The organism is Flavobacterium sp. ASV13 (genome assembly GCF_000745775.1).
GTDB lineage: Bacteria > Bacteroidota > Bacteroidia > Flavobacteriales > Flavobacteriaceae > Flavobacterium.
This window is the reverse complement of the sequence record NZ_JQJY01000004.1, coordinates 576,715-634,385: the sequence shown is the minus strand read 5'-3', so window position 1 is coordinate 634,385 and position 57,671 is coordinate 576,715. Positions and strand designations below refer to the sequence as shown.

At 33.8% G+C, this 57,671-nt stretch carries 47 protein-coding genes and 1 pseudogene (1 of these 48 running past the window's edge); 10 read left to right on the top strand and 38 right to left on the bottom strand.

The features are described from left to right. Window positions 1–1,146 carry the 3' portion of a dihydrolipoyl dehydrogenase gene (lpdA, locus tag GQ47_RS13460; protein WP_035649234.1) on the top strand. 258 nt of this gene lie to the left of the window's left edge, so the window shows 1,146 of its 1,404 coding nt (coding positions 259–1,404); its start codon lies off the left edge, out of view; the stop codon is at window positions 1,144–1,146. Between the two features lie 52 nt (window positions 1,147–1,198). Here lpdA and GQ47_RS13455 read toward each other — a convergent pair whose 3' ends face one another. Further along, window positions 1,199–1,678 (bottom strand): hypothetical protein, encoded by a 480-nt coding sequence (locus GQ47_RS13455; protein ID WP_152561031.1) that lies wholly within the window; start codon window positions 1,676–1,678, stop codon window positions 1,199–1,201. Between the two features lie 359 nt (window positions 1,679–2,037). On the opposite strand from GQ47_RS13455, the gene GQ47_RS13450 reads away from it, so the two are divergent. Continuing rightward, entirely contained in the window at window positions 2,038–2,580 is a 543-nt protein-coding gene (locus GQ47_RS13450) for a lipocalin family protein (protein WP_035649230.1), read from the top strand. Between the two features lie 55 nt (window positions 2,581–2,635). On the opposite strand, the gene GQ47_RS13445 is transcribed toward GQ47_RS13450, so the two are convergent. Both GQ47_RS13445 and GQ47_RS13440 read right to left on the bottom strand, forming a co-directional pair. Next, window positions 2,636–3,013 (bottom strand): DoxX family membrane protein, encoded by a 378-nt coding sequence (locus tag GQ47_RS13445; RefSeq protein ID WP_035649228.1) that lies wholly within the window; start codon window positions 3,011–3,013, stop codon window positions 2,636–2,638. 209 nt (window positions 3,014–3,222) lie between these two features. Beyond that, window positions 3,223–4,116, bottom strand: a complete 894-nt coding sequence (locus GQ47_RS13440; protein ID WP_035649226.1) for a DUF4349 domain-containing protein — start codon at window positions 4,114–4,116, stop codon at window positions 3,223–3,225. A gap of 210 nt (window positions 4,117–4,326) precedes the next feature. Here GQ47_RS13440 and GQ47_RS13435 point away from each other — a divergent pair, with 210 nt between their 5' ends. The 3 genes from GQ47_RS13435 (at window position 4,327) to GQ47_RS13425 (ending at window position 9,159) form a co-directional block, all read left to right on the top strand. Further along, window positions 4,327–5,613: an anthranilate synthase component I family protein gene (locus GQ47_RS13435; RefSeq protein WP_035649480.1), complete on the top strand. Its 1,287-nt coding sequence runs from the start codon at window positions 4,327–4,329 to the stop codon at window positions 5,611–5,613. A gap of 136 nt (window positions 5,614–5,749) precedes the next feature. Then, window positions 5,750–7,060, top strand: coding sequence for a tRNA lysidine(34) synthetase TilS (gene tilS / locus GQ47_RS13430; RefSeq protein ID WP_035649223.1), 1,311 nt, complete (start codon window positions 5,750–5,752; stop codon window positions 7,058–7,060). Beyond that, window positions 7,060–9,159 (top strand): protein-disulfide reductase DsbD family protein, encoded by a 2,100-nt coding sequence (locus GQ47_RS13425; RefSeq protein WP_051951525.1) that lies wholly within the window; start codon window positions 7,060–7,062, stop codon window positions 9,157–9,159. Before tilS ends, GQ47_RS13425 begins: the two co-directional genes overlap by 1 nt. 207 nt (window positions 9,160–9,366) lie before the next feature. On the opposite strand, the gene GQ47_RS13420 is transcribed toward GQ47_RS13425, so the two are convergent. The 3 genes from GQ47_RS13420 to GQ47_RS13410 all read right to left on the bottom strand — a co-directional run bounded on the left by GQ47_RS13420 (window position 9,367) and on the right by GQ47_RS13410 (window position 15,376). Next, complete coding sequence (locus GQ47_RS13420; RefSeq protein WP_035649219.1) at window positions 9,367–10,692, bottom strand: ammonium transporter; 1,326 nt, start codon at window positions 10,690–10,692, stop codon at window positions 9,367–9,369. A 339-nt stretch (window positions 10,693–11,031) separates the two neighbouring features. Next, window positions 11,032–12,339 carry an amidohydrolase family protein gene (locus GQ47_RS13415; protein ID WP_035649477.1) on the bottom strand — a complete coding sequence of 436 codons (1,308 nt, stop codon included), beginning with the start codon at window positions 12,337–12,339 and terminating at the stop codon, window positions 11,032–11,034. A gap of 37 nt (window positions 12,340–12,376) precedes the next feature. Further along, the gene (locus tag GQ47_RS13410) at window positions 12,377–15,376 is read right to left on the bottom strand and encodes an amidohydrolase family protein (protein ID WP_035649217.1); all 3,000 of its coding nucleotides are present in this window, start codon (window positions 15,374–15,376) and stop codon (window positions 12,377–12,379) included. 131 nt (window positions 15,377–15,507) lie between these two features. Here GQ47_RS13410 and GQ47_RS13405 point away from each other — a divergent pair, with 131 nt between their 5' ends. Beyond that, entirely contained in the window at window positions 15,508–16,485 is a 978-nt protein-coding gene (locus GQ47_RS13405) for a Gfo/Idh/MocA family protein (RefSeq protein ID WP_035649216.1), read from the top strand. A 78-nt stretch (window positions 16,486–16,563) separates the two neighbouring features. Continuing rightward, a complete protein-coding gene (locus GQ47_RS13400) occupies window positions 16,564–18,099 on the top strand; it encodes a YifB family Mg chelatase-like AAA ATPase (protein ID WP_035649214.1) in 1,536 nt (511 codons plus the stop codon). A 57-nt stretch (window positions 18,100–18,156) separates the two neighbouring features. Here the strand turns inward: GQ47_RS13400 and GQ47_RS13395 are convergent, their stop codons facing one another. The 12 genes from GQ47_RS13395 to GQ47_RS13340 all read right to left on the bottom strand — a co-directional run bounded on the left by GQ47_RS13395 (window position 18,157) and on the right by GQ47_RS13340 (window position 26,018). Continuing rightward, window positions 18,157–19,026: an alpha/beta hydrolase gene (locus tag GQ47_RS13395; RefSeq protein ID WP_035649212.1), complete on the bottom strand. Its 870-nt coding sequence runs from the start codon at window positions 19,024–19,026 to the stop codon at window positions 18,157–18,159. A gap of 84 nt (window positions 19,027–19,110) precedes the next feature. Beyond that, the gene (locus GQ47_RS13390) at window positions 19,111–19,614 is read right to left on the bottom strand and encodes an SRPBCC family protein (protein ID WP_035649211.1); all 504 of its coding nucleotides are present in this window, start codon (window positions 19,612–19,614) and stop codon (window positions 19,111–19,113) included. 47 nt (window positions 19,615–19,661) lie between these two features. Next, a complete protein-coding gene (locus GQ47_RS13385) occupies window positions 19,662–20,162 on the bottom strand; it encodes an SRPBCC family protein (RefSeq protein WP_035649209.1) in 501 nt (166 codons plus the stop codon). Then, the gene (locus tag GQ47_RS13380; protein WP_035649207.1) at window positions 20,152–20,478 is read right to left on the bottom strand and encodes an ArsR/SmtB family transcription factor; all 327 of its coding nucleotides are present in this window, start codon (window positions 20,476–20,478) and stop codon (window positions 20,152–20,154) included. The genes GQ47_RS13385 and GQ47_RS13380 overlap by 11 nt, the downstream gene beginning before the upstream one ends. Before the next feature lie 153 nt (window positions 20,479–20,631). Then, on the bottom strand, window positions 20,632–21,819 hold the full coding sequence (locus GQ47_RS13375) for a hypothetical protein (RefSeq protein WP_035649205.1): 1,188 nt from the start codon (window positions 21,817–21,819) through the stop codon (window positions 20,632–20,634). A gap of 221 nt (window positions 21,820–22,040) precedes the next feature. Continuing rightward, window positions 22,041–22,406, bottom strand: coding sequence for a hypothetical protein (locus tag GQ47_RS13370; RefSeq protein WP_035649203.1), 366 nt, complete (start codon window positions 22,404–22,406; stop codon window positions 22,041–22,043). Window positions 22,407–22,487: 81 nt separating this feature from the next. Then, entirely contained in the window at window positions 22,488–22,955 is a 468-nt protein-coding gene (locus GQ47_RS13365) for a hypothetical protein (RefSeq protein ID WP_035649201.1), read from the bottom strand. 123 nt (window positions 22,956–23,078) lie between these two features. Next, a complete protein-coding gene (locus tag GQ47_RS13360; protein ID WP_035649199.1) occupies window positions 23,079–23,696 on the bottom strand; it encodes a hypothetical protein in 618 nt (205 codons plus the stop codon). A gap of 71 nt (window positions 23,697–23,767) precedes the next feature. Further along, window positions 23,768–24,133, bottom strand: coding sequence for a hypothetical protein (locus GQ47_RS13355; protein ID WP_035649197.1), 366 nt, complete (start codon window positions 24,131–24,133; stop codon window positions 23,768–23,770). A 98-nt stretch (window positions 24,134–24,231) separates the two neighbouring features. Then, a complete protein-coding gene (locus GQ47_RS13350; RefSeq protein ID WP_035649474.1) occupies window positions 24,232–24,681 on the bottom strand; it encodes a hypothetical protein in 450 nt (149 codons plus the stop codon). A gap of 76 nt (window positions 24,682–24,757) precedes the next feature. Then, the gene (locus tag GQ47_RS13345) at window positions 24,758–25,117 is read right to left on the bottom strand and encodes a hypothetical protein (RefSeq protein ID WP_035649195.1); all 360 of its coding nucleotides are present in this window, start codon (window positions 25,115–25,117) and stop codon (window positions 24,758–24,760) included. A gap of 82 nt (window positions 25,118–25,199) precedes the next feature. Then, the gene (locus tag GQ47_RS13340) at window positions 25,200–26,018 is read right to left on the bottom strand and encodes an AraC family transcriptional regulator (RefSeq protein WP_035649193.1); all 819 of its coding nucleotides are present in this window, start codon (window positions 26,016–26,018) and stop codon (window positions 25,200–25,202) included. 100 nt (window positions 26,019–26,118) lie between these two features. Between GQ47_RS13340 and GQ47_RS13335 the strand changes: the two genes are divergently transcribed. After that, entirely contained in the window at window positions 26,119–27,327 is a 1,209-nt protein-coding gene (locus GQ47_RS13335) for an MFS transporter (RefSeq protein ID WP_035649191.1), read from the top strand. 261 nt (window positions 27,328–27,588) lie between these two features. Here GQ47_RS13335 and GQ47_RS23700 read toward each other — a convergent pair whose 3' ends face one another. From GQ47_RS23700 to gltB, 5 genes and pseudogenes are all read right to left on the bottom strand, one after another. Further along, window positions 27,589–28,644 carry a hypothetical protein gene (locus tag GQ47_RS23700; RefSeq protein WP_202965019.1) on the bottom strand — a complete coding sequence of 352 codons (1,056 nt, stop codon included), beginning with the start codon at window positions 28,642–28,644 and terminating at the stop codon, window positions 27,589–27,591. A 240-nt stretch (window positions 28,645–28,884) separates the two neighbouring features. Continuing rightward, on the bottom strand, window positions 28,885–29,166 hold the full coding sequence (locus GQ47_RS23695) for an ATP-binding protein (protein WP_202965018.1): 282 nt from the start codon (window positions 29,164–29,166) through the stop codon (window positions 28,885–28,887). Between the two features lie 353 nt (window positions 29,167–29,519). Further along, a pseudogene (lysA, locus tag GQ47_RS13325) lies at window positions 29,520–30,746 on the bottom strand (diaminopimelate decarboxylase); the annotation flags it as partial. A gap of 524 nt (window positions 30,747–31,270) precedes the next feature. Beyond that, the gene (locus GQ47_RS13320) at window positions 31,271–32,725 is read right to left on the bottom strand and encodes a glutamate synthase subunit beta (protein WP_035649187.1); all 1,455 of its coding nucleotides are present in this window, start codon (window positions 32,723–32,725) and stop codon (window positions 31,271–31,273) included. Between the two features lie 116 nt (window positions 32,726–32,841). Next, window positions 32,842–37,359, bottom strand: coding sequence for a glutamate synthase large subunit (gene gltB, locus GQ47_RS13315; RefSeq protein ID WP_035649471.1), 4,518 nt, complete (start codon window positions 37,357–37,359; stop codon window positions 32,842–32,844). Window positions 37,360–37,775: 416 nt separating this feature from the next. Between gltB and sucC the strand changes: the two genes are divergently transcribed. Further along, window positions 37,776–38,969, top strand: a complete 1,194-nt coding sequence (gene sucC, locus GQ47_RS13310) for an ADP-forming succinate--CoA ligase subunit beta (protein ID WP_012024229.1) — start codon at window positions 37,776–37,778, stop codon at window positions 38,967–38,969. A 209-nt stretch (window positions 38,970–39,178) separates the two neighbouring features. Here the strand turns inward: sucC and GQ47_RS13305 are convergent, their stop codons facing one another. The 4 genes from GQ47_RS13305 to GQ47_RS13290 all read right to left on the bottom strand — a co-directional run bounded on the left by GQ47_RS13305 (window position 39,179) and on the right by GQ47_RS13290 (window position 42,628). Continuing rightward, complete coding sequence (locus tag GQ47_RS13305) at window positions 39,179–39,643, bottom strand: DUF1456 family protein (RefSeq protein ID WP_035649185.1); 465 nt, start codon at window positions 39,641–39,643, stop codon at window positions 39,179–39,181. A 111-nt stretch (window positions 39,644–39,754) separates the two neighbouring features. Then, window positions 39,755–40,783 (bottom strand): aminotransferase class I/II-fold pyridoxal phosphate-dependent enzyme, encoded by a 1,029-nt coding sequence (locus tag GQ47_RS13300; RefSeq protein WP_035649183.1) that lies wholly within the window; start codon window positions 40,781–40,783, stop codon window positions 39,755–39,757. Window position 40,784: 1 nt separating this feature from the next. After that, on the bottom strand, window positions 40,785–41,795 hold the full coding sequence (locus GQ47_RS13295) for a dipeptide epimerase (protein WP_035649181.1): 1,011 nt from the start codon (window positions 41,793–41,795) through the stop codon (window positions 40,785–40,787). Between the two features lie 29 nt (window positions 41,796–41,824). Further along, window positions 41,825–42,628, bottom strand: coding sequence for an alpha/beta hydrolase (locus GQ47_RS13290; RefSeq protein WP_035649180.1), 804 nt, complete (start codon window positions 42,626–42,628; stop codon window positions 41,825–41,827). A gap of 53 nt (window positions 42,629–42,681) precedes the next feature. On the opposite strand from GQ47_RS13290, the gene GQ47_RS13285 reads away from it, so the two are divergent. After that, complete coding sequence (locus tag GQ47_RS13285) at window positions 42,682–43,083, top strand: TerB family tellurite resistance protein (protein ID WP_035649178.1); 402 nt, start codon at window positions 42,682–42,684, stop codon at window positions 43,081–43,083. Window positions 43,084–43,133: 50 nt separating this feature from the next. Here the strand turns inward: GQ47_RS13285 and GQ47_RS13280 are convergent, their stop codons facing one another. The 11 genes from GQ47_RS13280 to GQ47_RS13225 form a co-directional block, all read right to left on the bottom strand. Next, window positions 43,134–45,308 (bottom strand): prolyl oligopeptidase family serine peptidase, encoded by a 2,175-nt coding sequence (locus GQ47_RS13280; RefSeq protein WP_051951523.1) that lies wholly within the window; start codon window positions 45,306–45,308, stop codon window positions 43,134–43,136. 102 nt (window positions 45,309–45,410) lie between these two features. Then, window positions 45,411–47,402 (bottom strand): excinuclease ABC subunit UvrB, encoded by a 1,992-nt coding sequence (uvrB, locus tag GQ47_RS13275; RefSeq protein WP_035649176.1) that lies wholly within the window; start codon window positions 47,400–47,402, stop codon window positions 45,411–45,413. Between the two features lie 17 nt (window positions 47,403–47,419). After that, on the bottom strand, window positions 47,420–48,394 hold the full coding sequence (locus GQ47_RS13270) for an alpha/beta fold hydrolase (protein WP_035649175.1): 975 nt from the start codon (window positions 48,392–48,394) through the stop codon (window positions 47,420–47,422). Window positions 48,395–48,471: 77 nt separating this feature from the next. Then, window positions 48,472–48,708: a hypothetical protein gene (locus GQ47_RS13265; RefSeq protein WP_035649174.1), complete on the bottom strand. Its 237-nt coding sequence runs from the start codon at window positions 48,706–48,708 to the stop codon at window positions 48,472–48,474. 80 nt (window positions 48,709–48,788) lie between these two features. After that, the gene (gene rlmF, locus GQ47_RS13260) at window positions 48,789–49,733 is read right to left on the bottom strand and encodes a 23S rRNA (adenine(1618)-N(6))-methyltransferase RlmF (RefSeq protein WP_035649173.1); all 945 of its coding nucleotides are present in this window, start codon (window positions 49,731–49,733) and stop codon (window positions 48,789–48,791) included. 444 nt (window positions 49,734–50,177) lie between these two features. Beyond that, complete coding sequence (locus tag GQ47_RS13250; RefSeq protein ID WP_035649171.1) at window positions 50,178–50,840, bottom strand: thiamine diphosphokinase; 663 nt, start codon at window positions 50,838–50,840, stop codon at window positions 50,178–50,180. Between the two features lie 126 nt (window positions 50,841–50,966). Continuing rightward, the gene (locus GQ47_RS13245; RefSeq protein WP_035649170.1) at window positions 50,967–51,413 is read right to left on the bottom strand and encodes a DinB family protein; all 447 of its coding nucleotides are present in this window, start codon (window positions 51,411–51,413) and stop codon (window positions 50,967–50,969) included. A 29-nt stretch (window positions 51,414–51,442) separates the two neighbouring features. Beyond that, on the bottom strand, window positions 51,443–51,925 hold the full coding sequence (locus tag GQ47_RS13240) for a GyrI-like domain-containing protein (RefSeq protein WP_035649169.1): 483 nt from the start codon (window positions 51,923–51,925) through the stop codon (window positions 51,443–51,445). Beyond that, window positions 51,926–52,756, bottom strand: a complete 831-nt coding sequence (locus GQ47_RS13235) for a DUF4249 family protein (RefSeq protein WP_035649168.1) — start codon at window positions 52,754–52,756, stop codon at window positions 51,926–51,928. 26 nt (window positions 52,757–52,782) lie between these two features. Continuing rightward, window positions 52,783–55,167, bottom strand: coding sequence for a TonB-dependent receptor (locus tag GQ47_RS13230; RefSeq protein WP_035649167.1), 2,385 nt, complete (start codon window positions 55,165–55,167; stop codon window positions 52,783–52,785). A gap of 153 nt (window positions 55,168–55,320) precedes the next feature. After that, window positions 55,321–57,543, bottom strand: coding sequence for an NADP-dependent isocitrate dehydrogenase (locus GQ47_RS13225; protein ID WP_035649166.1), 2,223 nt, complete (start codon window positions 57,541–57,543; stop codon window positions 55,321–55,323). Window positions 57,544–57,671: the final 128 nt, after the last annotated feature.

Genomic DNA, 57,671 nt, shown 5'->3' with positions numbered 1-57,671 from the left:
CGCAAACAAGCTGTTGTAGATCAAACCGTAGGTGGAATCAACTACTTAATGGATAAAAATAAAATTACTGTTTTCAATGGTTTAGGTTCTTTCGTAGATGCAACTCACATTGCAGTTGCAAAAGCTGACGGAACTTCAGAAACTATCGAAGCAAAATATACTGTAATTGCTACAGGATCAAAACCATCTTCTTTACCATTCATTAAAATTGATAAAGAAAGAATTATCACTTCTACTGAAGCTTTGGCTTTAAAAGAAGTTCCAAAACACTTAGTTATTATTGGTGGAGGAGTTATCGGAATCGAGCTTGGACAAGTTTACCTTCGTTTAGGTGCTCAGGTTTCTGTAGTTGAATTCATGGACAGAATCATTCCAGGAATGGACGGTTCTCTTTCTAAAGAATTAACTAAAGTATTGAAAAAACAAGGAATGAAATTCTACGTTTCTCACAAAGTAAAATCAGTTGAAAGAAACGGCGACGCTGTTACAGTTCAGGCTGAAAATGCAAAAGGAGAAACAATCACTCTTGAAGGAGATTATTCATTAGTTTCTGTTGGTCGTCGTCCTTACACAGACGGATTAAACGCTGACAAAGCCGGAGTGAAAATTTCAGACAGAGGACAAGTTGAAGTAAATGATCATTTACAAACTAATGTTCCAAATATTTATGCAATTGGTGACGTTGTTCGTGGAGCAATGTTGGCGCACAAAGCGGAAGAAGAAGGAACTATGGTTGCTGAAATCTTAGCAGGTCAAAAACCACATATCGATTATAACTTAATTCCTGGTGTAGTTTACACTTGGCCAGAAGTTGCTGCAGTTGGACAAACAGAAGAGCAATTGAAAGCTGCAGGAGTTGCTTACAAATCTGGAAGTTTCCCATTCAAAGCGTTAGGACGTGCAAGAGCAAGTGCTGACTTAGACGGATTCGTAAAAATCCTTGCTGACGAAAAAACAGATGAGGTTTTAGGAGTTCACATGATTGGAGCGCGTACAGCAGATTTAATTGCTGAAGCGGTAACTGCAATGGAATTCAAAGCTTCTGCTGAAGATATTTCAAGAATGAGCCATGCGCACCCAACTTTCGCGGAAGCGGTAAAAGAAGCAGCATTAGCAGCTACTGAAAACAGAGCGATACACGTATAATTTTTTACGTAAATCATATTGGAAAACCGTCAGAATTATTTCTGACGGTTTTTTATTGTTTCAACAATTTGAAAGTATAATAAGTTTCTTTGTTTTTTAAATAAACTCTATAAGAATCAGCATCTTCATCATAAATTTTATAAAGATATTTATCACCTTTAATACTCATGTTTTTTCGGGAGATATTATCACTTTCAATAAATTCTAATTCAAATTCGCAATTGCCTTTTTGTTTGAAATGTAATTTTGAAGTAGAGTTATCACTAAATTTTTCTGTCCAAAGATTCTGAGATAAAGTGACTTCTACCTTATTTCCGTCATTCTCAAAATAATGATATTTCGAATCTTTAGTGAGCTGATAGCATTGTTCCTTTGTAATATTTTCTAAAGGCTTTTCATATTGTAAAGCCCATCCATCATCTACTTTTGATTGTGGAAAAAGTGCTACAAATTCGTTGCAGTTTTTGTGCAATCTGAAGAATATCAATTCGAAAGTTTTTTGTCTGGTAATTGAATCCTCGAATTTTTTCAAATATGGAATTATATGAGAGTTAGTAATTGTATTAAGTCTAATTTCATTATTTAAATTTTTATTTTGGACCAACGCTTTGCATATTTCTATGTTTAATGAATCTACAGCCTGTACGGATTGTGATCTGGAAAAAGAAAAGCAAAATAGGAAAATCAGCAATAAATTTATTTTCATTTTTAGGGGCTAGATTAATTCTCCAAATTTAGCTTTTTGAACACATTATCCTAAAATACGTGTGATTTTTTTTCTTTTTATCCACATTATTTTTAATAGCTAAAAAATATAAAGTTTCAGAAAAATTTTGTAAATTAGATGTGTATTTCAGATGCTATCTTTATGATAATTAAAAAGATAACATTATGAAAAATAAATATATCGCTCCAATTCTTCTTGGAGCTGGAATTGCAGCTGTACTTTATTCCTGCGGTTCTACTATTCCTAAAAAAGCTGTTGCTGTCACTAACTTTGACAAGGCAAAATATTTAGGAAAATGGTACGAAATTGCAAGGTTAGATTATAAATGGGAAAAAGATTTAATAAATGTCACCGCCGAATATTCGCTGAATGATAATGGCACTATAAAGGTAGATAACAGGGGCTATGATGTCAAAAAAGACAAGTGGGAAGAAAGCATCGGGAAAGCCAAGTTTGTCAAAAAAGACGATATTGGTATGCTTAGGGTCTCATTTTTTGGTCCTTTTTATGCTGGATACAATGTTATCGCAATAGATCAGGATTATAAATATGCTCTTGTTGTAGGCGAAAGTTTAAAATACATGTGGATTCTTTCCAGAGAAACAACTATTCCTGAAAGTATAAAAGCTGATTTTTTAATTAAAGCACAAGACATTGGCTATAAAATTTCAGATCTTATCTGGGTAAAACATGACAAAACAAATTAAAAAGAAAACCCAACACTTTAAAAGGTGCTGGGTTTTTATTTTAGATTGAAATAATTTAGGCAGTAAAAATGCTTTTGTAGTTATCCCAATATCTGTAAATCAAAAATAAGTTGCCTAAAAATAACAGTCCGGCAATCGGAAGACCTTCTGGCGTCAGGAAATAATTGATGAACAAGATATTTACCGTAATTGGCAAGATCAAAATATTAGCTAATGTTACATAACGTCCTGTTACAAATGCAATTCCGCAAAGCAATTCAATTGATTTAGCCAAGGGCATTAAATAAGTAGAAGCCATTAAACCTGTGTTGAAGGCTTTAAAATCATTATTGGTTGCTGGTTCTGCAGGCATTAGGTGAAAGAAAAAACTAATAGAAGCAAAAAGAAGCAAAAGACCAATTAAAACACGGACAATAATAGTAGCAATTTTCATAATACTTAGGATTTTTAAATAAGTTAAAAAATATAAATAATGTGCTTGGAAATCGTCTAATGTAAATTTCTCATAAACAGAATTGGTATTTAAATGCTGTTTTATTGAGGATTTTTCAATTGATCTGACCTTGTTTTGGGATTAATTGAAATCTATATCAAATATAACGATTTTTTCATTATTAAATTGCTGTTTTATTAACACTTTTCTTATTTCTTGAGATATTTTTTGTAAAGAAAAAAGCTGCCAATGCTTATTAAAATAATCGGCCAAAGATTGATAAAGAAAATCAAGATGGACTCCAAAATGTACCAACCGCTTTTTAAAGCATCAATTGTTTGGATTCCTAAATTTGGTTTGTAAGCAGCGTTGTCTTTTTCACTTGCCGTAATTTCCTGTTTTATCGTTTCATTTTGATAAAGTTGTAAAGTAATAGTACTGAAGTTAACTTGGTCTTGCAAAGACAAGTTTTCGATAATGCGATTGTCTTTTTCTTCTTTTTTATTTGCTAGTGTATTTTCTGCCTCTACAATATCATTGATTTTTTTTCCTTTTGAATCAATTGCATTTTCGACTCTTTTTTCAGTAACGCTATTTCTTTTTTGCGAAAGCTGATTGGCTAACATTTTTAACGAAACATCATCAGCTTTGATGACTCTGAAATCTAAAAAATCGATTTGTTTGGCAATCGATTTTATTACTGTATCCAGCTGTGTGTTAGGAACGCGAATTGTGATATTATTTTCTACCGAATATTTCGTGGTTTCTAAAGTGCTGTCCAGACTAATTTTAGTCTTAATCTGATCATGAATATTGCTTTGAAGATTGGTATAAGTCACAAATCCGCCAAATTTTTGAACAGCATTTTCAATTGCATAAGTAGATTTGACGACATTTTTAACCTTAAACTTGATATCAGCGGTTCGAATAAATTTCTGTTTGCTGTCCTTTTTTTCGACCGCTGCCGATGATGAAATTGCAGTGCTGTCCATTGCGACAGTATTTGCCGACGTTTCGGCCGTGGCGTAATCTGCTTTTTTGCAGGAAAATAATACTAGAATAAGAATTAAGGTGGTCAAACCTAATTTTGCAGTTGTTTTCATAAAATTTTTAAAATTTGATTAATAAATAAAATATTTACACGATGTAAATGCGGTTTGTTGTTAAAATTTTAGAGTAGTTTTTAATCAAATGGCGATTTTTATGAATTAGTGTTAAAATCGATATACTAAAAAGTGTGCCAATATTTTTTTGGTTTATTTTATTGAAGGATTTTTTTTGTCGTAATTTTGAAGCTTAAAATTTATACTTCTTTGAGAGTTTCTATTCATAAACATATTTCCAATCCAGAACAATTCAAACAGCGACTTTTAACATGGTCGCAACAGTTTCGTGAGATTGTTTTTCTGGACAGCAATTCATATCCTCAGGAATATTCAAGTTTTGACTGTCTGCTGGCTGTTGACGCGTTTACGTCTGTAAAAACCGATTTCCAAAATGCTTTTGAAGATTTAAAACAATATCAGCAAACCACAAAAGATTGGCTTTTTGGATATCTTTCGTATGATTTAAAAAATGATATAGAAGATTTAAAATCGGATAATTTTGACGGACTTGATTTTCCGGATTTGTTTTTCTTTCAGCCAAAAAAGATATTTTTATTGAAAGAAAACCAGCTTGAAATTCAGTATTTATTGCTTTGTGATGACGAGCTTGAAGATGATTTTAAGGAAATAGTCGAAAGTCAAAAGTCAAAAGTCGAAAGCACGCCATCTTTAGAAATTCAACAACGAATCTCAAAAGATTTGTATGTCGAAAAAGTGACAAAAATGCTTGAACATATTCACAAAGGCGATATGTATGAAGCTAATTTTTGTATGGAATTTTTTGCGGAAAATGCGACTATAAATCCGTTAGAAAAATTTCAGAAATTGAATGCTATTTCGAAAGCGCCATTTTCGGTTTTCTTTAAAAATAACAAACAATGTTTGCTTTCGGCTTCGCCTGAACGTTATTTGAAAAAACTTGGAGAAACTATTATTTCTCAACCGATAAAAGGAACTTCAAAACGGTTTTTAGATTCTGCAGAAGATGAAAAATCAAAACATTTTTTAGAAAACGATGCAAAAGAACGCGCCGAAAACATCATGATTACTGATTTGGTTCGGAATGATCTTTCGCACACTGCACAAAAAGGTTCGGTTGAGGTTACGGAGCTTTGCAAAATCTATTCGTTTTTGCAAGTTCATCAAATGATTTCAACGATCACTTCAAAATTAGATAATCAATATTCGCCAGTTGATGTTTTGAAAACAACTTTTCCAATGGGAAGTATGACGGGTGCGCCAAAGATTTCGGTGATGAAAATTATCGAAAATTTAGAAGAAACTAAACGAGGTTTGTATAGTGGAGCTGTTGGATATTTTACTCCCGAAGGCGATTTTGATTTTAATGTTGTGATCCGAAGTATTTTGTATAATCAGGAAAATAAATATGTTTCATTTTCTGTCGGAAGTGCCATAACTTCGCTTTCCATTCCTGAAAAAGAATATGAAGAATGTTTGCTGAAAGCTAAGGCAATGCACGAAGTTTTGCAATAATTTTTTTGCCACAGATTAAAAAGATTTGCACAGATTTTTTAATCATTTTAATCCCTTTAATCTGTGGCAAAAAAAAAATACTACGCTTAACATTTCATTTAAAAATAGATAAAGTTTAATTCTTTACATTTATCAAATGTTTTCAAACTTTCAAAATCATATCGTTTCCCGTTTCCCATTTTTAGCAGAAAAAAAGCTTTTTCTGGCAGTTAGTGGCGGATTAGATAGTATGGTTTTACTGCATTTATTGAAAAAACTGCCTTATGAAATTGCCGTTTTGCATTGTAATTTTCAGCTTCGCGGTTTAGAAAGTTTTGGCGATCAGGAATTTATTAAAAATTACTGCAAGCAAAACAACATTCCGTTTTTTACCACACAATTTGATACCAAAGCTTTTGCCGAAGATTATAAATTATCGACACAAGTTGCGGCGAGAGAACTTCGTTACAACTGGTTTTATGAGCTTTTGGAAGAAGAAAATTTCGATTATATTTTAACAGCACATCATGCTGATGATAATTTGGAAACCTTCATTATCAATTTAACCCGAGGAACCGGATTAGATGGATTAACGGGAATTCCGGAACAAAATGATAAAATTATTCGTCCGCTTTTGCCTTTTTCGAGAGAAGAAATTTTGAATTACGCCGAAGAAAATAATATTGAATGGCGAGAGGATAGCAGTAATGCATCTAATAAATATTTGCGAAATAAAATTCGCCACGATTTAGTTCCGATTTTAAAAGAAATCAACCCAAACTTTTTGAATGCTTTTCAGAAAACACAATCGTATTTGCAGGAATCGCAGGAAATGACTGAAGATGCATCAATTATGGTTTATCAGCAGGTTGCGAAAGAAGAAGGAGAAGATATACATTTCGATTTAAATCAGCTGAAAAAATTACCAAATTATAAATCGTATTTATATCAATGGCTAAATGAATTTGGTTTCACGGCATGGAATGATATTTACGATTTGGTAAAAGGGCAATCTGGAAAACAAGTGCTTTCAGAAGAATTCAGATTGCTTAAAAACAGAGAAACCTTGATTTTGAGCCCAATTTCGTATGAGCCTAATGACGAAGAATTTGAAATTAATAAAGAAGACACAGAAGTTAATTTTCCCTTAAATTTGAAGCTTTGTCAGGTAGATGACATTACAATAGATTCAAATAAAGCTATCTTTGTGGACGCCGAAAAAATCCAGTTTCCTTTGATTTTACGTAGATGGAATGAAGGAGATGTTTTTCAGCCTTTTGGAATGCAGGGAAAGTCGAAAAAAGTAAGCAAGCTTTTTAAAGATGAAAAATTATCTCTGATCGAAAAAGAAAAAACATGGATTTTATGTTCAGATAACCAAATTGTATGGGTTGTCGGAATCAGGCAAGACGAACGTTTTAAAATTGAAAATACCACAAATAATATACTAAAAATAGAACTGCAATAATGAACTTTAATCAATACCGCCAAGCGATAATGCCAAAAAACTACTGGAGCAAATCTCTTTTATTTTTACTGTTTTTTATTTTTTCTTTTGCAAAAAGTAATGCTCAGGTTTTAGAACCAGTAAAATGGACTTCAAAAATTGAAAAAAAATCCGGAAACAATGCCGTATTAATTTTTGACGGAACAATTGAAAAAGATTGGCATATGTACTCGCAATTTACCCCAGAAGGCGGACCGCTTGCGCTGGAAATTGCATTCAAAAATCAAAAAGGAAATTACGAATTAGTTGGAAAAGCAAAGGAAGGAAAAACCAGAACAGCTTTTAATGACGTTTTTGGCGTAAACGAAACTTTCTTTGAAGGAAAAGCACATATCGAGCAGGAAATCAAGATTGTCAACCCAAATTTAAAAACGGTTGATGTGGAATTTGATTTTCAGGTTTGTAAAGAAGTTTGCATCAATTCGAATAAAAAATTCTCAATTGCGATTCCGTCGACTTTCAATATGGACGCAGTTCCGGCAATAACAGAAGCGAAAAAAGATGAAACAAAAGTAACTGGAATTGCAGTAGATACAATTGTAAAAGCAGCAGATACAGCAAAAGTTCAGGTGGTAAAATCTAATGTAGAAGAGCCAATTTCGAAAGAAGATATGCCTGCGCCTGCACCGTCTAGAAGTTTGTGGTCTATCTTTTTCCTGGCTTTTTTAGGTGGTTTTGCGGCCTTGTTTACACCTTGTGTTTTTCCTATGATTCCTATGACGGTAAGTTTTTTTACCAAACAAAGTAAAAGCAGAGCAAAAGGAATTAGAAATGCTATAATTTACGGATTATCAATCATTGCAATCTATGTGATTTTAGGATTAATTGTAACTAAAATATTCGGTGCTGATGCTTTAAATGCGTTATCGACAGATGTTTGGTTCAATCTTATTTTCTTCGTGATTTTGGTTGTTTTTGCTGTTTCATTTTTAGGAGCATTCGAAATTATGCTTCCAAATTCGTGGGCAAACAAAGCTGATCAACAAGCAGACAAAGGAGGTTTAATTGGGATATTGTTCATGGCTTTAGCATTGGCAATTGTATCATTTTCATGTACAGGACCAATTGTAGGAACTTTATTGGTTGAAGCTGCTTCAAATGGAGGAATTGCACCAATTGTAGGAATGTTAGGGTTTTCTTCAGCATTGGCACTTCCGTTTATGTTGTTTGCAATGTTCCCAGGATGGTTGAATTCATTGCCAAAATCTGGCGGATGGTTAAATACTGTAAAAGTTGTTTTAGGATTTTTAGAATTGGCTTTAGCATTCAAATTCTTATCAAATGCTGATTTGGTTTTACAATTGCATTTCCTAGAAAGAGAAGTTTTCTTAGCGATTTGGATTGCAATTTTTGGAACTCTTGCATTATATTTATTCGGAAAAATTACATTGCCACATGATAGTCCAACGCATCATATTTCGGTTGGAAGATTATCATTAGGATTACTTGTTTTAAGTTTTACAATTTATATGATTCCAGGACTTTGGGGAGCGCCTTTAAAATTAATTAGTGCTTTTCCGCCACCACCAACCTATAGTGAAAGTCCATTTGGCGTTGGAGGTTCAGGGAATTCAACAGGAAGCACAGAAACAATAAAAGGACTTCCAGAAGGTGCAGAATTAGGTCCACACGGAATAATGGTTTTTCATGATTACGAAGATGGTTTAGCATACGCGAAAGAAATCAACAAGCCAATAATGCTTGATTTTACAGGTTATGCTTGTGTAAACTGCAGAAAAATGGAAAACAATGTTTGGTCAGATCCATCGGTTTTACCAATATTAAAAAATGATGTTGTTTTGATTTCGTTATACGTTGATGATAAACGAGAACTTCCAAAAAACGAACAATATGTTACGAAAGCTGGAGATGAAATCATTACAGTAGGAGATAAATGGACTGATTTTATGATTTCAACATATAAAACAAATACACAGCCTTTATATGTTATCACGGATTTAGAAGGCAATAACCTGCATACTTCTAAACCAACAATTAGTTACGTAAGTACCGCAGAATATTTGCAATGGCTGAAAGAAGGAATTGCTAATTTCAAATAAGATTTTTTAGTTCTTAGTGATTAGTAATTAGCCCTTAGTTTTCTTCTTTATAATTTCATGGAGTTAAATGGTTAAACTAAATAAAGTGACTAATCACTAAGAACTAATTACTAAGGACTAATAAGTTGATATTAATTCAAACAAAAATCCCTCTAAGCTAAACTTAGAGGGATTTTTTATAAAGGCAAAAAGAGGAAATTCTTTTTATTATAAGTATTCTCCGTGTTGAGAGATGTCTAATCCTAATTCTTCTTTTTCTTCAGTAACTCTTAAAGGAGTAATTTTGTTTACAATGAAGAACAAGGCATAAGAAGCTGCAAAAGCAAAGATTGATACAATAACTAATGCTTTTAATTGTATTAAGAATAAAGTAGCATCACCAAAAATCAAACCTTGGTTTTTTCCAACTATAGAGTTTACGCTATTAGAAGCAAAAACACCAGTTAATAACATTCCTACCATACCACCAACACCGTGACAAGCAAATACGTCAAGAGCATCGTCGATTTTTCCTTTAGGGAATTTGCTAACCACAATATTACTAATTACTGCAGCGATAATACCAATTGCTAATGCATGAGGAATGCTTACGAAACCAGCAGCAGGAGTAATAGCAACTAAACCTACTACAGCGCCAATACAAGCTCCCATTGCAGATAATTTGTGTCCTAATATTTTGTCAAGGAAAACCCAAGCCATAGCAGCAGAAGCAGCAGCGATTGTAGTTGTTCCTAAAGCTTGAGCAGCAAGACTTCCAGCTCCAACTGCAGAACCTGCGTTGAAACCAAACCATCCGAACCATAATAAACCTGTACCTAATAATACATACGTGATTCTTGCAGGGTTTACTTTTTGAACTTTACGTTTTCCTAAGAAGATTGCTCCAGCCAAAGCAGCCCATCCAGCACTCATGTGTACTACAGTACCACCAGCGAAGTCAAGCACTCCCCATCCAAAGAATAATCCATCAGGATGCCAAGTCATGTGACATAATGGAGCGTATACGAATAAGATAAATAAAACCATGAATAATAAGTAAGCCCAGAAACGTACACGTTCTGCAAAAGCTCCTGTAATTAATGCCGGAGTAATGATTGCGAATTTTGCCTGGAATAAAGCAAAAAGAATCATAGGAATTGTTGGTGCTAATTCCCAAGCGGTGTTTGCGCTTACGCCCTGAAAAAATATATTTGAAGAAGGATCTCCAATGAAACCGCCTATAGATGGACCAAAACATAATCCGAATCCAATTACTACCCAAAGAACTGTAACAATTACCATTGCCATGAAACTTTGAAGCATTGTACTGATTACGTTTTTCTTGCCTACCATACCGCCATAGAAAAACCCTAATCCCGGAGTCATTAATAATACAAATGCTGTAGCAACAACCATCCATGCTGTATCACCCGTGTCTAATTTTAATTCAACAACATGAGCGCCTAATGTTTTTGATTCAGTAACAAATGAGATAGAAAAAATAGATAGTAACAAAATCGTGATGAGGATCACACTTAAAATAATTTTTCGCATAGTTATTTAGTTTTAAATTTTTTATAAAAGTATAAAATCATTCGACACCCCTATAAAAAATAGAGTCTATTGTTTAATTTTTGTTAATTTTAAAATTTGACCCCCTAAATTTTGCGTGTATATCTTAAAAAAGACTTAAATTTTACAATTTATTAATCTTGAAATGGGCAAAAGTTATCATTTGTGCAGTTTCCGATGAAAAAAAGATACTATTATTCTTAAAATAATGATTTTTTCTATTCAAATTATTCAATGTGCTGTTCAATTTGTTTTGTTTTAAATAAAAAAGGCATCAAATGAATATTTCAAATGATGCCTTTTTATATTAGAAAAACCGAATTATTTCTGACCGAACTTTTCTTTGAATTTTCTGTTCAGTTTGTTTTGAAAAGTATCCAAATTGATGTTTCTGCCCTGAATAAAAGCAGTTGTCAATTTATTTGTTCTCATATCTAAAGCATCTCCTTCAGATATAAATAAAGTAGCATCTTTGCCTGTTTCCAAAGTTCCGCAAGTTGCATCAACTCCTAATAATTTTGCTGTATTTAGCGTAATCAACTGTACTGCAACTTCTTTGTCTAAACCAAAAGCAGCACAAGTTCCAGCTAAGAAAGGTAAATTTCTCACACTCATACGTTCATGATCACCGCTGTTTTCTAAACCAACAACAATACCTTTATCAGTAAGTATTTTTGCCATTTTATAAGGCAGGTTTACATCTTGATCAGCGCTTGTTGGCATATCGTGAACACGTCTTAAAAGAACTCCCACATTATATTTTGATAATTGCGCAGTTGCTTTGTAAGCTTCAAAACCGCCAACGATTACAACCTTTTTGATTTGATTGTCTGCGGCCAATTGAATTGCATCTACAATTTGCTTTTCTTCATCAGCATGAATGTAAAGAGTTTGAGTTCCGTCAAACAAGCCTTTTGTTGCTTCCAGAACGATGTTTCTTTCTTTTGGAGTTGTCTGATTGTAAGCTTTAGCATTGATTAAAAAAGCGTTGATTTCTTCCGCTTGTTTTGGATAATCTTTGTTTGGTTCAATAACACCAGGCTCAAACCAAGATCCAGATCTTTTGAAACTAGATGGAAAATTCAAATGAATTCCGTCATTTTCTTTTAAAATGGCATCTTTCCAGCTCCATGCATCTAATTGTACAATTGATGAAGTACCAGAAATTGTTCCGCCACGAGGCGTAACCTGAGCTACTAAAACACCATTTGGACGAACCGTTTCTACAACTTTCGATTCAGAGTTATAAGCAATAATACTTCTGACATTTGGGTTAAAAGTTCCAATTTCTTCTTGATCGTCAGATGATTTTACAGCATCAATTTCAACTAATCCCAACGTTGTATTTGCAGCAATAAATCCTGGATACACATGTTTACCAGAAGCATCAATAGTAGTGTCATAAGCATCAGCGGCAAGTCTGATTGTTGTTGCATCGGCTACTAAAGTAATTTTTCCGTCTTTAAAACCAATCGCACTGTTTTGAATCACTTTTCCGTTCCCCAAGTGCGCAGTAGCATTTAAAATCAAAACCGATTTTGATTGCTTTGGTGCTGGAATTTGCTGAGCATTTATTTGTACAGAAGCACAAAATAATAACAGCAATTTATATATGTTTTTATTTATCATGTTGTCTCTTTTTATCATTATGAATTTTCTAAAGCTTTTATAACTGTTCTAAAGTATCACAGTGATATTCTCTTTTCTCTTTTCTTGTTGGCGCCTGAGTGCTGTTTCCTTTGTTTTTTTCCTGCAGCATTTGTCCAATCAATTCATTTCTTTCTTTAGTGATGGCCAATTGTTTTTGAGCATCTTTTTCAATATCAAAATAAACTACACCTTCAATAATTGTTTTTTCAGCTTTAGCATAAATAGACAATGGATTTTCGCTCCATAAAACAACATCGGCATCTTTTCCAACTTTTAAGCTTCCTACTTTGTCATCGATATGTAATAATTTCGCAGGATTTAAAGTGACAAATTTCCAGGCATCTTCTTCAGATACGTTTCCGTATTTTACCGCTTTTGCAGCTTCTTGGTTTAATCTTCGAGACATTTCAGCATCATCAGAGTTGTAAGCAACAACTACACCTTCGTTGTGCATAATTGGTCCGTTGTATGGAATGGCATCGTTTACCTCAAATTTATAAGCCCACCAATCAGAGAATGTTGAAGCTCCAACGCCGTGCTCTTTCATTTTGTCAGCCACTTTGTAACCTTCTAAAATGTGCGTGAAAGTATTTACTCTGAAATTGAATTTCTCAGCAACATTCATCAAATTTAAAATTTCAGACTCTACATAAGAGTGACAAGTAATGAAACGCTCTTTGTTTAAAATTTCAGCAAGAGTCTGTAATTCTAAATCTACTCTTGGAGCTTTTCCTTTTTTATTTCCAGCATTGAATTTTTTCCAGTTTTCATCATATTCTTTCGCTAATTGGAAATAATCTGTAAAAACTTGTTCAACACCCATTCTTGTTTGCGGGAAACGAGTTGGATTATCAATTCCCCAGTTCGCTTGTTTTACGTTTTCACCTAAAGCAAATTTGATGAATTTTGGTTGGTTTTTGTATAACATTTCATCTGCAGCAGAACCCCATTTCCATTTTACAATTGCAGAACGACCACCAATTGGGTTTGCAGAACCGTGTAATAATTGTGAAATTGTAACACCTCCGGCAAGATCTCTATAAATATTAATGTCTTCAGAATTCACAACATCCTGAATTGTAACCTCAGCAGTTGAGTTGTGTCCGCTTTCATTTACACCTTTAGAAATCGCGATGTGCGAATGCTCGTCAATAATACCGCTTGTAATGTGTTTTCCTTTAGCATCAATTACAGTTGCCGATGCGTCAGAAAGATTTTTACCTACAGCAGCAATTTTTCCGTTTTTGATTAAAACGTCAGCTTCTGTCAAAATTCCTTCTTTTTCATTCGTCCAAACTGTAGCGTTTTTGAATAATAAAGTTTGAGCAGTTTGTTTTTTAGTATCACCAAAAGCAACGTTTGGATACGTTACTGGCATTACATGATTTGGTTTTTCTGGTTTTAAAGTATCTTTAACCGCAACAAACGGACTCGTTTTTACTGCATTCCAAACCAATTCGTCTCCATTTGATAAAACCGCTTTTCCAGATAAAGCATCTGCTTTTTCAACAAATCCTGTTAAACGAGCAAAATTAGATTTAATAGTATCAGCAGGTTTGATTACAAGAGAAACCCAATTTTTTGCGATAGAAAAAGTGCTTTTTACTTTTTTAGCATCAACAGTTGTGATTTCTGATTTTTGAGCATCAGCAGTTCCGTCAATTTTCCATTTATAAGTATCTTTTCCAACAGTCAAGTCGTAATTTCCGCGAATATCTTTTGCATTGATATCATTCACAACAAATTTGCTTCCTTGAACCCAGTTTTCATATAAAACCGTTTTCTCGTCAAAAACTTCTCCAGAAGTAATAATGAAGTTTGCATAACTTCCAGTTTTCAAACTTCCTACTTCGTCGCTTTTTCCTAAAATAGCTGCAGGAATAGTAGTTAACGCTTCTAAAGCTTTTGTTTTGTCAAAACCGTATTTTATCGCTTTTAATAAATTCGGTTTAAAATCTTCAATTTTCTTTAATTTGTCAGTCGTCAAGGCGAAAACAATTCCGTTATCCGAAAGAACTTTTAAGTTCGTTGGCGCCTGATTCCAGAAACGCATATCAGCCAATTCAATTTGGTTTGATAAATACGGATTCGAAACATCGTATGCATCTGGGAAACTAATCGGAATAATAAATTTTGCATTTGTTCCTTTAATTTCTTCAATTCTTTCGAATTCATTTCCGCTTCCTTTTAAAACGTAGTTTAAACCAAATTCTTTTGCAATTTTTGAAGCTCTTAAACTGTTTAATTTGTCTTCTGTTGCAAAAATCTGAACCAGTTTTTCATTGTTTGCTAATGCTTCTAACGATAAATCTTTAGTTTCAGAATTTCCTTTTTTGTACCAATCTAAGTCCAGATACATTTGGCGAAGCAATGCCATCATTCCCATTAAAGAACTTGGATATTGCTGATTTGTCAAGGCGCTTTTTGTAAAAGCAAAGTGATTTGTTAATTTGTTTGAAATAATTTGTTTAGAGTTGTTTTCGTTGTTCAAAGCAACAAGAGCTCCAGATCCCTGAGCAATTCCGTCAGGTACGTGAGTTCCAACAACACCAAAACCAGCTTTCAAAAACTCATCAGCTTTTGGCTGATCATATTTAAAAGTTTCATAACCGTTTACTTCAGGTCTTACACTTTCGTTCCAGTAAAAACCAGTTCTTTTTGTATCGTAAAGAGGATTACGGCTGCGTCCTGGAGTCATGTTTCCTTTTGGTTTTTCGATTCCAAAACTGGTATAAATATCAATAAATGATGGGTAAATTGTTTTTCCTGTCAGATCAATTGTGATGCTGTTTTTTGGAATTGCAATATTAGTTCCAACAGAAACTACTTTTCCGTCCTGGATAAGCAACGTTCCTTTTTCAATTTTTTGAGTTGGACTTACATAAATAGTGGCATTCGTAAAAACAGTGTAATTTTTACTTTTGTTGTGCACACTTTCATTAACAGGGAAGTAGTCTTGAGCATACGTTTTTGTTAAAAAAACGCTCAAAAAGAGTAGTAGTAGGGCTTTTTTCATATAGTATTTGCTAATTTGTTGCTAAAAATATGAAAATATGTTAGATAAGTTTTAATTTTCCAAAATGTTTTTTCTCTATTTTAGATGAAAATTCAGGTAAATCGTTGATGGATAGTGTATATAGGACATTTATGAAAAATTCACAAAAAATAAAATGGGGAATAATTGGTTTAGGAAATATAGCCAATCAATTTGCGACTGATTTAATGTTGTTAGAAGATGCTGAATTGACGGCGGTTGCTTCGAGAGATTTAGAAAAAGCAAAAGATTTTGCTCAAAAATACAATTGTGCAAAAGCTTACGATTCGTATGAGACGATTTTTACTGATAAAGAAGTCGAAATTATTTACATAGCCACGCCACACGATTCGCACGCTGAATTATCGATTAGAGCTTTAGAAAGTGGTAAACACGTTTTATGCGAAAAACCTTTGGCACTTTCATATTCCGATGCCACTCGAATGATTGAAGCTTCAAAAAAGAATAATAAGTTTTTTATGGAAGCTTTCTGGACGCGATTTATTCCGTCAGTAAAAGAAGTTTTGCAGAAAATTGAAAACGGAAAAATTGGTGAAGTAAAATACATAAATGCTGATTTTGCTTTCCGCGGAAGCGAAACCGAAAATCTTAGACTTTTTGATAAAAAACTGGGCGGAGGTGCATTGTTTGATATTGGCGTTTATCCCTTATTTCTGTCTTATATACTATTAGGAAATCCGAAGGAAATAGTGGCAAAAGCTATAAAACATAAAAATGATATTGATCTGCAGACTTCTATGATTTTGCAATATGAAAAAGCACAATCGATTTTACACGCTTCCATAGTTTCCGATTCCGATATGAAAGCGGTTATCGCTGGAAGTAAAGGAAGAATCGAATTGAATTCACCTTGGTTTGTTGCAGATGGATATTCTTTATTTATAGGCGAAGAAAAAGAAGCTGTTATCAGTTTGCCAGTTTTAGGAAAAGGATATTCGCATGAAATTATCGAGTGCAATAATTGTATTCGAAATAATCAAATTGAAAGCGAGTTTTGGTCGCATCAGAATTGCTTGGATTTGAGCAGAATTGTGGAGGAGATTAAAACGCAAATCAAATTGCCGTTTTAATTTAAATTTATTTGTAATAAAATATTTACAATAATTATTTTTTCATTAGTTTTAAAAACAATTAATGAAAGAATAATTATGTTAGTAAAAGTTTACGGAAGTGCCGTTTTTGGAGTAGAGGCAACCACGATTACGATGGAAGTCCATATGGATAAAGGAATTGGTTATCATTTAGTTGGGCTTCCGGATAATGCGATAAAAGAAAGCAGTTATCGAATTGCAGCCGCTTTAAAGAACAACGGATTGATGCTTCCGGGCAAAAAAATAACCATCAATATGGCGCCCGCCGACCTCAGAAAAGAAGGTTCAGCATACGATTTGCCTCTCGCAATGGGAATATTAATTGGTTCCGACCAAATAAAAGCGCCCGAAATCGAACAATATATTATTATGGGCGAACTTTCATTAGACGGAAGTTTGCAGCCTATTCGTGGCGCTTTGCCAATTGCTATAAAAGCAAAAGAAGAAGGTTATAAAGGATTTTTTCTCCCAATTCAAAACGTAAAAGAAGCAGCAATTGTGGCTGGATTAGATGTTTACGGTGTTTCGAATTTGCAGGAAATAATAGACTTTTTTGCCGGAAAAGATACGCTTCAACCAACAGTGATTGACACTCGTGCTGAATTTTATAAAAGTCTAGATTTCCCTGAATTTGATTTTTCAGATGTTAGAGGCCAGGAAAGCATTAAACGTTGTATGGAAATTGCGGCCGCGGGCGGTCATAATATTATTTTGATTGGTCCGCCCGGCGCAGGAAAAACAATGTTGGCAAAACGTGTTCCGAGTATATTGCCTCCAATGACTTTGCGTGAAGCACTAGAAACAACTAAAATTCACAGCGTTGCCGGAAAACTGAAAGAAGTCGGTTTAATGAATCAGCGACCATTTCGTAGTCCGCATCATACCATTTCAAACGTCGCTCTCGTCGGAGGAGGAAGTTATCCACAACCAGGCGAAATTTCAATGGCACATAATGGTGTTTTGTTTTTGGATGAATTGCCAGAATTTAAACGCGATGTTCTCGAAGTGATGCGTCAGCCGTTGGAAGATCGTGAAGTAACGATTTCCAGAGCTAAATTTACGGTCACTTATCCGTCGTCGTTTATGTTGGTGGCGAGTATGAATCCAAGCCCGAGTGGATTTTTTAATGATCCGAGTATGCCGAATACCTCATCACCGCACGAAATGCAGCGTTATATGAGCAAAATTTCAGGTCCGCTTTTAGACCGAATTGATATTCATATAGAAGTAACTCCTGTTCCGTTCGAAAAATTGGCAGACGAAAGAAAGGCAGAAAGCAGCGTCGAAATTCGTAAACGTGTTACAGCTGCTAGAGAAATTCAAACCAAAAGATTTGAAACGGTCGAAAATGTTCATTACAACGCTCAAATGAGCAGTAAACTTATTCGTGAATTTTGTGCTTTGGACGAACCTTCAAAAGAGTTACTGAAAACAGCAATGGAAAGATTAAATCTCTCTGCACGTGCTTATGATCGAATTTTAAAAGTTTCTAGAACTATTGCAGATTTGGATAATGCTCCAAATATCATTTCTTCACATATTGCAGAAGCAATTCAATATAGAAGTCTCGATAGGGAAGGTTGGTTGGGATAAAAAATTGTGAAATGTAGATCATTATGCTGATTTACATTTCACAATTTTAAATCTATTTTACTCCTTAACTATTGGATAAAAGAATTTGAAAGAATTTGCAACCGCGGGATGCAAGATCGTTCCGTGATTTTCTTCAGGGAAATAATCAAAATATATTTTGATGTTTTTATTTTTCGAAAACTTTATTTTTTCGGCCAATAAATTAGCATCCACCTCCATGACACGCGGAATGGCGGTTGGAGTTAGACCTTCTTTGCCTACTGCGATATAAATTTCAGTTTTTTGATTAAAGTTCTCTTTCAATATTTCAGAATCTGAATTTAGCAAAGAAGCATTATCCCACCATAAACTCGGACTAACGATAACGTATTTATTAAAAAGAGAAGGTTTTTTAAGTAAGATTTCCGTTTCCAATAGTCCGCCCAGAGATTGGCCAATAATCATTTTTGATTCAGTTGTCTTGTATTTTTTATCAATAAAAGGCTGTAATTCTTTTTCGATAAAAGCAATAAATTTATCAGAATGTCCTGCTGTTGGAAAACGAGTTTTATCATTTTCTAAAGTAGTCGGAAATGTAAAATCTCTACGTCTGTCAACAGTTGCAATACCCACTACAATTGATTTTGGAACCTGATTGATCCATTCGAAACTATTAAATTGAACTAATCCAGAAATATGAATAAAGTCTTCATTGGCAGAACCGTCTAATAAGTAGATAACAGGATATTTTTTATCTGCGCTTGGATTGTAGCCTTCAGGAAGATAAATGTTTAAGATTCTTTTTTCTCCTAATTCTTTTGATTGAATTTCGTCAATAACACCTAAAACAAAAGGTTTGTTGGTTTCTGTAGTTTTAGATTTATTGTTTTGACTAAAAATTATTGTTGTGGAAAGAAATAAAAAAGTGAGAGTAAAAAACTTGTTCATTATAGAAGTAAAAATGATTTATAAAAAGACGAAAGTTACAATTTTTATTTTTTGAACTTTCGTCTTTTTATAAATTGAATAGATTTATTTTGCTTTCTCAGCAAAAATGGCATCCAATCCTTCCATTGCAATTGTAAAGCCTTCTTTGAAACCCATCTGAATAATCATTTCCAAATCAGAAAGTTTTTCGTGTTTGATGGCAATATCAACAAAAGTCGAACCGCCTTGCTCAGAAAAATTGACATCCCAGTCAGAACGAGGGAATTCTTTGTTTAAATTTCCTTCGCTGTCACTGAAAGCATCTAAATATTTAAAATTTGTCTTCGGGCTGATTGAAGTAAAATCGGCAATTGCCCAATGTTCTTCGCCTTCAGGACCAACCATTGCATACAGTCGGCGTCCGCCTTCTTTAAATTCCATGCTTTTAGTTCGTGCCTTCCACGGAGCCGGCGCCCACCATTGATCCAGAATTTCGGCTTCCGTCCACGCCGACCAAACAGCTGACAATGATGCATTAAATTCACGTTTTACATTTACGGTACTCGTTTCTTTATCTACAGTAAAATTCATTAAAAGATTTGATTTCATAATATTGATTTTAAATGTATTAGTATTTGATTTTGTTCAAAGCATTTTTATTTGCCTGCTTCAAGAATTTTGTCCAAGATTTTAAGCGTGCTTGTAAATCCTTCTTTGAATCCCATTTCTACGACTTTTTCTAATTCGGCCAGACTATCTCGTTTTATTACAATATCAACAACAGTCAAATCGCCTTCTTCAGAAAACGTAACATCCCAATATGAACTTCCCATATTTGGAACCGGATTTGCATCAGCATCGCAAAAAGTAGAAGAATGTTTGAAATTTGTTTTTGGAGAAATGGAAGAATAATCAAAAAAACTCCAACGTTCCTGACCATCTGGCCCAACCATGGCGTATAATCTGCGTCCGCCTTCCTTGAATTCCATGCTTTTTGTTTTGGATTTGAAGGGAGCCGGCGCCCACCATTGATCTAATATCTCAACCTCTGTCCAGGCTGCCCAAACGTTTGACAATGACGCATTGAATTCGCGTTTTATAATTACGGCTATATTTTCCTTATCTATGGAAAAATTCATTGTAAGATCAGATTTCATTTTCTTTAGATTTTAAATTTAATAATACTTGATCCAATTGACTGAAACGACTTTCCCAGATTTTCTTGAATTGTTCCATCCATTGATCAACTTCTTTCATTTTGTCAATTTTGAGCTGATAATAAATTTCTCTGCCCAGTTTTTTTTCTTCCAATAAATCACATTCGTTTAAAACTTTAATGTGTTTAGAAACTGCTTGTCTCGTAGTTTTAAATTGTTCTGCAATTGCATTTGGCGTTAATGCAGTTGAAGAAATCAAAACTAAAATTGCTCTTCGCGTCGGATCGGCAATTGCCTGAAAAATATCTCGTTTCATTTTTAAAATAGAATTACGCAACTAATAAGTTGCAAATATACGCAACTTTTTGGTTGCGCAATTCAAAAAAGCATATTTTTTTTAAAGAAAAGAACTTAAACAAAAAAAGACGCATTAAAAATGCGCCTTTTTCTTTATAATCGTGTTATATAATTACCGTCTAAATTTATTCTTTATAATGATGTCTTTTAGTTTGGCTTTCAAGTCTTCGCCCGTGTCATAAACCATTTGTTCGTTATTCGGAAACAAAACCGCACGTTTATTGAAGTTTCCAAGATAATTGTCATCGCATGCATTTTTATCGCCTTTATAAGTCGAATATATATTCTCAAAAACAAATTCACTGCTAATTGGAAATGTTTGAACCAGCTGATTCGATTTCAAATCGACGTAGTCAACTTTTGCAGTGACCTGGCACGATTTGAATTGTCTAAATTCGTAGACAGTTGCGCGAAGAATTTTAAAATTATCTACTTTAACTTCCTTTCCGAGACTGTCTTTTACAGGTTTTCCTCGGCTGTCCAAAAGTGTTTTTACGCCATCTTTTACCTGTCTTTCTTTAGTAAATTTCTTTTCTTTGATTTGTTCAGGCGAAATATAAATATCTCTAAAATTAATAATCAGGCTGTAATCGTATTTTACATTTTTTTGTCTGGCACTATGATAAACCGTCCATTTGTCGTTTAATCCATAAGTTTTAAAATCCAATAAATCGTCCTGAAGCATTTTTGGGATTACCATATTGGTTTCATTTTTGGCATAAACATCTACAAAATCAGTTCCTTTAAACTGAGCATCGTCCATCAGTTTTTTTGCATTTTTGTAATTCGGATTTAAACTTTCCAAATAGGCAAAATCATCGTAAGCTTTTCTGAAATCCATTTTGTTATTTGATTTCAAAAGAGCAGAAGCGTTCTCATACAGATATTTTGAAAGTGCGTTTTTGCTGTTTACAATTTCATTCGAATAATTGTCAAACGGAAAAAGAGCGTTTCTTCCCTGCTTTAATAATTTCAAAGGCAAAATAGGTCTGATTTTTTCCTGACGGTTATTTAGTTGTATATAAGTATTGTAGATGCGTTCAGTATTTGCGGGATTATTTTCTTTGTTGAGCATTTCAAGATTACGCAAGTCTCTATCTTTCGCTTTAGCAAAAGCCTCTTCGAGCAGATACACATAATCCTGTTTTCCTTTTGAATCTTTATTCGTTCTTAAAGCTTCAACCGCACGGTCAATTGCGCCGTCGTAATTACCGTCGCTTATCAGAGCTTGGGTTGTTTTTACACCGCACGAAGAAAAGGCTAAAAATAATATAGAAAATAGAAAAGTAATTTTTTGCATGTTGTATTTTTTGAAGGTGTAAATATATCTTTTTAACTTTCAACAACTATGCCTTTTTTTAGATTTTTTAAGGAGCAGAAAACAAGGTTTTCATAAGAATGTTTAGTCCCGCTGTCCGCTATATCTTTTGTGGTGAACCCCACCACAAAAGGATGTCGCTTCCATCGGGGCTAGATGAGAAGTTTTGTTTTTTTTCGAGTAATTAAGAAAACAATCGTGATTTAGTCACTTACTTTTTTATACTCAAAAGTACCCACTTCAGGATTTGAGATACTGCGTTTTTCGCTGTCAAAAGAATTAATCTTAAAAACAACCGGCAAAATAACAGAAACGATCGTCAACTGAGAATTGTCGCTTGATAATTTCCATTTTGCTTTATGAGATTCATCGCCAATTACACTTTCGAAATCGCCATTTTCTCTAAAAATCTGAAAAACCTGATCTGTTTTAAAGCGTTTTTGAATATCTTTTTCTTTACCGTTTTTCGTCCATTTTACTAATTGCCATTTTCCAATTAATTCTTTAGAAGTTTGAGCCGTTGCAGATAATCCGATTAAAAATACAAATGCTAAAAATATTTTTCTCATAACTAAAGTTTTAAAGTTGAATTTTAAAATTAAGGTTTTCTGTTGATTTGAAAGAAAATTAAAAGTTAAGTCTTTATTTTTTTAGTTTGATAATAGCTTTTTAATCAAAACAATTTGTCCTAGATGATAATAACTGTGCTCAATCATACAATCAATATTTTTTCTGTAAGTGCCGTATTTTACATCAACAAAACCTTCGTCTAGTTTTTCATCAGGCATTTCTTCCACCAAAGAAGCAAATTCTTCAGCTGCATCCCAAAATTTATTTAGAAAGATTTCCCATTCCTGTTGAGATTGAATAGGAGGAAAGTCAAAACTGAATTTGTCTTTTATATCCAAAGTTCCGCCTTTAAAAACCTGATTTATTCCGCTAATGTAGTAATGAATATGCTGCGCTAGAATTGCAATGGTATTTAAGTTTTGAAGCGGAGCAACGGCAATTTTCCAATCCAGATTTTCGAGTTGATCTTTATAATTAGTGTTGGCAACCCAGGTTCCATTTAAAATAATCTCTCTGAACCGATTTGCAATTTCTGAAGTATTTTTCATAGCCAAATAAAATTTTCGTTACAAATGTTTATAAGCTAATTTAAGAAATTACGTTTATAAAATTCTGTTGCCAAGGTAGATTTGTGCTCTGAATTGCAGTATGTATTTTAAATGGGCAGATTTTTATCTGATTTCAATCCAATCCGTTTTTATATCGATTCTTTTTGGTTCTGAAGGTATTTCGAGTTCAGAGTATTCTCCAATTTGGTTATTTTCATTGGTCATAAAAATAAATTGCAGATTGTTTTTTTGATCTTGTATAAATTCCCAATCCATCATTATATCTTGATTAACTTTAATATCCGGATATTTTTGTTGTATTTCAGCAATAGTAGATTCTGGATGCAAACCGTTGTTCATTTTTAGGTTTTTGCTTAAAGCAGCGATTGCTAAAATTTCATCCGAATCTCTTTTCGGAATTAATGCTATAACAGGTTGGTTTTTTAAAGAATAAATATAGGTAAATCCGCCTCCGTCAAAACCAAAATCGTAAGCTTCAGCTTTTGTTTTAGTCAATTGGTTTAAGAATTTTTCAGCATCACTAATAAGCATTCCTATTTTTATTTCTCCAATTTTCCCTTTTGAGATTATAAACTTTTGAAAATCAAAAACACTACTTTTTTTTGTTTGAATTTTGAATTCCTGAACTCGTTTATTCCATGTTTCAACTTGCTTTTCCTTTTTGTCTTTGCATGAAAATTGAAACAGGATTAGCAATATTAAGAACGATTTTAGTTTCATTATTTACTTTTTTCGTGGAAAGTGGATTTTAAAAAATATAAAAAAGTGAAGCTAGAGCGAATTGAAAAAAATTATTTTCTCATTCTAATTTTCACCTGATAAACAATTTCCCAAAAAATAATAGCAAAAACAGCATTAGCAAGTATAGCCGTTTTAACCTGATACGGATCGTATTTGAAAAGCAAATGCAAATTTGTAAACTTCAAAGCCAGGAATAACGCCAATGATGCAATCGCCACAGCGTAGATTACATTCAATAAAGGTTTCCATTTTAAAGCTATAAAAGCATAAATAATATTGAAGACCGCATAACCGAATCCTAAAGTTACAAAAGGATCAGTTTTTAATTTTTCGCCAATCTTTAAAATAATCGGTGTAGAAATTAGATATAAAAAGAAAAGTATTGAATAAGAAAGAATTCGTATTTGTGGTTTCATTTTTTATTATTTAAGATGAAGTTTTGCACTTGCAAAAGTAATTCGAAAAGATGAATTCTAAATGAAGTTAATTTACTCTTTAAATGTTTTTCGATGTTTTACGGCAACAGTTTTTCTATTTTTTCTTCTGATTTTTCCTTTAAAAGACTATCCGGGCGGAAACTCCAAATGATTAGAAATTTTCCTTTTACAAGATATTCTTCAGGATGTTCGTCTGTTGGCTGACCGTCTTTTCCCCAAAGTAATCCTTGCAGAAATCGATCGCCCTTGAAAACGTGATCAAATTCAAAATACATAATAGAGCCACGATCGCCTTTGCTTCTAAAATTCTGAATCGCTTTGCTTTTTACTGTTCCAACAATATTGCTGTAGGTTTCAATGTCGTTGTAAAAAGTGCAGGCTTGAGGCGTAATACAAATATTGCCGTCGTTAAAAGTATAAGCTTTTGGAATTTCTTTTGGTTTTAACTTTAAATCCGCAATAGTTTGGCTGAATAAATTGGTTGAAAGCAATAGAAATAAAGCTGACAGAGAAATCGTAATTTTCATAGTTTTGGGGTTTTGATTTGGTAAGCTAAAATAGTTTTTTAAAGAATTAAACTTTAATTTGATATAGATAAAAATATTATTTTTTATCTTCAAACTCATAATCAGAAAATTCAATAATTCTTTTTCCAACATTTGTATTAATTTCAAATTTCTGTCTTATAAATTCTACTTTAATGTTATCTGGCGGAGTTTCTACTACTCTGGAGAATTGCCCCAGATCATTTATATTCCATATTTGTGGAATTCGACCTAAAGGGATGATTATTTCTTCGACCTGATAAAAAACAACTTTATTAAACTTCAAATATCTTTCTTCAAACAAGTTATTTCCAAAATCATACGGAAACATTAAATTAAAAGTTATGGTTTGTTTTTGCGGATTTTCTATGACTTCTTCAATTGTGCTAGCCATTAATCTGTTGCCTATTATATCCATTTTTTAATTTGTTTTTATTCCTATTTTAAAGTTATGTGAGTGAGCGGTTATTTTTAGCAAAGTTGTTTTAAATATGTATGCTTTAAGCCGATATTTTATCCGAATCATTTTCATCTTCTAAAATATAATTAGAAGGCGTTTTTCCTAAATGCTTTTTGAACATAAAAATGAAAGCGCTGGCTGTTTCATAACCTAAATCTAGCGCGATTTCTTTTATGGATTGTTTTTCGCCCAATCTTTTTATAGCTTCAAGTAATTTTAGGCGAGTCCGCCAATCGCTGAAATTCATTCCCAATTCTTTTATGAATAAACGCGATAAAGTTCGGCTACTCATAAACGAAAGTTCAGCATAATGATCAATGGTGTTTTTACTCGCGACGTCACTCATTAAAAGTTCGACAACTTTTTGCAGTCTTTCATTATTTGTGGTTGGTAAAAAAGTGGCACTTGGTACAATCTGTGCAAGTTCGTCCAGAAAAACAGCAATGATTCTTAATTGCGAATCGGTTAGATTTCCGTTTGTTCCAAAAGAAATAATTTTGAAAACCAGCTGTTTCAAAAACATCGGGATATCAAAAGAAAAACTGTTTGTTGGCAATCCCTTAGTTGCAGATGGATCGATAAAAACGCTGTAATAATTAACGTCTTTCTGAAAAGTAACCTGATGTTCAACACCGCTCGGAAGCCACAATCCCTGCAACGGGTTCACCACCCAAATATGATTACCAACCACAACATGCATTACACCGCGCGTAGCATAAATAAGTTGCGCTCTGGGATGCGAATGCGAAATACACATTTCATTGTTTACCGTTTCGGTATAACCTATAACAGGTATCGATGGATCAACTTGGTATCCATAATCCTGTGCCATTCGATATGTCCGAATCTGATTATTCATTGTCCAAATATAGCAATTTTGACATTGTAAATTATTTCAATTTTGTAAAAAAATAATACAGCTGTTATTTTTAAAATGAAGATTAACCTAAAAACAACTCATGGAAACCGTTAAAGTACAACCAGAAGTAATTAAAAAAACAACGTATTCAATACTTTTTATAATCAGCTTTTCACATTTAATTAATGACCTTTTACAAGCTGTAGTTCCGTCAATTTATCCGCTTATTAAAGAAAATTTCGGACTGAGTTTTACTCAAATCGGAATTATCACTTTTACCTATCAAATCGTCGCTTCAATTTTACAGCCGTTTGTGGGAATGTATACCGATAAGAATTCAAAACCCTATTCGCTTATTATTGGAATGTGTTTCACTATGACCGGATTGTTTCTGGTTTCGATTGCTTCAAGTTTTACTTTTCTATTGTTATCAGTAAGTTTAATCGGAATTGGGTCTTCGATTTTTCATCCAGAATCTTCGAGAGTTGCACATTTGGCTTCGGGCGGAAAAAAAGGATTGGCGCAATCTATTTTTCAATTGGGAGGAAATGCCGGAAGTGCAATCGGACCTTTATTAGCTGCTTTTATTATCATTCCGCACGGGCAAAGTTATGTCGCATGGTTTTGTATTATCGCTTTAGTCGGAATTTTTGCTTTGTACAAAATCGCGCTTTGGTACACGGAACATTTATCTGAAAGAAATGCCAATAAAGCCGCACATAAAATCGAAACCCATCATTTATCTAAAAACAGAGTTATTGCTTCGTTGATCATCTTATTGGTTTTGATTTTTTCTAAATACTTTTATATGAGCAGTATTACGAGTTATTATACGTTCTTTTTAATTGATAAATTCCATATTTCGATTCAGCAATCACAAGTTTATTTGTTTTTGTTTTCTGGAGCTGTCGCAGCGGGAACTTTGATTGGAGGACCAATTGGTGACCGAATTGGAAGAAAATATGTAATCTGGGTTTCAATTCTTGGAGTTGCGCCATTTACACTGATGTTGCCTTATGTAGATTTATTTTGGGTCGGAACTTTATCTGTAATCATCGGATTGATTCTTTCTTCTGCTTTCTCTGCAATTCTGGTTTACGCAACCGAATTATTGCCAGGAAAAGTGGGTTTAGTAGCCGGTCTTTTCTTCGGATTTGCCTTCGGAATGGGAGGTTTAGGTTCAGCAGTTCTAGGAAAAATAGCCGATGCAACAAGTATAGAATATGTTTTTAAAATTTGTGCGTTTCTGCCTTTGATTGGGATTATTACTGGGTTCTTGCCGAATATTGAGGGGAGGAAGAAAATTTAATTGCGTCCCAGCTTTAGCAGGATGAGAAAATGATAAAAGAGTTTAAGGCTTTAGCCAAATTGTAGGTAATTTGGCTAAAGCCTTTTTTAATCTTTACATATTCCTCCAGTTAAAACTGGAGGCAATTTATAAAAAACTTTGTGTTCTTTTTATGCTAGAGCGAGCGTCTCGATCGTGGCTATAAAGTATTTGTGTTCTTTATTTTCTCAGTTTTTGTTCACGAGCGGGACGTTAAAGTCTAAAGGATAATTTCAGTTGTAATTATTCTAAAACTTTTTTTAGATCTATGACGTAAATTGGTTTTACAAATCCAGATAAAATTAAAATATGTGTTGAGTTTGGAATGATCTTATTGTTTTCAGATAAACTTGAAGTAGTAATTTGTTCTAAATTAATTCCTCTATTACTCATAGCTTGATCATCTTCTTCAGAAACATTCCAACATACTACACAATCTATCTCGTCAAAAAGTTTTTGTTCATCATTAAAATCTTTCAATATATTTTTTAACTTAGATTTAATTTCAAATACAATTTTTTTATTTCCCCATTTTGCATATAAATCATATTTATTTCTATACCCAGAAACGTATGGTTCAATGTCTTTAATTAATCCATTTCCGATACATTCATAAAAAATTGCTGAAACACTTGCTTCTTGATCCTTTGGTGTTTTAATAAATTTACTCTTTGTACTATTAAGATTAATCAACTTTTCAATGTCTGCAAAAATTTCTTCTTTATCCCATTCGCTATTTAAAGTTATCTCGCCAGACACATATTTGGTTATGTAATTCAAATAATTATTGAAAATTTCACGAGAGTAATGTTTGTAAATTTTACTTGTCATACCATGAATTGATTTTCTTCCGATATCAAATTTTAGATGCCTGTCTTCAAATAATATGAAAATATTTGACCAATATCCTGCATATCCTGTATTTGGATGTTCAAGGGAGATTCCTGTTGGCATTCCTTTTACAGATGTAAATATTCCTTGAGAAAATTTTGCATAATGAAATTCATCAAGCCATTCATCTTTATTCAAATCTTCCTCTTCACATAAATTATTGTTTATTGATAAATCATTCCAAACTTTTCTTTTAGGTACAAAACAGGTAATGTAATTGATAATTCTTCCGTTATGAGAAAAATTTCCTTTTTTATATATGATTTTATCTTTAAGTTTTCTTCTTTTATCATAATCTGTTCTATCTGCATCTTCAGCAAATTTGATAAACTCATCTAAATCTATTTTTGAATTTTCATCTAATTTTTCATAAACTAGCCAAAATTTGTTAGGAAGTATTTCTTCCATCTCTTTTCCATTTTGATCTTTATGTTTTATGATAATTTCAATTTCTGGCTCCTTTTCGTTCCAAATTGAATTAGTATTTCCTAGTGCTGTCTTTGTTCTTAGGACATATTTTAATTGCTCAAATGATAAATTAAAAATTGGAGAATCCCTAATTTCATTTAATTGAATGATTGTTCCGTGTATTTTTTCAACTGGAGATTCCGTTATTAAATGTATAGGGTCAGTAGAAACGCTGTTTTTCTAATTATTGGCATCTTTTATACATCCGACAAGTGTTCCTTTCTGATTTCCACTAGTTATTTTGAAATCGTTACATGAAAATAAAACAAAAGTTAATCCAACACCTTTTTCACCAATACTATCTTCGTCATTTTCTTTATTTGTGGAAAACGGAGCTAATAAAATAGGTAGCATTTCAGGATCTATACCACTACCATTATCTTCAATTTTTATTGATTTAGATAATGAGTTAATATCAATTTTGATAATTCCTTTTTCTGGCTTTTTTTTTTCGTATTGCATCAACAGAATTTTGACATAATTCTGCTAATATATCCCAATCATTATTGTAGCTATCGTCAACATCTTTTATACTTTTTCTAATTTCTCTATTACTGGGTTTTAGAAATTCTATCATTTATTTTTTATTTTATAATTAACTTTTCTATTAGATGCTCATCAATATAAAAATCTTGAAGTTTATTTTCATATAGGTTAAATTCTTTTGCTATAGCTAAAGTAATATTTTTGTCTTACAAAATTTTTGATAAAAAAAATACTTTCAAAAATTTGTTGAGGAAAATGTTTTTTATAATCAAAAAAATCCCGCCTCAATTAAGAAACGGGATTAAATAGATATTCTCTTTTTTTTTATTTTAAACTGTTGCAGCAATTTCTTGTGGCAACGGAATTTGATTTTTAAGTAAATCTTCAAAAGTTTCAGCTTGGCGAATTAAGATTCCTTGACCGTTCATCCATAAAACTTCGGCTGGTTTGTATCTTGAATTGTAATTCGAAGACATGGAGAAACAATATGCTCCAGCATTTCTGAAAGATAAAATGTCACCTTCAGTAATTTCTTGAATTCTGCGGTTGTTTGCAAAAGTATCTGTTTCGCAAATGTATCCTACAACTGAGTAAAAACGCTCTTTTCCTTTTGGGTTTGAGATGTTTTCGATATGGTGTGAAGATCCGTACAACATTGGACGAATTAAGTGGTTGAAACCACTGTCAACTCCAGCGAAAACTGTTGATGTTGTTTGTTTTACTACGTTTACTTTTACTAAGAAATGACCTGCTTCGCTCACCAAGAATTTTCCTGGTTCAAAAATCAAAGTTAAATCTCTTCCGTATTCTGTACAGAAAGCGTTGAATCTTTTTGATAATTTTTTACCTAATTCTTCGATGTCTGTTTCGATATCGTCTTTTTTGTAAGGTACTTTGAATCCGCTTCCGAAATCTAAGAATTGTAAGTCTTTGAAATGTTTAGCAGTATCAAATAAGATTTCAGCAGCATACAAGAATACTTCGATATCTAAGATATCAGATCCTGTGTGCATGTGAATGCCGACAATGCTCATTTTTGTGTTCTCCACAATTCGCAAGATATGCGGAATCTGGTGAACAGAAATTCCGAATTTACTATCGATATGTCCAACAGAAATGTTAGCGTTTCCGCCCGCCATTACGTGTGGATTGATACGAATACATACCGGAATATGTGGATGTTTTGTTCCGAATTGCTCTAAAATAGATAAATTGTCGATATTGATTTGTACACCCATTGCGGCAACTTCTTCGATTTCTTCAAGAGAAACTCCGTTTGGTGTAAAGAAAATTCTTTCGGGTTCATAGCCAGCATGAAGCCCTAACTGAACTTCCTGAATTGATACAGTATCTAAACCAGACCCCATGTTCTTTAATAACTGAAGAATCGCAACGTTTGACAATGCCTTCATGGCGTAATTAACTCTCAAGTTTTCTACCTTAGAGAAAGCTTTAGTTAACCTGTTGTACTGAGATTGGATTTTTTCGGCATCATAAACATATAATGGACTTCCAAATTGGTCTGCTAACTGCAGTAAATCTTTTGCTTGCATTTTTAAATCATTTTGGGCAAAGTTATTACACTTTTGAGTAACTGCAAATTAATTGTAGAAAAATAACAAATTGTAACAAATTGTTTGTTTTTAAACAAAAAGTTGCTTGTTTTCGAATTTTGTAACGTATTACTAGGTTCAAAGGGACTGAGAGACAAAGATACAAAGGTTTTTTGCCACGAATTCACGAATTTAACTTATTCTTGAATGCTGTTGAAATTATTTTTCCGCCACGACCCGAGCGATAGCGAACTGGCGAAGCAATTCACGAATTATTCTAATTTTTTATTTTAAACTAATTCCTGAAACCTATTGGCAATGTTTAGAATGTAATTCGTGAATTGCTTCGCCAGTTCGCTATCGCTCGGGTCGTGGCGGAAAAAAATTATAGAAAAAAACAAAACCCCTGAATATAAATTCAAGGGTTTATTAGTAGTTATGTTGTTTATCGGAATAAAGATTAAATAAAATGCTAAGAAAAAAAACTTAGAATCTTAGAACCTTAGCATCTTAGAGTCTTAAAAAAATTATAGACTTGGTAAATCTCCTTTTCCTTTAGTAGGCAAGTTTGTAGATCCCATAAGGAATAAATCTACTTCTCTTGCTGCTTCGCGACCTTCTGAAATAGCCCACACGATTAATGATTGTCCTCTTCTCATATCACCTGCTGTGAAAATGTGAGGTACGTTTGTCTGATAGTTATGCGCTTTGTAGTTGCTTCTCATATCAGTTTCGATTCCTAATTGCTCGCTTAATGTTTTCTCAGGACCTGTAAATCCAAGTGCCAATAAAGCTAAATCGCAAGGCCAGATTTTCTCAGAACCTTCTTTTTCGATTAGTTCTGGTCTGTTTCCTGGAGTCATTTTCCATTGAACCTCAACTGTTTTTAATCCAGTTAATTCGCCTTTATCATTAGAAATAAATTCTTTAGTGTTGATCAACCAGTTTCTGTCACATCCTTCTTCGTGAGAAGAAGATGTTTTCAACTGCAACGGCCAGAAAGGCCATGGAGTTGATTCGCTTCTTCCAACTGGAGGTTTTGGTAAAATCTCAAAGTTAGTTACTGATTTAGCTCCGTGTCTGTTTGAAGTTCCGATACAGTCAGAACCAGTATCTCCACCACCAATAACGATTACATCTTTACCAGTTGCTTTAACCTGATCCGGAATTGATTCTCCAAATAAAACTTTAGTTTGCTGTGTTAAGAAATCCATTGCCTGAACAACGCCTTTGCTTTCGATTCCTTTAGTTGGCAAGCTTCTTCTTTCAGTTGCTCCTCCGCATAAAACGATAGAATCGAATGCGTTTAATTCTTCAACGCTGAAGTTTACACCAACATTTACATTCGTTTTGAAAGTGATTCCTTCTGCTTCTAGAACCACTACACGACGGTCAATAATTCCTTTTTCTAATTTGAAATTTGGAATTCCGTAACGTAATAAACCTCCAATTGCATTGTCTCTTTCAAAAACAGTAACGGTGTGTCCGGCTCTGTTTAATTGCTGAGCAGCTGCAAGACCTGCAGGTCCAGAACCAATAACAGCAACTGTTTTTCCTGTTCTTGTTTTTGGTGGCTGAGGTTTGATCCATCCTTCAGCGAAACCTCTTTCAATGATGCTTTTTTCGATGTTTTCGATAGAAACGGGATCTTTGATGATTCCTAATACACATGATTTCTCACATGGAGCAGGGCATAAACGTCCTGTAAATTCTGGAAAGTTATTAGTAGATTGTAAAATCTCTAATGCACTCTGCCATTCTTCCTGATGCACCATATCGTTGAAGTCAGGAATTAAATTTCCTAACGGACAACCACTGTGGCAAAAAGGAATTCCACAGTCCATACATCTTGATCCTTGTTCTTTTAATTTATCTTTTGGTACCGGAATAGTAAATTCGTTGTAGTTCGAAACACGTTCTGCTACTGCTAAATTACTTTCATCGGCTCTGTTATATTCTTTAAATCCGCCTATTTTACCCATGACTTTTTAAATTAAATTCCAATTTCTTTAAATTCCAAATTCCAATCCTTCGACTTCGCTCAGGACGACATTGCCATTGATATTGACATTGGAATTTTATTTTTTGAAATTGATTTTTATCCAGCTATTAATTCTTCTATTTTTTTCTCTTCTGCAATTCTTTGTAATGCTTTTTTGTAATCAGTTGGCATTACTTTTACGAAGTGCTGTTGTTGGTTTTCCCAGTCTGCTAAAATTCTTTTTGCTAATGGACTGCTGGTGTACAACGAATGATTTTTAATCAGTTTTCTTAGTTTCGTAAGATCTTCTTCTTCCATTGGATCGAATGCAACCATTTCCATGTTACAAACTGTTGAGTCGAATTTCTTATTTGGATCGTAAACATAAGCTACACCACCGCTCATACCAGCTGCGAAGTTTCTTCCTGTTTTTCCTAAAACTACTACTGTACCACCGGTCATGTATTCGCAACCGTGATCTCCAATTCCTTCAACAACTGCTGTTGCTCCAGAATTTCTCACACAGAAACGCTCTCCGGCCATTCCATTAATATAAGCCTCTCCGGTAATAGCTCCGTAAAGGGCAACGTTCCCGATAATGATATTGTCTTCAGGTTTGAAAGTTGCAGTAGGAGGTACTTTTACAATTAATTTTCCTCCAGACAGCCCTTTTCCTAAATAATCATTACAGTTTCCGTGAATTTTAAATGACAATCCGTTTGTTGCAAAAGCACCAAAACTTTGTCCGGCAGAACCTTCAAAATCAACTAAAATAGTGTCATCAGGTAATCCTTGTGCGCCGTAGATTTTTGAGATTTCGTTACTCAAAATCGCACCTACAGAACGGTCTGTATTTTTAATTTTAAAGGTTACTCTTGTTTTCTCTTTTCTATAGATCGACGGAATCGCTTCTTTGATGATGTCAAAATCCAATACATTTTCAAGTTGGTGATCTTGAGTCGTTGTATTATGATTTGGCTCTGTTTTCGCTTTTTCCGGTTTGTATAGAATTGATGACAAGTCTAAACCATTTGCTTTATAATGTTTGATGGCTTTGTTCACATTTAATTTTTGTGACTGACCAACCATTTCTTTTAAAGTTCTGAAACCTAACTGCGCCATGATTTCTCTTAACTCTTCAGCAATGAAATACATGAAGTTGATTACGTGCTCTGGAGTTCCTTTGAAATTTTTTCTCAATTCAGGATCCTGAGTTGCAATACCAACTGGACAAGTATTTAAGTGACAAGCTCTCATCATGATACATCCAGAAGCTACAAGCGGAGCCGTTGCAAAACCGAATTCTTCAGCTCCTAATAAAGCTGCTATTGCCACGTCACGACCTGTTTTCAACTGTCCGTCACACTCTAAAACTACACGGCTTCTTAAATCGTTTAAGATTAAAGTTTGTTGTGCTTCCGCTAAACCAAGTTCCCATGGAATACCTGTATGCTGTAAAGATGTTAATGGTGCAGCTCCCGTTCCTCCGTCATAACCTGAAATTAAGATTACGTCAGCTTTTGCTTTGGCAACACCGGCAGCGATGGTTCCAACTCCAACTTCAGAAACTAATTTTACGTTTATACGAGCTTCACGGTTCGCGTTTTTCAAATCGTAAATCAACTGAGATAAATCCTCAATTGAGTAAATATCGTGGTGAGGAGGAGGCGAAATCAAACCTACATAAGGCGTAGAGTTTCTGGTTTCAGCAATCCAAGGCACTACTTTTTCTCCAGGTAACTGTCCACCTTCACCAGGTTTCGCACCTTGAGCCATTTTGATTTGAATCTCTTTAGCGTTTGTCAAATAGTTGATTGAAACACCAAAACGTCCCGAAGCAACTTGCTTGATTGCAGAGTTTCTAGAATCTCCGTTAATTTCTTTCTGGAAACGTTTTGGATCTTCTCCACCTTCTCCAGAGTTACTTTTTCCTCCAATTCTATTCATTGCAATCGCTAAATTCTCGTGTGCTTCTCTAGAAATAGATCCGTAAGACATTGCACCCGTTTTGAATTTCTTTACAATTTCTGTCCAAGGTTCTACTTCGTCAATAGAAATTGGATCTAAGTTGTTGAATTCAAATAAACCTCTAATAGTCATTAAGTTTGAGCTTTGCTCGTTAACGGCATTTGAGTATTCTTTATAACTTTCTGGGCTGTTTAAACGAACGGCCTGTTGTAATTTAGAAATAGTGGTTGGGTTAAACATGTGTTTTTCACCGCCACGTCTCCATCTGTAAATACCTCCAATTTCAAGAGAAAGCAAACTTGCCACTTTTGAATTTGGGAAAGCTTTTTGGAAACGTTTTTTCACTTCTTTCTCCACTTCCATTAAACCAATACCTTCAATTCTTGATGGCGTGTAAGGGAAGTATTTAGAAGTAAATGTTTTGTTTAAACCTAAAATCTCGAAAATCTGAGCAGCTCTGTACGAATGTAAAGTAGAGATACCAATTTTGTTCATGATTTTCACGATTCCTTTTGCGATTGCTTTGTTGTAGTTTACAACAGCGTAATCAGCTTTTACTTTTGTAATGAAACCTTTTTCAACCTGATCGTGAATGATTTCATTTACCATGTAAGGGTTGATTGCACTTGCACCGTATCCGAACAATAAAGCAAAATGATGAGGTTCTCTTGGTTCAGCAGATTCGATGATGATTCCGAATTTAGAACGAACCTGTAAAATGTTTAAAGAGTGGTGAATGTAAGAACAAGCCAATAACATTGGAATTGGAGCTAATTCTTCACTTACACCTCTATCAGATAAGATAATGATGTTGCATCCTTCTTCAACCGCTTTAAAAGTAGCCTGAACACATTTTTCAAGCGCACGCTCTAAACCGTTAACTCCTTTTTCTATTTTATATAAAGTAGAAATAGTAGCCGATTTGAAATCTGCGTGATCGATATTTCTGATTTTATCCAAATCCTCGTTAGAGATGACCGGATTTTGGATTTTTAATTTTTTACATTGTTTAGATTCAATTTCGAAAATATTGAAATCTCCACCAATCGCTAAACTGATATCAGTAATAATTTCTTCACGAATACCATCCAACGGTGGGTTTGTAACCTGAGCAAACAATTGTTTGAAGTAATTATACAACAACTGTGGTTGTTCTGATAAAACAGCCAAAGGTGTATCATTACCCATAGAACTGATTGCTTCAGCTCCGTCACTACCCATTGGGTTGATGATTGTTTTTAAATCTTCAATAGTATAACCAAACAAACGTTGTCTTGTCAAGAAATCTAATTTTTCAACAGGAGTTGGGTTGTTTGTGTAAGGAACACTAGCTAATGGCAATAAGTTTTCGTCAACCCATTGCTGGTAAGGACGTTTTGTAACTATCGCTTTTTTAACTTCTTCGTCTTCGATGATACGACCTTCGTTCATATCAACCAAGAACATTTTTCCTGGCTCTAAACGACCGTGCTGAATTACATCTTCTGGATCGATATCTAATACACCAATTTCAGATGACATAATTACGAATCCGCTTTTCGTTAATGTATAACGAGAAGGACGTAATCCGTTTCTGTCTAGTAAAGCTCCAATTACATTTCCATCTGTAAACGGAATAGAAGCTGGACCATCCCAAGGCTCCATGATACAAGCATTGAACTCGTAGAAAGCTCTTTTTTCGGCAGACATGGTTTGGTGTTTTTCCCAAGCTTCAGGAACAACCATCATCATTGCTTCTGGAAGCGAACGACCTGTCATTAATAAAAGTTCAATCACCATATCCATAGAAGCAGAATCTGATTTTCCTTCTAAGATAATTGGGAATAATTTTTTGATGTCATTGCCAAAAACTTTGCTCTGCATAAGCTCTTCACGAGCACGCATACGGCTTACGTTTCCACGAAGTGTATTAATCTCACCATTATGACACATGTATCTAAATGGTTGAGCTAAGTCCCAAGATGGGAATGTATTGGTAGAGAAACGTTGGTGTACAAGCGCTAAACGCGTCACCAAGTCTGGATCTTTCAAATCTATATAATAGCGGCTGATGTCTTCCGGCATCAATAGACCTTTATATATTATAGTAGTTGTCGATAAACTAGTAAAATAAAACATGTGGCTTTCTGAGGTTTTAGATCCTCTTACGGCATGTTCAGCAATTTTTCTAGCTGCAAAAAGTTTTGCATTAAATTCTTGTTCAGTTAAATCCTGTCCGTTTTTAGAAACGAAAACTTGTTTAATTGTTGGTTCTTTTTCTGCGGCGATTTCACCTAAATTTTCAACGTCAACTGGTACATCTCTCCAACCTAAAACTTTTAAATTTTGGTCTTTAATAGTAGCCTCAAATGCATTAATACAAAAAGAAACCTGGTTTTTGCTTTTTGGTAAAAAAACCATTCCTACTGCATACTCACGCGCTTCAGGGATTTCAAAGTCACACACTTTCTTAAAGAACGCATGTGGGATATCAAACAAAATTCCAGCCCCGTCTCCAGTTCTTCCATCAGAACTAACGGCACCACGATGTTCCAATTTTATTAAGATGTCCAATGCTTTGTGAATAATATCATTTGACTTAATACCATTCAAATTACAAATAAATCCTGCACCACAATTGTCGTGTTCAAATTCAGGCAAATAGAGCCCTTGTTCTTTAACTTTCATTCTTGATATTTTTTCTACAAAAATAAAGATTTCGTTAAACATAATGTATTGAAATTGTGCTTTTGCTTTCATTTTTGTCGTAATATTAGAAAAAGGGTTCTTAAATGATAATAATATTATTTAAAGCATTGCGAAATGATAAAATCATAATAACAATTAAATAATATTAGGAAAAATCGTCGTCAGGCCTAGAATTCAATAGGGTTTTTTGTTAAATCTCAAACGATATAGTGATTTTGTGTTAACTTTTTCGATGCAATTCGTTAACGATAAGTTTGCTTTCAAAAAGAATATCCAATTAATAACAAATTGGGTCATTTTTTAATTCGAAAAAGATTTTACTTTTAAGTTGAATTTTGCTACTTTTGTCGCACTTTTATTCTGAAATAAATTCAGAACCAGACAAATTCTATATTATGAACATACACGAATATCAAGGAAAAGAAATTTTAGCAAGTTACGGAGTACGCGTGCAACGCGGAATTGTGGCTAACAATGCGGTTGAAGCTGTAGCTGCTGCAAAACAATTAACTGCCGAAACTGGTACAGGATGGCACGTAATAAAAGCACAAATTCACGCAGGTGGTCGTGGAAAAGGTGGTGGAGTTAAGTTAGCAAAAAACTTACAGCAAGTTGAAGAGTTAGCAGAACAAATCATCGGAATGCAATTGATCACACCTCAGACTCCGCCTGAAGGTAAAAAAGTTAACAAAGTATTAGTTGCTGAAGATGTGTACTATCCTGGAGAAAGCGAAACTTCTGAGTTTTATGTTTCTGTTTTATTGAATAGAGGTACAGGACGCAACATGATCATGTATTCTACTGAAGGTGGAATGGATATTGAAGAAGTTGCTGAGCACACTCCACACTTAATCTTTACTGAAGAAATTGATCCAACTGTTGGATTACAAGGTTTCCAAGCTAGAAGAATTGCTTTCAATTTAGGTCTTTCTGGAAATGCTTTTAAAGAAATGGTGAAATTCATCGATGCACTTTACAATGCTTACATTGGTTCTGATGCTTCTATGTTTGAAATCAACCCAGTTCTTAAAACTTCTGATAACAAAATCTTAGCTGTTGATGCTAAAGTTAACATCGACGACAACGCTTTATACAGACAACCTAAATATGCTGAAATGAGAGATATCCGTGAGGAGAATCCAATCGAAGTTGAAGCTAAAGAAGTTGGTCTAAACTATGTTGACCTTGACGGTACTGTAGGATGTATGGTAAACGGAGCTGGTCTTGCAATGGCAACTATGGACTTAATTAAATACGCTGGTTTTGAGCCTGCTAACTTCCTTGACGTAGGAGGAACTGCTGACGCAAAACGTGTTGAAACAGCTTTCAGAATTATCTTGAAAGATCCAAACGTAAAAGCTATCTTAATTAACATCTTCGGAGGTATCGTTCGTTGTGACCGTGTTGCTCAAGGTGTTGTTGATGCTTACAAAAACATGGGAGACGCTATTAAAGTGCCAATTATCGTTCGTTTGCAAGGAACAAATGCTGAAATTGCAAAAGAATTAATTGACAACTCTGGTATGCCAATTTTATCAGCGGTTCAATTCCAAGAAGCTGCTGACCAAGTTAAAGCTGCTCTTTCTTAATTAAATAAGAAATTATATTATATAGAAAATCCCTTCGTATTCGGAGGGATTTTTTTTTTTGGAATTAATTTAACCGCAAAGAGCGCAAAGAATTTTTATTCATAAGACTTTATGTAAACGCAAAGTTCGCAAAGCTTTATAAATAAAAACTTTGCGAACCTTGCGTACCCCGATAGCTATCGGGGTTGCGCTCTTTGCGGTTAAATAAATTATTTCTTATTCTTCCCGTTTTTGAAAACCACTTTTTCTACAATAACTGGTTTTCCATTTCCTTTTGGGAATGCTTTCTTTTTAGGTTTTCCAGCTGCTGAACCTGACTTTGATGAACTTTGATCACCTCTATATTTTTCTGAATCTTTTGGAGCAGCTTTAAATTCTGGTCTTTCTTTTGAAGTTTCTTTCTTAGGAATCTCCGCTTTATGTTTTGCTAAAACATCATTTGGGTTTTTCGGATTCTCTTTTGTTCCTCTTAAATGAATTACTAATCCGTTTAAGAAGTTGCGTAAAACCTGATCGCCGCATTCCATATAATTTGGATGATCTTCAGCTCTGAAAAAAGCACCCAATTCTGATTTAGAAATTCTAAAATCTACCAATTCTAAAATTTCAACTATTTGGTCATCACGGAGCATCAAAGCCACGCGAAGTTTTTTAAGTATATCGTTATTTGTCATCGTTTATTTTTTACAAAGGTACGTTTTAAAAGCAAAGATTTGGAGTATTTTTTTTCGCCACGAATTCACGAATTTTGGCTTATCTAAATAAAGTAATAATTGAGTTGGTTTTTATGAATTACACGAATTTAAAATACTTATCAATTTATCGAAATCTTCTTTTAGATGATTCGCGGTAACAACAATTCTATTTAGTGGTTCAGCTTCTTTGGTGTATTTAAAACTGGCAATAATTATTTTTTCTGCTTTTAGTTTTTCTACTAATTCCTTTGATAAAAGGTAAATTAAAGGATAGTTTTTGTCAAATAAAATATTGCTGTTTTTTATTAATATTGAATCAATGTAACTCAAATTGTCCTTAAGTTTTTGATGCTGTATTTTATAAATTTCAGAAGCATCAGAAAGCGTTTGTACAAAAGCTGGATTCATTCCTGCAGCACTTGTAAATGTTTCAAGTTCTTTTATTTCTTTTATAAATTGAGAATCTGAAGCAATAACACCACCTGTTAATCCGAAAGCTTTTCCAAGAGACGAAACCAAAATTTTTCTTTTAATTGGAAATTGAATTGAAGAATAAATTCCAGAACCATTTTCGCCTATAATTCCTAAAGAATGCGATTCGTCAATAACTAATGTGATTTCCTTTTGTTTTGAAATTTCTTTTAAAAAAGACAAATTAATAGGTTTGGTTTTAAATGAAGGAACGCCATCAGTTAAAATCGTTATTTTTTCGGATTTCGAATCTAATAAGCGATCGTTTATTTTTTCATTAATAAAGACAGAAAGACTGTTTTCTGTTTTGATTGCCGAATGTGTTTCATTTAAATGATAAAATACAACAGTTTCCTTTTTTAGCTTTTCAATAACCAATTTCCCAGCAAGCATTCCTGAAGAAACTGTAACTGAAGCTTCTGAACCGATATGTCGAGCCAAAAACTTTTCGCCGGCAATATAAGCGCTTAATTGAATATTGGCAGTTCTTGAGCTTCCATAAGTTGTTCCCCATTTTAGGATATTTTGAACAACCAAATTCTGAAATTCTTTGTTTGTTGGAAGTCCTAAATAAGCAGTTCCACCAAAATACAAATATTGTTTTTGGTCAATTTCAATAATACGATCTGGAAATTTTTCGACTATCATTTTATAGAAGTGTAACTCCGGTTCCGTTTAAATCAGAATAACTTACAATGCCATTTTTAATAGTTACTCCAGTTGCAATATCTTCAGACAGAAGAAGTGCGCCATCCATGTCAACATAATCCAATTGTGGAAGTAAGTGTGCAATTGCCGAAATTCCAACAGTAGATTCAGTCATACAGCCAACCATTGTTCGTAGACCGAGTTTTTTAGCTTCTTCGATCATTCGTTTTCCGGGAGTTAAACCTCCGCATTTTACCAATTTTACATTCACGCCGTGAAAATGATTGAAACATTTTTGTACATCTTCTTCTATAATACAGCTTTCATCAGCAATTACAGGAAGTACAGAATGTTTGAAAACTTCTTTATGCCCTTCCCAATTATCAGCTTTCATAGGTTGCTCCAGAAATTCTACGCCAAGTTTTTTTAATTCAATAGCGTTATTAATTGTTTCTTCAACGCCCCAACCACAATTTGCATCAATTCTGAAAACGGCATTTGTATGTTTACGAAGTTCTTTTACAATTGCGATATCTTCTTTAGTTCCTAATTTAATTTTATAAATAGGCCACGGAAGTTCCTGCATTTTTGAAACCATTTTTTCTATAGAAGCAATTCCGATTGTATAATCCGTCATTGGATTTTTCTCTGTGGTATAATTCCACAATTCGTAAAGTTTTTTGCCTTTTATTCGTGCATATAAATCGTTATAAGCCAAATCCAGTGCGCATAAAGCAAACATATCGTCTTTTAAATACGGATGAATTTTTGCCCAAAAAACTTCAGGAGTTTCGATTTCTGAGGTTTCGATGATTGTTCTGATTTCTTCCAAATCCTGCATCATCATTGGAACTGTAGTTTTGTAATACGGATTTGATGTGGCTTCACCAAAGCCTGAAAAACCATTGCTTTGTAATTCGACAATCAAAGAAGGTTGAAAATCAATTGATTCTCTTGAAATCGTGAAAGTATGTTTTAGTTTTAAGTTATACTCTCTTAAAATTAGTTTCATAATTTATGCTGTTTTTTTATTTTTTTTGCTCAATAACCAAGCCATAAAACGGCTTTTACAAAACCGTCTCGCCATAATTTTTCATTATGTTCTCCGCCTTTGACAATTTTCGTTTTGCTGAGATGAAGACAATAACAACGATTTTTGTCTAATAAACGTTCCATTTTTTCCAGATCTTTTACCATTTCGTCGCTTTCTTTATCTCCACATAAAAAATAGAATCGGGTTTTGATTTTTGGAGACTTTTCTGTAAAAGTATAAATGTCATTTGAAAACCAAAAGGAAGGCGAAAAAACGCCCGCATTTCCAAAAACTTGTGGATATTTTACGGCTGCATAATACGAAACCAATCCGCCAAGCGAACTTCCCATAATCGTGGTGTTTTTGGCTTTCGTTTTGGTTCTGTAGTTTTTATCAATGTATGGTTTTAGTGTATTTACGATAAAATCGACATAATCATCTGCTTTTCCGCCACCGTATTTTTCATTTTTGAATGGCGTTAATTCATCGATTCGTTTTTCGTTTCCATGTTCAATCCCTACTACAATTACCGGAGCTTTCAAGCTGTCCAGTTTTTCATCGACATTCCATTCACCTACAAAAGAAGTTTTGGCATCAAATAAATTTTGTGAATCGTGCATATAAATTACGCTGTATCTTTTTTTAGGCGAAGCCGAATAACCTTCGGGAAGATAAAGCCAGATTTTTTTGGTGGTTTTAAGTTGAGGTGATTCAATAGTAAAAGTGGAAACATTTTTTGAAGCCGTGCTTTCCTGTGCATTTCCAATATTCACGAGCAACGATAAAATAAAAAAGAAGAATCCTCGAATCATTGGTTATTGTGTTTTAGATTTAATGTAATAATTTAGCTAAAAATAATAATTTGATGAACACCGAAGAAGAAAAAAGAAGTTTACTTTTAGAAATGATTGCGTTTGCTACCATTGATGGACATTTGCATAAACGTGAGGTAGATTTTCTATGGATTGTTGCCGAGGAATTGAATATCAGCAAAGAAGAATTTAGAGATTTATTTCATCAGGAACATAGGGTAAAAGTAACCAGATCTGAATTTCAACGCATTCAGCAATTTTACAGATTGGCTTTGATTATGCATTGTGATGGCATATTGCATGAAAAAGAATCGAAAGCGATACATCAGATTGCACTTGAAATGGGATTAAATCCAAGCGCTGTAAAACGTGTTTTAGAATTGATGAAAAATGCACCAAATGCTATTATTGATCCAAATAAATTATTGAGAGTTTTTCAGGAACAGCATAATTAAAAAAAAAACAAGGACTGTGATATTACAGTCCTTGTTTTTTTATGTGGAAATTATTTTTTTGAGATTTGAAATTTTGGATGACCAGTATTAGCATAAGCAAAACTAATTATGTCTCCTGAAATCTCCATGTTTTTTGATTTGCTGTTCCCTATCCCGTGTCCGGCTTCAAAGTCAGTAAAAAAAAGTATTTGTTTATCAGACGAATTTGCATTTTGAAGCAATGCGGCAAATTTTGCAGGCTCCCATGCAGTTACACGAGGGTCATTTATCCCCGCATTGATTAATGTTGCCGGATATGCAGTTCCTTTCACAATATGATGAAAAGCATCCATCTCTAATAAAGCTTTAAAATCATTTGGGTCTTTTACTGTGCCAAACTCTGGAATATTGACAGGACCATTGGCTTGAATTTCTGCTCGGATAGTATTTAATGAACCCGCTTGAATTATTGATGCAGCAAATAAGTCAGGGCGCTCTGTAATCGCTCTTCCAATTAGTATTCCGCCTGCGCTATCGCCTCGAATCGCGATTTTTTTGGATGTAGTGTATTTTTTACTAATCAAATATTCTGCTGTAGAGATCAGATCCTTCCATGTATTAGGTTTGGTTTCTTTAAAACCTCCCTTATGCCATTTGTCACCCAGTTCTCCACCGCCTCTAACATGAGCAACAACATAAACACCACCATAAAGGCAATAAGGTAAAAGACGACTAGGACTAAAATAGGGTTGCATTGAGGTTCCGTAAGACCCATATCCTCCTATAAGTACAGGATTATCACTATTTAATTTGATGTTTTTGTTGTAAATAAGCGAAACAGGAACCATAACCCCATCATGTGAAGGTATCATGATTTCTTTAGAGATAATGTCTTTGAATTCTGGATATTCGACAGGTTTTGTTAAAGGCTGAAAAGTAAATGTATTGGTTTTAGGATTATAAAAATATCTTTTTGGCTCAGAAATCCAACCCTCAATTGTTATCCAAATGTCACTTTTGTCTGTACTTATTGTTGAAAAGGATGCTGAACCTGCCTGAAAAGGTAATTTTAGTTCAATTGCTTTAGTTTTATTTTTTGCTAAAAAATAAACTTTGGCCTCGACACCATTCTCAACAATTGAATAATATAAGCCGTCTTTTGTAATGTTATAAGTAGTTATCTTTCCATTTTTTGGTTCTTCAACTACAGTTATGGCATTTTCTATTTCAGGATGCGAAAGAGGAACTTTAATGATTTTGAAATTAGATGCATTTTTGAAAGTTGAATAATAGATAAATTCATTATCAGTTAGAAAGTTAACAATTTCATCTTTTTGACTGACAAGACTTTTCCAGGTTTTAGGAGAAAAATTATTATTGAAATCACAGGTGTATAATTTAATTCTATTGTCTACAGTTCTTATAAGAGCGTAATTCTTGTTCGAGCTTTTTCTATAAATATTATAAGGATATTCTTCAGGAAGGATATTAAGTTCAGGATTGGTGACATTCGAAAGAAATTCAACGTCTTCTTTTTCAGTTTGACCTAATTTATGATAATAGACTTTAGTATTTAACGATCTATTTTCATCTTTGACATCAGAAGAATTAAGTCTTGTAAATGTAAAAGAATTTCCGTCTGGCATCCAGGAAACATAACTGTCCCAACATTTATCTAATGTTTCAGGATATGTTTTACCAGTAATATCCATTATAAACAGTTCACCAATTTCGGAACCGTTTTGAGAAACTTCAATGGCAACTTTGTCTCCTTCAATATTTGGAGTAATTGCGGTTATATTATAAGTTGTGCCATTAGTTTTTTTGTAGCTTACTGGGTCAAAAAGTAATATTTCAGTACCATCGAATCCTTGCTTGTAATATAGCTTAGGATTTTCGTCATTTACGTTTCTTTTTAGATAGAAATAGTTGTTATTTTCTGTTATTTCTAATTCAGAAATCGTACTACCTTTTCTTGAACTTAATTCCTTTAATTTTTTTATTAAATTTTCACGTTCTGGAATCTCGTTTAATTTTTCACGAGCATAAGCCGCATTGCTTTTCATCCAATCTATTACTTTTGGATCGTTAAGATTTTCTAGATAACGATAAGGATCGGATATTGTTTTTCCAAAATAATTATCGGTGACTATGATTTCCGGAGCTGGTTGTGGTTTATTTTGTGCGGAAAGTGAAATTATGGAACCTAAAAATGAAGTAGTAAGTAGAATGAATCGGTTATTCATGTTGTTTGTTTGGTTTATAACTTAGGATTAAATAAAATATCGCGTGTTTTTGTAAGTGTAAATTTATAAAAACATTTTACTTAAGCAATAGTTATAAAATTTTTACGGCAATTGTTCCTGAAGTTTTTTGATATCGTCACGAAGTTTGGCGGCTTGCATAAAGTCTAGTTCTTTTGCGGCTTTTTCCATTGATTTTCGTTTTTCGCGAATTAGTTTTTCTAAATCAGTTTTTGACATATAAGCCGTTTCAGGTTCGGCAGCAACTGGTAAAGTATGGCCTAACTCGTATTCTACTAAAGGATTTTTAGTAAAGGCGCTGTCGATTTTTTTGTTTAGAGCCTGAGGCGTAATACCATTTTCAGTATTAAAATTGATCTGTTTTGTTCTTCTGTAATTAGTTTCATCAATTGTTCTTTGCATGCTGGCTGTAATTTTATCAGCATACATGATGGCTTTTCCATTTAAATTTCTTGCAGCACGACCAATGGTTTGAGTCAAAGATCTGTGGTTTCTTAAAAAACCTTCTTTATCTGCATCAAGAATCGCAACCAATGAAACTTCTGGTAAATCAAGTCCTTCACGAAGCAAGTTTACTCCAATTAAAACATCAAAAATACCTTTTCTCAAATCTTGCATGATTTCGATGCGTTCTAAAGTATCAACTTCAGAATGTATGTAACGACAACGAATATTTACTTTTGTCAAATATTTGGCTAATTCTTCGGCCATTCTTTTAGTTAAAGTCGTCACCAAAACTCTTTCATCTAATTCGCAGCGAACCTGAATTTCTTCAATCAAATCATCAATTTGATTTAAACTTGGGCGCACTTCAATGACAGGATCTAATAATCCGGTTGGACGAATAATTTGCTCGACATAAATTCCGTCTGATTTTTGCAATTCGTAATCGGCAGGAGTTGCAGAAACATAAATTACCTGATTTTGCAAGGCTTCAAATTCTTCAAATTTTAAAGGACGATTGTCCATTGCGGCAGGCAATCTAAAACCGTATTCAACTAAGTTTTCTTTACGACTGCGATCACCTCCGTACATGGCATGAACCTGCGAAACGGTAACGTGACTTTCATCGACAACCATTAAAAAATCGCTCGGAAAATAATCTAATAAACAGAAAGGTCTTGTTCCTGCTTCACGTCCGTCAAGGTAACGGGAATAATTTTCAATTCCGGAACAATAACCCAATTCCCGAATCATTTCTAAATCGAAATTCGTTCTTTCTTCCAGTCGTTTGGCTTCTAAATGTTTGCCTATTTCTTTAAAATAATCAACCTGTTTCACTAGATCCTGCTGAATCTGCCAAATGGCGCCTTGTAAAACTTCCGGAGAAGTCACAAACATATTGGCTGGATATATCGTCAGTCTTTTGAATTTTTCGATTACCTGAGAAGTTTTAGCATCAAACGATTCTATTTCTTCGATTTCGTCTCCAAAAAAATGAATTCGATACGCATCATCAGCATAACTTGGATACACTTCAACCGTGTCGCCTTTGATTCTGAAAGTTCCCGGATTAAAATCGGCTTCAGTTCTGGCATACAAACTCTGAACTAAACTATGTAATAATTTTGTTCTCGAAATAACCTGATCTCGGGTAATTTCAATTACATTTTTCTGAAATTCCACAGGATTTCCAATACCATATAAACAGGAAACTGAAGCAACCACCAAGACATCACGACGCCCTGAAAGCAGGGAAGAAGTAGTGCTTAAACGCATTTTTTCTAATTCTTCATTGATAGATAAATCTTTCTCAATGAAAACACCCGTTACAGGCATGAAAGCTTCCGGCTGATAATAGTCGTAATAAGAAACGAAGTATTCAACAGCGTTATTTGGAAAAAACTGCTTGAATTCTGAATACAATTGCGCCGCCAAAGTTTTATTGTGTGCCAAAACCAAAGTAGGGCGTTGCACTTCCTGAATAACATTAGCAACCGTGAAGGTTTTTCCGGATCCTGTAACTCCTAATAAGGTTTGATATTTTTCGCCATCTTCAACACCTTGTGCTAGTTTTTGTATGGCTTGTGGCTGATCTCCTTTCGGACTATATTCTGAAGTTACTTGAAAATTCATTTTCTACTGATGAAAAATTAGTTTTGTAAAGATACAAAGTTTGAAGGCTTTTCGAGAAAATTAATCATAGCGTCGTTTACAAATTTTGACTGATCGATACTCAAAAAATGACCCGCATCATTTATCATTATTGTTTTGGCGTTTGGCAGATATTTTTTTGCCCGTTCCAAACTTTCATCTGAATTTATAACGTCTTTATCCCCAATTAAAACCAAAACGGGATTCTGAATTGACTTTAATTCATCATCGGAGAAAGGCGTCATTTTGAGCATACTGGAATTGGATTTAGCATATTTATTAGCCAAATAAAATTGTCTGTTATAAACAGGGCTGATTTTTTCCGGATGCGTAGAAAATGTTTTTAATGTTTTGCTGAATTTCTTTTCACTTGGAAAAAGCTTTAAAAGTAAAGCGGATGAAGTTTTTCTAGGTTTATCAATAAATTTAAAAGTCTGTGCCGGACTTAATAAAACAATTTTATCAATAGAATTCTTTTTTTGAACAGCCAATAATGTTGCAATCCAGCCTCCGCGTGAAGCACCAATAATATCAAATTTCTTTAATTTATAATGATTGAAAATTTCGTTGTAACAAATCACAATTTCTTCTGATGAAAGCGGTTTTGCAGTTAAAGTTGATTTATTGGGTTCCATTAAAAAATCAATGGCATAAACGCGATGATTTTTGGCTAAAGTTTTAATATTTGGATACCACATCGTAGAACTGGCGTCCATACCGTGAAGCAGAACAAGATCTTTTCCATTTTTTTGTCCGGAAATAATAACGTGGGCGGTTCCAAAAGTGGTTTTTACATTTTCTTCTGTATAAGGAACATCCCAAAGTTGAAGCGCTTTATCATAAGTCGCTGTATAATTTTGTTTGTCGCTTTTGGTTTTAAAAACGTAATCATCAAATTTAGTTTCTTTTGAAGATCCACAACCAGCGAGTATTAAAATAAGGAATAAACCAACGAACATTTTTGCAGTACTCATAAAATTCAATTTACTTTAAAGGTACAACAATCTAATCGCGAGGCTATTTCAGAATTTTATCTGAAACTATCATAATTTTAAGATTTATCATTTTTTGATGTCAGATAATAAATCTGTACAAATGTTAAAATGATATTCGGAATAATTACGGGCCAAAGCCATTGATTAAAATCGCTGTAGTCGTTTAAAAAAATACCATAAATGACAAAGCAGATACAGCCAAACATATTAATAAACCGAATTGTTCTGAGATTTTTCAGTAAAAAGCCTCCAACAATAAAAACAGATGCGAGATAACCAACATATTCTGCCATAGTCTTGATATTTAATTGTTTACACTAAATGTAGTGAAATGAAATTGTATTATCAAGGATTTGTTTTGAAAACCAGATTTCTAAAGTTTCCATGATTTCTGTTCCGCTTCACTTAAAAAACTCCAAGCAACAATACGACTATTTTTTTGGCCTTGAGCCATACCAATTGTTTTAACCGAAACTGCGTTTACTTTTTTCAGAATTTTGTAAATCGACGAAAGATTTTCTTTTTTAGAAACTAAAGTAGTAAACCATAAACATTGTGAAGCGTATTTTGCACTCTCGTAAATCATTTGTGTAACAAATCCGATTTCTCCTCCGTTGCACCATAATTCTGCGTTATGACCACCAAAATTCAGAACAGGATTTGTGTTTCTTTTTTCTTTTAAATTCGAAACTTTTCTTGAAGCGCTTTTATTTGCTTCTTCTGCCGAAGCATGAAAAGGCGGATTGCACATAGTGAAAGTGAATCGGTCTTCGGGAATGATTATGTTTTTGAAAATAAATCGGGATTCAGTTTGTTGCTGTAAACTGATTGCGTCAATTAATCTCGGATTGTTTTCAATAATTCTACTGCAGTTTTCAATTGCTTTTTTGTCGATATCCGTACCAACAAAACTCCAATCGTAAATGCTGTATCCTAATATTGGATAAATCAAATTTGCACCTGTTCCAATATCTAGGCCTAAAACAGAATTTCCTTTTGGAACAATTCCATTGTTTGTTTCGGCTAATAAATCGGCGATGTAATGAATATAATCAGCTCTTCCTGGAATTGGCGGACAAAGATAATTTTTTGGAATATCCCAGTTTTGAATATCGTAATACGTTTGCAATAAAGCTTTATTAAGTGTTTTAACTGCAAGTGGATTACTGAAATCGATGGTTTCGATTCCGTGTTTATTGATCGAAACAAAAGCTTTTAATTCGGGACAATTTGAAATCAGTTTTTCAAAATCATAGCGATTGCGATGAAGATTTCTTGGGTGTAAATTGTCTTTTTGAGAATTGTCGTTTGCTTTCATTTTTGTTGATTTCGACTGCAAAGATAGTTAATCCTTTTTTGTGGCGTTCTTCGAAGAAATTTCATTTTCGTTTATAATTCTGCGATAAAATGCTAAGTTTAATATTGAAGCCACAACGATTAAAGCAATAAAAAAAATGCATAACGTTGCTAAGCATACCCATATTTCACTCTCTTCAAAGATATGTTTAAAGAAATTGTATTTTATTAGATAATCGGGTAAGAAACAGGCTATTGCTGCTGATGTTATCCAATGTAAACCAACCAAAATATTTATAGTGAATTTAGATTTAAAGGAATCTAGATATTTATATAAAAAATTATCAGATAAAATTTTAGTTAAATAAGAGAGGCCAGCAACCACAAAAACGATGCAAAATATAAAGAATTTTATTCGGGGATCGTTGTTATATGTCATAAGTCAGTTTTGAGTTCAGAAAACAAATTAATCAAAACATTCCATCATTAAAAGATCACCTTCACGATGTGTAATAGTTACAATCCCATCTTGTTCAACAGAATTGCTGCTTCCGGTTCTGTAGCCCATTGTAAGCGTATCGTTTTGCAATTCGTATTTTAAATTCGTGGAATAAATGCCGTTTACAACACCAATTGGAATAAGGGAAATTGGAGTTTTTGCCGTGTACCATTTCTCGAATTTTGCAGGCAGTAAAAATATTTTTGAGTGATCGTCGAGAATTACAATTTTAAGTAAATCGCGGTAACGAACAATGTTAGTAAGATTTGTAATAGTATGATCGGCACGTCTTCCGGTTGCCCAGACAACGTTTACGGCCGGAATTTTTCTTTCGATTAAATAATCAAATGCTTTCTCTAAATCGGTTTTATTTTGATCTGGCGTATGAACAATTTCTATTGGATATTGTGATGTTTTATAGATTTCCGGATCAAAACCGCGATCAAAATCGCCCAAAAGCACATCTACTTTTATGCCCAATTCAATAACGCGCTCAATTGCAGAATCTAAAACAACAACCAAAGGCGACCATTCTAGCAATTGCCCTAATAATTCGGGATTGCAGGCAGCACCGTTAGCAATAATTAAAGCAGGTTCCTGATCGTCGCGAACTATATGATGTGATGACATATGGGGATTTTTGATTGTAATGCAAAGGTACGGTTAGAATTTTAGATTTCTGATTTTAGAATGTAGATTTAGATTTATGATTTTTTTGGAATCTTTGAAGTAAAAATCTAAATCTACATTCTAAAATCAGAAATCAAGTAGCCTTCTGTGGTAATTTATCTGTCCTAAATGATACGCCAAATGCGTTGAAAGATGAACCAAAAAGAATCCGGTTGTCATTTCTTTTTCGAAAACAATCTGCGGATAAATGGCTTCTAAATCATTTTCTGTTAAAGAATCTAAGGCATTATTTACAACAATTAATGTTTCGTCGATTTTTTGAATCAATTCTGTTTTTGGAATGTCTTTTAAAGAAAATTCCAACGGACGATTTCGAACATAACCTGTTTTTCCAATTTCTGCCCCAATGTAAGTGTTGATATTTCCAATAAGATGCAAACAAAGATTTCCAGCCGAGTTTGAAATGTTTTTGTCAATTTCCCAAATTCTGCTTTCGTTTTTATACGATTCGATTTCAACTTTTAGTCTTTTTAAATCTCGTTCAAACAACGATTTAAGGGTTTCAATTAGCATAGTATTTTGAATTTATAGGAAATAATTAATTAAGGTCTGTTTTTTATAGGAATCCAAATTTCTTCTTCAGAATCGGGATCGTCTTTTTTGTATTTTTCGTCCATTACGGCAAAATGAGGTCTGTCGTCAACAGTATATTCAGAATTAGGAAGCCATTCTGCAAAAATAGTATGATAGGTTTTGTGACCTTCGCTTGCCGGGCCTTTATGAATAAAAACGGCATAAATTCCTGTCGGAATTATTAATTTTTCCATTTCTGGCGGAATCGCAGAGTAATTTTTAACTTCAACTGCAGCCCATTTTTGGAAAGTTTTACTGGCGTCAAAATTGTCAAAATAGCCATTTGGGAAAACTTCGAGTGAATATAAATTCGAGTCAACTGTATTTTTGATTTCTTTGCGTCTTGGCATAAAACCATTCCACAATTGAAAAGTATGATTCTCAATAAACGACATTACAATATGTTTACCGACTAATTTTTTTTCGGTTAAAATTTTAATTTGGGCTTCCATTTAGTTGGTTTGTTTTATTGTGAATTTTTTTAAATCGGTTTCGCTCAGTGAAAAATAGCCAAGTGGATAATTTTCTTTATTGGTTGTGTTGATGATATTTCCTTTTACTGTTGCAGGAGGTGATTGAAAAGGTCCGCCAACGTTTGTACCTGCAATGCTTACTAAGATACTCATATAATTGTAATATTGCTTTGAGATTCCGAAGTGGGTAATTTCAATTTCGTCTCCAGATTTTAATTCGTCATCATCGGAAAGACTGAAAAATTCATTCCCTTGAAAAAACTTATCTTCATCAACATAATAGTTCGATTTAATTTTACTTGAATACACGTATTTATACAAATAGAAATTATCGGCATCAGCAGGATCATTGTAGTATGCTTTGATTTCGATGTCTTTTCCAGTAAAACCGCCTTCGTTATTTTGTTCGATATGTGTTATCGGTGCAACAGATTGCATCTTTTCAGTTGCCGTATAAGTTTGTCCGTTTGAAATTACCGTCAAAGTATATTCCTGATTTAAAACAGGTTTGAAATTAGTACAGATGTAACGGCCGGTTTTCGGAACTTCATTAAAATTAAATTGCTCATTAGCACTGTTTTTTATGTAAATTTTCGCGCCAGAAACTGTCGGAATTACATTTTCAAAATAGCCAGTTGTGGTGGTTAATTTTATGGTTTGCTGTCGGCCAGTAGTTCCTTTTTGCCAGTTTATTGCTGCTTCAATAACTAATTTTAGAGGAGCGGTATCTAAATCGACATCAACAACTTCTTCACAACTTGTGGCAAAGATGGAAACAAAAATTATGAGATATAAAACTACTTTTTTCATGATATTTTTTTAACAAAAAGTTATATTTAAAACCTGAAATTGTAACTTACTGCAGGAACAATTCCGAAAATAGATGTTTTTACGGCTTCATTGTCACCCGTGTCTACATTTTGTCGGAAATTTATTGAAGCAGCGTTTTTTCGATTATACAAATTATAAATGCTGAAAACCCATTCACCTTTCCAGTTTCGATCTTTGTTTTTTCTCGGAGTCAAAGTTGCTGAAACATCTAAATGATGATACGCTGGCAAGCGATTTTCGTTTCGAAGACCGTAGCTTGGAACTGTGATTCCTAAATATTCATATTGCCCATTCGGATAAGTAACTGGCATTCCGGATTGTAACGCAAAGTTAGCACCAAAAGACCATTTTTCATTCAAATTATAAGCTGAAGTTATGGCTAAATTGTGTGTTTTGTCATAAGCCGAATTGTACCATTGTCCGTTATTAATTCCGGTTTCTTCTGGGGTTCTTCCTGGAGTTTGCTGTTCTGATTTTGATAAAGTGTATGAAATCCATCCATTAAATTTACCTTCATTTTTCTTTACCATGATTTCTAAACCATAAGCGCGCATTTGCCCGTTCAAGATAACTTGTTCAATAGCATTATTTGCAATTAAATCGGCGCCGTCAATGTAATCAAGTCGGTTTTGAATTTCTTTATAATAGGTTTCGACTTCTAAGGAATAAGCACCGTTTTTGATATTTCTGAAATATCCGAGCGCCACCTGATCAGCAATTTGGGGTTTGATATAATTATCGCTTGGCATCCAGACATCAAGCGGAGTAGGCGATGAGGTATTTGAAATCAATTGAAGATATTGCGCCATTCGATTGTAGCTCGCTTTTAATGCTTCATCATCATTTAATTGATAAGAAACAGAAAAACGAGGCTCTAGATTATTATAATCTTTAATCGATTTGTTTTTGCCATAATATTCTGTTCCAATAGGAGTTGCTTTTTCATAAATCTGCATATCCGAATTGAAAAGAACCGGATTGTTGTTTTCGTAAAGATTTACAGAAGAAGGACCTAATCGATAAAACAAACTGTATCGTAATCCGTATGCAATTGTAATTTTCTTTGAAAGCTGATTTTCGGCATCAATATAAATAGAAGGTTCAAAAGCATATTTTTTATCCAATTGATCAGGATTAATTCCAGAATCTGGTCCGCTTGGTTTTATAGTTCCGGGATTAAATTTGTAATAAATTCCGTTTAAGCCGTAACTCAATTTGAATTTATCTGAAATATAATGTTTGAAATCGTATTTAATATTATAGTTTTGGATACCCGAATCCCATTTAAATCCAACAAAATCAAGATCTAATCCGTAATAATAATCGCTGTAAATTAAAGATAGATTTGAAAATAATTTATCAGAATACAAATGATTCCAACGAAGATTCAGAGTAGAATTTCCGTAAATATTCGTGAAACTTTTGTTTAAACTGAAAACATCGCGTCCAAAATATCCTGATAAATACAAACTATTATTGTCATTTAATTTATAACTCAATTTGGTATTCAAATCATAAAAATAAGCCGAATTGTCCTTTTGATCTTCGGAAAGCTTTAGAAATAAATGAGCATACGAAGCTCTTCCGCCAATTAAAAAAGAACCTTTGTCTTTTACCAAAGGACCTTCTGCTAAAAGTCGGCTCGAAATCAATCCGATTCCTCCACTTAAATGAAAATCTTTACTGTTTCCATCTTTCTGATAAATATCCAAAACTGAAGAAGCTCTTCCTCCAAAACGCGCTGGAATTCCGCCTTTATATAATTTTAAATCTTTAATCGCATCTGGATTAAAAACCGAGAAAAAACCAAAAACATGAGAAGAATTGAAAATTGTCGCTTCATCCAGTAAAATTAAATTCTGATCAGCCCCGCCGCCACGAACGTTAAATCCCGATGCGCCTTCACCTGCATTTGTAACTCCTGGAAGCAATAAAATAGATTTTAAAACGTCAACTTCGCCCAAAACAACCGGCATTTTTTTGATGGTTGCAATAGAGAGCTTGTTTGTGCTCATTTCCGGGGATTTGATATTGACTTTGCCTTTGTTTTCTTTGATGACAACTTCTTGTAATTCCTGACCTTCACCTTCGTTAAGGCTGAAATTCATTTTGGTATTTTGATTTAAAATTACAGTTTGCTGAATGGTTTGGTATCCAATATAACTAATTTCAATTTGATGTTCTCCTTTTGGAATGGTCAACGAATAAAAGCCATATTCGTTTGTAGTGGTTCCAATTTTCAAAGAAGGAATGTAAATATTGACAGAAATTAAAGTTTCGTTGCTTTTATTGTCCTTTATAGTGCCACTCAAAGTAAATTTTTCCTGAGCAAATGAAGTAAACGCCGTTAAAACGAAAATTATAAAAATGCCAATTTTTCTTGAAATCATTTTTTTGATTTTGGATTACATAGTTAAGAATTCTTACTAATATATTAAAACCGAACGGTTGTTAAATGTTAGTTAAGATAAACAAAAAAGACAACCTTTTTGGGTTGTCTTTTTTTATTTACTCACAGAAGCACATTTAGTTATGCTTTTGTATTATTTGATTTTAGCAATAATTGCATTGAATGTTTCGCTAGGACGCATTGCTTTGCTTACTAATTCAGGAGTTGGTTGATAATATCCACCAATGTTCTGAGGTTTTCCTTGAGCACCAATTAATTCAGCGTCGATTTTAGCTTCGTTAGCTTCAAACTCAGCAGCAATTGGAGTGAAAATTGCTTTTAATTCTGCATCTTTATTTTGAGCAGCCAAAGCCTGAGCCCAGTAGAATGCTAAATAGAAGTGAGATCCACGGTTATCAATCTGACCAACTTTACGAGCTGGAGATTTATCATTTGCTAAGAATTTATCGTTTGCCTGATCTAAAGTTTCAGATAATACAATCGCTTTAGAGTTGTCTAAAGTTTGTCCTAAATGCTCTAATGAAGCACCAAGAGCTAAAAATTCTCCTAATGAATCCCAACGTAAGTATCCTTCTTCTGTAAATTGCTCAACGTGTTTAGGAGCAGAACCTCCAGCACCAGTTTCGAACAATCCACCACCGTTCATTAAAGGAACGATAGATAACATTTTTGCAGAAGTTCCTAACTCTAAAATTGGGAATAAATCTGTTAAATAATCACGTAAAACGTTTCCAGTTACAGAGATCGTATCTAAACCTTTGATGATTCTGTCTAAAGTAAATTCAGTAGCAGCAACTGGGTTTAAAATACGGATATCTAAGTTTGTAGTATCGTAGTCTTTAAGGTATTTTTGAACTTTTACGATTAATTCTCTATCGTGTGCTCTGTTTTCGTCTAACCAGAAAACAGCAGGAGTACTAGATAAACGAGCTCTGTTTACAGCCAATTTAACCCAGTCCTGAATAGGAGCATCTTTTGCCTGACACATTCTGAAAATATCGTTTATTTCAACGTTTTGTTCCATTAAAACATTTCCGTTTGCATCTACAACGCGAACAACACCATCAGCTTTCAATTGGAAAGTTTTATCGTGAGATCCGTATTCTTCCGCTTTCTGCGCCATTAATCCAACGTTTGGAACACTTCCCATTGTTTTTGGATCAAAAGCACCGTGCTTTTTACAGAAATCAATTGTTGCAGTATAAATTCCAGCGTAAGAACGATCTGGAATAACAGCAAATGTATCTTGTGCTTTACCTTCTTTGTTCCACATTTGTCCAGAAGTACGAATCATTGCTGGCATAGAAGCATCAACAATTACATCAGATGGAACGTGTAAGTTTGTAATTCCTTTATCAGAATTAACCATTGCTAAAGCTGGTCCGTTTTCGATAGCAGCATTAATTGCAGCTTCAACTTCAGCTTGCTCAGGTCTTCCAGCAATTTTAGCGTAGATATCACCTAAGCCATTTCTAGTATCAATGTTTAATTCAGCGAATAAAGATTCGTATTTTTTGAAAACATCTGCAAAATATACTTCAACGATAGCGCCAAAGATAATTGGATCAGAAACTTTCATCATCGTAGCTTTTAAGTGTACAGAAAGTAAAACTCCTGCCGCTTTAGCTTCAGCAATTACATCAGCAGCGAAAGCTTTCAATTTGCTTACACTTAAAACTGAACTATCAATAATTTCTCCTGCTTTTAGCGGAGTACTTGCTTTTAAAACAGTTGTAGTTCCGTCTTTAGCAACGAATTCGATTTTTACATCATTAGCTTCTGCAACAGTAAGTGATTGTTCACTTCCGTAGAAATCACCGTTTGGCATTGAAGCTACTTTAGTTTTTGAATCAGCAGACCAGGCACCCATTGAGTGTGGATTTGCTTTTGCAAAGTTTTTAACGGCTCTTGGAGCTCTACGATCAGAGTTTCCTTCACGTAAAACTGGGTTTACGGCAGAACCTAAAACTTTTGCATATTTTGCTTTAATTTCTTTTTCAGCATCCGTTTGAGGATCTTCAGGGAAATTAGGAACATTATATCCGTGAGATTGTAATTCAGCAATAGCTGCTTTTAATTGAGGAACAGATGCAGAAACGTTTGGCAATTTGATGATGTTAGCTTCAGGTTTTGTAGCTAGTTGGCCAAGTTCAGATAAAGCATCTCCGGTTTTTTGAGCATCTGTTAATGATTCAGGAAAGTTTGATAAAATTCTTCCTGCTAAAGAGATGTCTCTGGTTTCAATAGCGATACCTGCTGTTGAAGTAAACGCCTGCACAATTGGTAACAAAGAATAAGTCGCTAATAATGGCGCCTCATCAGTTAAGGTGTAAAAAATTTTTGAATTCTGTGTCATTTTTTTTTTTTTTTATAATCGTGTCGTCACGAGATGACGATATGAAAAGTATAGTCGGCTCAAAACGAGCGGAGCAAATATAATAAAAACAGTCCGAAATCGGTGTAGTTTTGTTTAGAAATGGATGA

Excerpts from the sequence above, each read along its gene's own strand:
- GQ47_RS13450 (WP_035649230.1), top strand. The coding sequence starts at position 2,038 with ATGAAAAATAAATATATCGCTCCAATTCTTCTTGGAGCTGGAATTGCA.
- GQ47_RS13445 (WP_035649228.1), bottom strand. The coding sequence starts at position 3,013 with ATGAAAATTGCTACTATTATTGTCCGTGTTTTAATTGGTCTTTTGCTT.
- GQ47_RS13440 (WP_035649226.1), bottom strand. The coding sequence starts at position 4,116 with ATGAAAACAACTGCAAAATTAGGTTTGACCACCTTAATTCTTATTCTA.
- tilS (WP_035649223.1), top strand. The coding sequence starts at position 5,750 with ATGTTTTCAAACTTTCAAAATCATATCGTTTCCCGTTTCCCATTTTTA.
- GQ47_RS13425 (WP_051951525.1), top strand. The coding sequence starts at position 7,060 with ATGAACTTTAATCAATACCGCCAAGCGATAATGCCAAAAAACTACTGG.
- GQ47_RS13420 (WP_035649219.1), bottom strand. The coding sequence starts at position 10,692 with ATGCGAAAAATTATTTTAAGTGTGATCCTCATCACGATTTTGTTACTA.
- GQ47_RS13415 (WP_035649477.1), bottom strand. The coding sequence starts at position 12,339 with ATGATAAATAAAAACATATATAAATTGCTGTTATTATTTTGTGCTTCT.
- GQ47_RS13410 (WP_035649217.1), bottom strand. The coding sequence starts at position 15,376 with ATGAAAAAAGCCCTACTACTACTCTTTTTGAGCGTTTTTTTAACAAAA.
- GQ47_RS13405 (WP_035649216.1), top strand. The coding sequence starts at position 15,508 with ATGAAAAATTCACAAAAAATAAAATGGGGAATAATTGGTTTAGGAAAT.
- GQ47_RS13400 (WP_035649214.1), top strand. The coding sequence starts at position 16,564 with ATGTTAGTAAAAGTTTACGGAAGTGCCGTTTTTGGAGTAGAGGCAACC.
- GQ47_RS13395 (WP_035649212.1), bottom strand. The coding sequence starts at position 19,026 with ATGAACAAGTTTTTTACTCTCACTTTTTTATTTCTTTCCACAACAATA.
- GQ47_RS13390 (WP_035649211.1), bottom strand. The coding sequence starts at position 19,614 with ATGAAATCAAATCTTTTAATGAATTTTACTGTAGATAAAGAAACGAGT.
- GQ47_RS13385 (WP_035649209.1), bottom strand. The coding sequence starts at position 20,162 with ATGAAATCTGATCTTACAATGAATTTTTCCATAGATAAGGAAAATATA.
- GQ47_RS13380 (WP_035649207.1), bottom strand. The coding sequence starts at position 20,478 with ATGAAACGAGATATTTTTCAGGCAATTGCCGATCCGACGCGAAGAGCA.
- GQ47_RS13375 (WP_035649205.1), bottom strand. The coding sequence starts at position 21,819 with ATGCAAAAAATTACTTTTCTATTTTCTATATTATTTTTAGCCTTTTCT.
- GQ47_RS13370 (WP_035649203.1), bottom strand. The coding sequence starts at position 22,406 with ATGAGAAAAATATTTTTAGCATTTGTATTTTTAATCGGATTATCTGCA.
- GQ47_RS13365 (WP_035649201.1), bottom strand. The coding sequence starts at position 22,955 with ATGAAAAATACTTCAGAAATTGCAAATCGGTTCAGAGAGATTATTTTA.
- GQ47_RS13360 (WP_035649199.1), bottom strand. The coding sequence starts at position 23,696 with ATGAAACTAAAATCGTTCTTAATATTGCTAATCCTGTTTCAATTTTCA.
- GQ47_RS13355 (WP_035649197.1), bottom strand. The coding sequence starts at position 24,133 with ATGAAACCACAAATACGAATTCTTTCTTATTCAATACTTTTCTTTTTA.
- GQ47_RS13350 (WP_035649474.1), bottom strand. The coding sequence starts at position 24,681 with ATGAAAATTACGATTTCTCTGTCAGCTTTATTTCTATTGCTTTCAACC.
- GQ47_RS13345 (WP_035649195.1), bottom strand. The coding sequence starts at position 25,117 with ATGGATATAATAGGCAACAGATTAATGGCTAGCACAATTGAAGAAGTC.
- GQ47_RS13340 (WP_035649193.1), bottom strand. The coding sequence starts at position 26,018 with ATGAATAATCAGATTCGGACATATCGAATGGCACAGGATTATGGATAC.
- GQ47_RS13335 (WP_035649191.1), top strand. The coding sequence starts at position 26,119 with ATGGAAACCGTTAAAGTACAACCAGAAGTAATTAAAAAAACAACGTAT.
- GQ47_RS23700 (WP_202965019.1), bottom strand. The coding sequence starts at position 28,644 with ATGGAAGAAATACTTCCTAACAAATTTTGGCTAGTTTATGAAAAATTA.
- GQ47_RS23695 (WP_202965018.1), bottom strand. The coding sequence starts at position 29,166 with ATGCAATACGAAAAAAAAAAGCCAGAAAAAGGAATTATCAAAATTGAT.
- GQ47_RS13320 (WP_035649187.1), bottom strand. The coding sequence starts at position 32,725 with ATGGGTAAAATAGGCGGATTTAAAGAATATAACAGAGCCGATGAAAGT.
- gltB (WP_035649471.1), bottom strand. The coding sequence starts at position 37,359 with ATGAAAGTTAAAGAACAAGGGCTCTATTTGCCTGAATTTGAACACGAC.
- sucC (WP_012024229.1), top strand. The coding sequence starts at position 37,776 with ATGAACATACACGAATATCAAGGAAAAGAAATTTTAGCAAGTTACGGA.
- GQ47_RS13305 (WP_035649185.1), bottom strand. The coding sequence starts at position 39,643 with ATGACAAATAACGATATACTTAAAAAACTTCGCGTGGCTTTGATGCTC.
- GQ47_RS13300 (WP_035649183.1), bottom strand. The coding sequence starts at position 40,783 with ATGATAGTCGAAAAATTTCCAGATCGTATTATTGAAATTGACCAAAAA.
- GQ47_RS13295 (WP_035649181.1), bottom strand. The coding sequence starts at position 41,795 with ATGAAACTAATTTTAAGAGAGTATAACTTAAAACTAAAACATACTTTC.
- GQ47_RS13290 (WP_035649180.1), bottom strand. The coding sequence starts at position 42,628 with ATGATTCGAGGATTCTTCTTTTTTATTTTATCGTTGCTCGTGAATATT.
- GQ47_RS13285 (WP_035649178.1), top strand. The coding sequence starts at position 42,682 with ATGAACACCGAAGAAGAAAAAAGAAGTTTACTTTTAGAAATGATTGCG.
- GQ47_RS13280 (WP_051951523.1), bottom strand. The coding sequence starts at position 45,308 with ATGAATAACCGATTCATTCTACTTACTACTTCATTTTTAGGTTCCATA.
- uvrB (WP_035649176.1), bottom strand. The coding sequence starts at position 47,402 with ATGAATTTTCAAGTAACTTCAGAATATAGTCCGAAAGGAGATCAGCCA.
- GQ47_RS13270 (WP_035649175.1), bottom strand. The coding sequence starts at position 48,394 with ATGAGTACTGCAAAAATGTTCGTTGGTTTATTCCTTATTTTAATACTC.
- GQ47_RS13265 (WP_035649174.1), bottom strand. The coding sequence starts at position 48,708 with ATGGCAGAATATGTTGGTTATCTCGCATCTGTTTTTATTGTTGGAGGC.
- rlmF (WP_035649173.1), bottom strand. The coding sequence starts at position 49,733 with ATGAAAGCAAACGACAATTCTCAAAAAGACAATTTACACCCAAGAAAT.
- GQ47_RS13250 (WP_035649171.1), bottom strand. The coding sequence starts at position 50,840 with ATGTCATCACATCATATAGTTCGCGACGATCAGGAACCTGCTTTAATT.
- GQ47_RS13245 (WP_035649170.1), bottom strand. The coding sequence starts at position 51,413 with ATGCTAATTGAAACCCTTAAATCGTTGTTTGAACGAGATTTAAAAAGA.
- GQ47_RS13240 (WP_035649169.1), bottom strand. The coding sequence starts at position 51,925 with ATGGAAGCCCAAATTAAAATTTTAACCGAAAAAAAATTAGTCGGTAAA.
- GQ47_RS13235 (WP_035649168.1), bottom strand. The coding sequence starts at position 52,756 with ATGAAAAAAGTAGTTTTATATCTCATAATTTTTGTTTCCATCTTTGCC.
- GQ47_RS13230 (WP_035649167.1), bottom strand. The coding sequence starts at position 55,167 with ATGATTTCAAGAAAAATTGGCATTTTTATAATTTTCGTTTTAACGGCG.
- GQ47_RS13225 (WP_035649166.1), bottom strand. The coding sequence starts at position 57,543 with ATGACACAGAATTCAAAAATTTTTTACACCTTAACTGATGAGGCGCCA.